The sequence below is a fragment of the Peribacillus sp. FW305-BF15 genome (genome assembly GCF_058783805.1).
This window is the reverse complement of record NZ_JBYSYV010000008.1, coordinates 173,014-221,412: the sequence shown is the minus strand read 5'-3', so window position 1 is coordinate 221,412 and position 48,399 is coordinate 173,014. Positions and strand designations below refer to the sequence as shown.

Sequence of the window (48,399 nt, the reverse complement as noted above, 5' to 3'; positions counted from 1 at the left end):
CCAGCGATTACAAGCTACCTATTTAACAAAAAAATCATACCCGCTTTACCTTATACACGTCCTCGCACCAAAGAAGGATTTTTTTCCGCAAAAAGGACTATGTATACGATGAACATTTTGATTGTTACCTTTGCCCTTCGGGAGAGCTATTAAAGTATTCAACAACAAATAAAGAGGGCTATCGCGAGTATAAATCCCCAAAACACATCTGTGCAACATGCTCAATTTTATCTCGGTGTACAGAACCAAATACTGTAAAAAAAGTGGTGACACGGCATATTTGGCAAACACATGTGGAAAAAGCAGATCATCTGCGTCATCATCAAGATGTAAAACCTATATATGCGAAGCGTAAAGAAACGATTGGTGTATTCGCAGATGCAAAAGAAAAGCATGGTATGCGTTGGACTACTTTAAGGGGACTTAAAAAAATTGTCGATGCAGGCGATGCTTACTTTCGCTGCCATTAATTTAAAGTAGATGGCCAATTGGACATGGCAAGGTCCAAAAATGGCCTGACATAGTGGGCTCGTAGAGCCCCAATCTCTGAACATTAGGGGTAAATTCAAAGGGGATTTCAAAAAGGGGTTCGGAATTTTTTAATTCCGAACCCCTTTTGTCTACAAACTGAACGGACCCGGTTTGGGTCCGTTTTCTTGTTGTGGATCATATTTTAAAAGGTCCCAACCATTTGCATTCCCCTCGATTAGGATCGTTTGCCAATGGAGGTTTTTACATAACGAACTTGGATTCCGCAGTCACGCCCCATTACGTTAGTAAAGGAATTTATGCACTTTTTATCTACCTTTAGCATATGGTGCAATAGGCGATGTCTAAGTGTGAGGTGAGAGTAATGGCAAAAAGAAAGCGGCCCTCCGTGGATGGATTTCGGGAGTTTGTAAAGGAACATCCTCATTTAGTGAATGAAGTGAGAAGCAAACAAGCAACATGGCAGGAACTTTTTGAAGAGTGGTATTTACTCGGAGCAGATCATCCACGCTGGCAGGCTGACGGCAGTGTGGGTGAGCCCAAAGAGAATACAGGATCTCAATCACCGCCGGTTGAAAAGGGAGACCAAAGCACTGAGTTGATCGGTTCGTTAATGAATGCCGTTAAAAACATGGATATGGGGCAGATTCAACAATATATTACGAATGCCAATCAGGCCATCGGTGCAATCCAAGGAGTGCTATCTGCTTTCCAAGGGAATAAATCAGGTGATACCAGTCCTCCCCCAAAAGAAAAAGAGCAGAGAGCTAACCCTTTTTTATTCACCAAAGATTAAGGAGGGTTTTTCATGCGCCAGAATATATATGAATTCATTCAAACAAACGAAGATATGCGAAATTATTTGAGAGTTCAGCCTGCATGGTACAAAAGATTAATGCGTAATCCACATGAAGTGGATGTGTTTGAAACCGAAGCTAAATATTATTTTGAGAAGTCGATTCCACATCGGGTCTCTAAATTTTCGGAAAGCGTTCAGGTTGCCTCAATGATGCTTCATATGTTTCAAGCAATGAATGCTCCAAGTGAATGAAGAAAGTAAGAGTAAATTACTCCTTTTGGCGAACAATAAAGGCAAAAGGGGGACGATGGAATGAGAAAGTTGATATTGGCTCTAACAGTGTTGATGGCAGCGACGGGTTGTGGCAAGAAAATACCTGAACCTGAAAACTCAGGAGTAGCCATACAAGGTGTTTCTACACTAGAGGCTGCCACCACTGTATCGAGCATCCAAAACTCAGATGAGGACTTTCGGGTAAAAACATTTGTAAAAGGCAACTCCGTCTATGTTGAGTGCTACTTGAAAAACTATGGTTTTTCTGAATCAAATCCTGAACAATTGGCAACTGTGTCCGTATTTATTGATAATCAAAAGAAAGTCGATATGAAAACGGCAGCATTTATCGTAAAGGATGTCCCGAATGGCATGCATAAAATAAGGCTGGAGATTTTGAACGGTGCAGGTGAAAAAACAGGGCTGCAAAAAGAGCTTGAGGTACATATCACTTCCTCGATTTAATCAAACCATTAGCATCTAAAAGGGAGAAATGGTAAAATGGTTGTGGAGGTGAGCTTGTTAATGCTTGCTACTATGGAAATCATCGACATTTTACATCAGGCTGATGGATTAGCTGAAATGATCCTTCATTCTGAAATAGGAGAAGAATATCTCCTTAGTTTATATAAATTACAAAACGACAAAGAGGCCCAGGGGATTATTTCCAAGTTTACTTCGCTCAAGGATCTATTTGAAGATGTTCAAAGGTTCGGTAAATATCACCCGGATTATAAACGCATCAATTTAGAAACGAGACAAGCTAAACGGGACATGGATATGCATCCTGTCGTTGCAAGGTTTAAGCGGGCGGAGACAGAATTGCAATCCGTTCTTGATGAAATAAGCGGAAGAATTGGCCGAGCGGTTTCTGAACAGGTAAAAACCCCGGCTGGGAATCCATTTTTTGTTTCATCCGGCGGATGTTCGACGGGAAGCTGCGGAACCGGGGGAAGTTGCGGGTGCTCTGCTTAAGGTAATGGCCAGATTGGAAGCATTCAGGGCCGGTATATAACATGCAGCCATCGAAATTCGACATTACTACGGAGTTCGGTGGCTGTGTCATGTTTGGAACCTCGCCGAGACATGGTCATGAACCGATGCATGAACTATCATCTTACATATTTCGGTTACGTGGCAAAAAGCGATTAACTGCGATATAAAATACAATCCGGACAAAGGTTGCCGCAGCAAAACATCTTTTTCTGCGGCACATAAAAACGATGCCGGAATACATATAAATGTTCTTCCTGCCGTACGAAAATGGTTTCACAATGAAGCTGCTTGCCACGCATTGAAAGGCTTGCGGCTTTTTTTATTAAGAGGGAAAGCTTACCATCATCATTTGGTGCCGGATGATAATGGATATATATAAAGGGGATTCCTGTGAACTTTTTTATCGAAGCTTGGGTAATTTCATCATTATCTAATAGATGCACAATAAATTGATGCCAAATTTGGTTTAAATCCATCGTTTGTTTGGCTCCCTTCACAGTGTGTATATTCATAATAGTGAGAGAATTTTGTTTATAATCTTTTTTTCTTGGTTGAAAGTAAAGATTCTGCTATGCTACACTTAGTTAAAACCTTTATAAAAGGGAGTTATTGATATGCTTGGAGCGAGACAGGGAATCATCGTCTATTTACATACATTGAAACAAGCCAAAATGCTTAGGAAATTTGGAAATATCCATTATGTTTCAAAAAAGTTGAAATATGTCGTGCTTTATACGAATATGGATGAAGTGGAACCACTGGTGGAAAAACTGAATAATTATTCGTTCGTTAAAAAGGTGGACCTTTCTTACAAGCCTTTTTTGAAGGTGGAGTTCGAAAACTCCAAACCGGATAAAGCGAAAGAATATGATTATAAAATGGGAATTTGAAAAAAGCTGACTCATGCGGAGTCAGCTTTTTCATTTTCAGGGCAGCAACATTTTTCAGCCTAATGGCGGCAGATATCTATTCATTCGCAAAATGCCGATTAAGTGCTGGTAGTACAACTCGCTTTCCGCAAAGAGCACCGAAGGTTTCACTTCGATTTCAATAACTGGCCTATCCAGTTCCTCAGCCAAGTTCTCAAAAAGCTCATAGCGTTTGTTTTTGGTGGCATGTGGGTTAGGGATACCTTCACGGCAAATGTAAAGCGGCTGGAATTTCCCGGGATCTGTGGGCTCCATGACGATGACCAATGACGTTACCTTTTTATCATTTATGGTAGTATGCATGGCCAATAGCCTTGCAACTCGATGTTTCTGATTGCGGCCTACTTCCAGCAACTCATATATATCGGAATATCCTTGTCCAATTTCAATAAAACGTTGAATCAATTAAACCTCTCCTAACTAACTTATTATTCATTACTTTATCATTATCCCTCATAAAAGAGAAGGACAACTTCATTGACGAATGATGACAAAGGGAATTGGGAATAAGTGGTTTATCAATAAAAAAAGCCCTGCAAAAATATGCAGGGTCCTTCTATGTCTAACTAAGGACCAGAAGGCAAAGGGAGAGGAGAAACCGGAGGAAGAACTTATGGGGAAACGTAAGCCTTCTCCGCGGTTGGCAACAACACCTAAAAAGGAATGTTGTTATTCACATTATTGCCAAAAACCCTTTTATTATTCAAGATGTAAAAGATTTATAAAAAGAATGGATATCTTCTATCCATGGTACGAAATGATATGTTCTTTTCATCATGGAAATGAGGGCAAATGGGTTTAAATATTGGCTAGCTTTTTCTAATATGTTAGGATAGGAAAGTAACAGAAATTTGTCATAAAATGTGGTGAGAATGATGAGGGTCGTTTCCGGAATTTGCAAAGGAAGACCACTTAAGGCTGTACCGGGTACAGGAACCCGGCCGACTACTGATAAAGTCAAGGAATCCATTTTCAACATGATTGGTCCTTATTTCGAAGGAGGGCTGGTCCTCGACTTGTTTGCCGGAAGCGGTGGACTGGGAATTGAAGCGTTAAGCAGAGGCATGGATAAAGCTATATTTGTCGATCGGGATTTTAAAGCAAATCAAACGGTTAAGGCTAATTTGGAACTATGCAAGTTTTCAGACCGTGCAGAAGTTTATAAAAATGATTCAGAACGTGCATTAAAGGCTTTGGTGAAAAGGGAAATGACTTTTGAATTGATTTTTCTTGATCCACCTTATAAGAAACAAAAGCTAGTCGAGATTCTTGAAGAAATACATAAATACCGATTGCTGAACGATATGGGATACATTGTTTGTGAGCATGGCCATGATGTTACTTTGCCAGAAAAAGTTGGTGACTTTACCGTTAAGAGAAAAGAAGTTTATGGCGTCATTGCCGTTACGATTTATCAATGGGGAAACGTACACGAACAGGGGGAACTATGAATGTCCAAAATAGCGATTTGTCCGGGGAGTTTTGATCCAATAACATTTGGTCATCTTGATATCATTCAAAGGGGAGCGAATGTTTTTGATGAGGTATATGTGGTCATCGTGAACAATTCAGCGAAAAATTCTCTTTTTACAGTGGAAGAGAGACTGGAACTGATTACTGAAGCGACTGCCCATATGCCGAATGTTAAAGTGGATTTCTATCAGGGATTGACGGTCGACTATGCTGAAAGCGTTTCCGCGAATGCCATCATCAGGGGATTGAGGGCGACTTCTGACTTTGAATATGAAATGCAGGGAACTTCGATGAACCGATTCCTTAACAATAAAATAGAGTCATTCTTTATCATGACGAAAAATCAATATTCTTTCTTGAGTTCAAGTATCGTGAAAGAGGTTGCGAAGTATGGCGGGGATATTTCTGAACTAGTGCCAAGTGTGGTCCAGAAAGCTCTGGCCAAAAAATACGAGGAACTGAAAGGATAGAAAAAAGAGCATTGCCAACGGGCAATGCTCTTTTTTGGTTTACGAAAGGCCTTTGAATAGCCTTTTGGTAAATATGATGATGTATAGGATCAAAAACACGAGTGTTAGAATGGGACCTATATCAAGCATGCTTTGATATAGGGAATTCGCGTGTTCACCGGATCCGCTGACCGGGAATGCGTTTATCGGGCTGCTGCTGTACATTTTGCCTTTATAGAAAGGTTCCCAAAGCAGGATGGTGATAATGGATGCAAGAAGGCCATGTGCAATCCTGGCCAGAAAAAAGGGAGTGAAACGAATGTCCGTTGCGGCAATGATGCTGGCAACTTGCGCTTGGATGCTGAACCCGTTGAAAGCTAAGATGAAACTTGTCATCACGGTTTGCTGAAAGAGTGTCGCCTCTTCGACCGTGCTGGTTAATTTTGAACCTAGAGTCATTTCAAACATGCCTGATATGAAGGGAAGGCTTAAGGAGTCCGGGAAATTAAAAATATGTAGAATTCCTCCGACCCCAGATGCTAGCAATCCGGTGATGTTCATATGAAATAAAAGCTTGTTCACCACAGAAAAGAGAATGATGAACCCCCCGATCATCAATAGGGTTTGGATGGATGAGAGTACCGCATCTCCAAGTAAACTGCCAAATGGCCTTGTTTCTTTTATTCTGGTACGATGCATTTGACCAAAGGCTTGTCTTATGGAGGGGAGCTTGGTCATTACTTTTGCATGGGATTTTTCTTCTTTCCAACGGTAAAAACGCATGATGATGCCTACACAAATATTTCCTAGGTAGTGGGAAAGGGCAAGGATGATCCCTAAATGAGGGTTGTGGAAAAAACCAACGGCAACGGCAACGAATAGGAACAATGGATTGGATGAATTAGTAAAACAAACGAGTCTTTCAGCTTCAATGCGGGTCAATTGTTCTTCTTGACGGAGCCTTACAGTGAATTTCGCCCCTGCTGGAAACCCTGATGCAAGTCCCATCGCCCAAACGAAACCTCCCACTCCTGGTACACGGAATAGGGGACGCATAAATGGTTCGAGCATGACACCAATGAACCTGACAACCCCAAAACTGATTAATAACTCCGAGAAAATCAAGAAAGGCAGAAGTGAAGGGAAAACAATTGTCCACCAAATATTCAGTCCGCCTTTGGAAGCTTCAAAGGATTCTTGGGGGAAGATGATCAAGCCAACTGCCATCATCGTGACGGAGGTAGCTAACAGTACTGTTTTAGATTTTGATTTTAGCAAAATTCAGCCTCCTCTTGAAGGTTACTAAATAAGGGCAGTTCGTTTCGTATATAATAAAATATGAACTTCTTTTTCTCGAAAAGTAAGCGCATGATGGAATAAGGATTGTACCGACATGTAAAGAGGGATGATCCGCTCAATGGAATATATCTGCCATGCTTGTTTCACTGTCAATATAAATAATATGCTTCTATAAATCCGTTTAAGACCATAACTTTGAATGAGTGTTATTTCAATATTTTGAACTAGTTAAAGCGGGAGGGATATCTTTGTCGAAACCAAAAGTCGGGCTTGCACTTGGGTCAGGAGGAGCTAGGGGGTTTGCACATATTGGCGTGATAAAGGTATTGCAGCAAGAAGGCATTCCGATAGATATGATTGCTGGAAGCAGCATGGGAGCAATGGTTGCAGCCTTTTATGGAGCGGGGTCGGATATCGAGAGGCTGTATAAGTTGTCCCGTGCATTTAAGCGGAAGTATTATTTGGACTTCACCATACCTAAGATGGGCTTCATTTCGGGTAAGCGGACAAAGGATTTAATCAGGGTATTTACATATGGCAAGAAATTTGAAGAACTTGATATTCCTGTGGCGGTGGTAGCCACTGATATAAAAACGGGGGAAAAGGTCATTTTTCAGGAAGGTCCCATCGCACCGGCTGTAAGGGCAAGCATCTCCATTCCCGGGATTTTCATTCCCGAAAGAATCGGAAACAGACTGCTTGTTGATGGCGGCGTAGTTGACAGGGTTCCTGTTTCAGTTGTGAAGGATATGGGAGCAGACATCATAATTGGTGTGGATGTAGCTCACGTGAAACAGGATATGGAGATAAACTCCATATATGACGTCATCATGCAAAGCCTCGATATCCTGCAAATGGAGCTGGTTAAAAGCAGGGAGTTTGCTTCAGACGTCATGATACGCCCCAGGGTTGAGAAATACAGCTCGAAATCATTTACAAACGTACAGGAAATAATTAGTATTGGAGAAGAAGCAGCAAGAGGTAAGATTGATCAAATTAAGCAGAGCATTGTTACTTGGAAGGAGTCCTTTGAAGATGAGCCGTAAAACGTATGTACGCACTTTCCTGGTGGTGGCTATACTTCTCATAGCATCAGCCCTTTATTCCCTACCTTTTTATGTATCGAAACCAGGAATGGCTAAAGAATTGGAGCCAATCATTGAGGTATCCGGGGGAGATGAAGCAAAAGGAAGCTTTATGTTAACCACTGTAAGGATGGGCCGGGCAAATATATATTCCTACATGATGGCGAAGTGGAGCAAATATCAGGAGCTTTATCCGGAATCCTCCATCAGAAGCGAAGATGAAACAGATGAAGAATATAATATCAGGCAGCTCCACTTAATGGATGGTTCTAAAAATAATGCCATTAAGATCGCATATGAAAAAGCAGGGAAAGAAGTCGAATACGAGTACCTGGGTGTATATGTTTTGGACGTGCTAAAAGGAATGCCTGCAGCAAAAGAGCTGAAAGCGGGCGATCAAATCATTCAAGTTGATGATGTTAAATTCAAGTCTGCACAGGAATTCATGGATTATATTAATGAAAAGAAGGCCGGAGATGAAGTTAAAATCGTTTATAAGCGGGAAGAGACGGAGAAAACGGCCGTTCTTTCATTGCAGCCTTTTAAAAATGATCCAAATAGGGTAGGAATCGGCATTTCGCTGGATGACAATCGAAGAGTGAACACAAAACCGGCGATTGCCATAGATTCAGAACATATAGGCGGTCCTTCGGCTGGTTTAATGTTTTCGTTGGAAATTTATAATCAATTAACGAAAGGCGATCTTACAAGTGGATATGACATAGCGGGTACGGGCACGATGTCTGATGATGGGACAGTCGGTCCAATTGGCGGAATCCAACAGAAAATTGTTGCAGCCGATAAGTCTGGAGCCGAGATATTCTTTGCCCCGAATGAAAACGGAGCAGCGGGTTCGAATTATGAAGATGCACTCATTGCAGCAAAGGATATTGACACTGACATGAAGATCGTGCCGGTTGACAACTTTGAAGATGCAGTAGCCTATTTAACGAAGCTAAATGGAAAAGGAAAATGAAAAAAAGCGCAGGCAGTCATCTACTGTCTGCGCTTTTTTTCATGATTAGCTTTTTACACTTAAGGATGAAACGGCCAAGCTTGAATCCTTCTTCATTTGAAAATGATGGGAGATTCATATTCACGTTTCATCAATGCAGCTTGATGCGGCTCGGGCAAGCCCAGGGCATACACCTGTGCTGCTCGCAAGTCCGAATCGATGTCCTGCTTCCGATAGGACGAAAGTTTAGAGATGAGAGGGAGGGGCAAGCCTTTTTTTACAGAACGAAGATATTCTTGCCCCCGGCCATTCATGCCAAGAAGTCTGATATAGGCCGGTTGGTCATTATAAATTACCTGTTCCTTGAATGTATGCGTCAATATATGGACACACATCCGCTGCAGCCGTGTCCATGTGTAGCGTTTTGTCTTCAGCGCTGCCATAAATCCAGAAAAGCTCGAAGATTGTTTGGCCATCTCCTTCATTCGGTGCTCTATGCCTTCCTCAACTTCGTATATTCCTGCCAATTCGGTTAAAGAGGAAGAAAGGATACGGTATTTCAACATGGACCAATACATTTCCCAGTCATGCAAGGCATGGTAGCGCGTTAAATATTGCTCAAGGCCACTCATTGTCGCTTGAGGAATATAACTGGAAACAGAATGTAATTCCTGGTGTTCATGGATGGCTTTACGTATCCCCGTTGCGCTGGCAATAGGGTCTTTGGACAACTTTGTTTCATGATATCCTGCAGCGACCCTTTGAATCGTATAAGGGCGAATGGAGTAGCCGTTTGAAAGGGCAGCACTTACATATTCTTTTCCAAGGATATTATTCGGCTTCGTCAAATCCAATGCCGCATCACCATGGATGATCGAACGATAAGCCTGGGCAGCACTTGACGGATAACTATTACCGGCATCCATGGCCGATTTGATTGCGGCATCGAATGCAGCGGAATTTTCCGAAAGGATTCTGTGGGCGATGATGAATGGTTCAATTTTGCCATCCTCGCTTCCGAAGCAAAAAGAGTCACAGCCTAGCGATTCCAAAAGAGCAATAGATCCTTTTGCAAATATTTCTGCCTTCTGTGTCGCGAAAGCATATGGCAGCTCAATGACAAGATCAATGCCGCCATTCAAGGCCATTTCGGCGCGTGTCCACTTGCTGACGATAGCTGGCTCGCCACGCTGTAAGAAGGGCCCGCTCATAACAGCGACAACGACATCTGCCCCTGTTTTTTCTCTACTTTCTCTTGCATGTAAAACATGTCCATTGTGAAAAGGGTTATATTCGACTACTAAACCGCAAGCTTTCATTCGTTCACCTCAGAGAAAAACTTTGTATTTTATCAACTTAGTGCTAAAATAGTATTTCAAGTAAAATTACTATAAGTAATCGTCTGGATTTTTTGTTAGAAATGATTCATAAAACTTAGACAATCAGTTAGGATGACTACATTATAGTGTAAAGAAAAAATATTGACAAACTTATAATTGAAAGCTATAATTATTTTTGTTGCCTTGAGGTGATTTCATTTGAAATGGACGATTAGTCAACTTCAAAAAATTCGGGACAAAGATTTACGGTTTGATGAACTGGTGGATGTCTTGGACATTAGAGAAAGAGACCCGCAAATTCGCGATGTTTCTCCGATCAGAGTAGAAGGAAGAGCTGATATCAGCTCGACCGAGATTACTTTTCACTTGCATCTTTCAGGTGAATTAACATTACCTTGCTCCCGTACACTGGTAGACGTTAAATATCCGATTGATATTGATACAAAGGAAACCTTTCTTTTAAAGGCAGATGGCACAGATTTCTACGGAGATGATGTCACTGTTGTGGAAGGCGACGTTGTAGACCTAATACCGGTAATAAAAGAAAATTTATTGCTAGAAATTCCGATGCAGGTTTTTTGTGAGGATGTCGATTCGAATGAAGCTGCTCCTCAATCTGGGAAAGACTGGGCTGTTATTTCCGAAGAGGAAAATGAGCATAAGGTTGATCCGAGATTTGCAAAGCTTGCCGACTTTTTTGACAACAATAAAGAATCTTGATTGGAACGAAAAATCGTTAATCCGATTTTTCCAGCTTTTTTATATTTTTTAAGGAGGTGGGAATAATGGCTGTACCTTTTAGAAGAACGTCGAAAACTGTAAAAAGAAAACGTCGTACACACTTCAAGCTTCAAGTACCTGGTATGGTAGAATGCCCGAGCTGTGGTGGAATGACTCTTTCACATCACGTTTGTAAAGAATGTGGAACATATAAAGGAAAAGAAGTTGTCGCAAAATAATTTCTTGACCTACTTGAGAGCTTAGCTCTCTTGATGCAACACGCTAATCAAAGCGCAGGGATTTTTCTCTGTGCTTTTTTTGCAAATATATTTGGCAGAATATTTTGAATCATTCGCGTTTGCCGATGATTTTGGAGAAGGTGTTTACATGGATCAGGTGATTGAAGTTGAAAAGGGTAAACGCGGCTTCATGAAGCTCCTATTTAATAGACCGGAGAAAAGGAATGCCGTGAATTATCAGCTGATGGACGAACTTGAGTCGATATTATCGGAAGCTGCATGCGATGATGAAGTTAAGTTGCTGGTCCTGACCGGGGCGGGCTCTGAGGCGTTCTGTTCAGGCGGGGATCTAAGGGAATTTCAGGATTTGCATACAGAAGAAGAGGCCTTTGCTATGTTATCGAAAATGGGTGAAATTCTGTATAAACTAGCAGTTTTCCCAAAACCGACAATAGCGCTAATCAATGGAAGTGCTTTCGGCGGCGGATGCGAAATAGCGACAGCTTGTGATTTCAGGTTAGCAAAGAGGGAAGCTAGGCTAGGGTTTGTACAAGGTACTCTAGGAATAACGACTGGCTGGGGCGGAGCTTCGCTTTTACTTGAAAAAATACCAGAGCAAAAAGCGCTAAAGCTATTATTGGATGCAAAAGTACATAAAGCTGAGGAAGCGAAGGAACTTGGTTTCGTAGATGAGATAGTCGGAGAAGGTACGGATGGATGGGAATGGTTTGCGGAAGATTTTCTTCGCCAAGAGACAGGGGTATTGATGGCCTATAAACGATTGCTGGTACATAAATGGCAGGATAGCGGGCTTAAAGGAAGAATGGATGCGGAAATCCGGGAATGTTCCAAACTGTGGGCGAGTGATGAGCATCATGCTGCAGTCGAGCGTTTTCTAAATAAGAAAAAATAAATATTACACGCTCTATATATCTTCTATCTTTCCTAGCATGTGCATATTATGAATTAAAACTTGCTAAGGAGGTAGAGAGATGACGATTGCGAGACAAGATGCATGGACTCATGATGAGGATCTGTTGTTGGCTGAAGTGGTACTGAGGCATATACGGGAAGGCAGTACACAATTAAAGGCGTTTGAAGAAGTGGGGAAACAGTTATCGAGGACATCTGCTGCTTGTGGGTTCCGTTGGAATTCATTTGTTAGGAAGCAATATAAATCAGGGATAGAGCTGGCGAAAAAACAAAGGAAAGAACAGGTAGTCAATAATCCTGAAGTGGAAAGGGATTCGATTGCAACGGTCGAAAATGTCACGATTGAAGAAATAACGCCCGAGCATGAAGATAAAGAATCTATTACCCTTCAGGAAGTTATATTATATTTAACCAAAATGGATGAATTCTTTCAGCTTGATAATAAGGAAAAAGAACGGATTTCTGAGCGTTCCCTATTTCTTGAACGGGAAAATGTCCGATTACTGGAAGAGAATGTCCTGCTTAAGGAAAACCTGAAAGCTGTTGAGGAAGATTATCGTGCGTTAATGCAGATCATGGAGCGCGCAAGAAAACTTAGTGTCCAGGAGGACGAAAAGGCGAATCCGAAGGTGAGTTTCCAAATGGATAAGAATGGTAATTTGGAAAGGGTCAATAAATAAAAAATGCGGGTGGGAAAATCCGCCCGCATTTTCTTGATGCTTCCTTATTCTTGTGTATCTATTTCTTTCTTATCTTGTACGTCAAATGGGCTCCAAATCAGAGGGTTTTCTCCGAGGTCCCTGTCCAAATCATAGGAAACAGCAGAAAAACCCATCTTTTTCCAAAAGTCTTGTGAATGGACTCTTGGGTTAGTTTTGATAGGCATGTTCAGGCTTTTGGCGAATTCGACCAAAGCTCTTCCATACCCTTTTTTCTGATAGTTAGGCAGGACTTCAAGTTTCCAAAGAACAAGGAAATCCCTGGAATTGTCAAAATACTGGTCGAATTTAGCGCTTCTTTTATAAAGGCTCATTCGAGCTACAAGTTTATCGCCATAAAAGATTCCGTAAAAAGGTGATTGGCTGTCATTTTCAATGATGTTACCTTCTAAATCATCTAGCATGGACAGTTCCTGTATCCCGTATTCTTTGAATTTTTTGAATTCCTCAAGCGTTTTAAAATTTACAAGTAATCGTTCAACCTTGTATTCCATAAAAAAGCTCCCCCTTAATTCTGATAAACCTCTTCCGATAGTACCCTTTGAAAGTCATCCCACTGATCTTTGCCATGTGGAATTTCAACTTAGGTTAAATCTAGTATGACATCATCGACTTATCCTAGCTTACTAAATGCTTATAGCCTTTTATTCCCCGCCCTTTTCCCTTCAATTTCTTTTGGGGTGAGTTTGGAGTTATCTTTTGTTTCTGTAAAGTCTTCAAAATGGCTAAGCTTTTCGTATCTAATATACCATTAAATTAACACTTAAAGAAGAAAATATTATATCTTCAACGGCGTATTAATCATTATTTCCGTTGGTATTTTATGACGAGCCATCGTTAATGGCAGTTCCGTCGTTTCATTCAATCGGAATGGCTGTGTTTTCCAACGATGGGAAAATTCGTGCAGGCTAAAAAAGATAATGTGATAAAATAGTAAATATATTTCAAAAAGTAAGGAAGGTTATCATGAGAATTGGAATCATTGGCGGAGGGGCCATAGGGCTGCTGTTTGCGTCCCGTTTAAGTGAAAAGCATAATGTGACTCTCTATACCCATACTGCGGATCAGGCGTCCATCATCCAACGTGATGGAATCCGTCTTATTGCGGATGGTGAAAGCCGACTGCAGACGGGCATCATGTCCAAGGGGCTGGATGAAGGGATATCGGATGTGGATCTTCTTATAGTGGCCGTCAAGCAATATCACCTGCCGCAAATACTGCCTAGGATCAAAGATTTTCAGGTTCCATTGCTATTCTTGCAGAATGGCTATGGACATATTTCTTATTTAAAGCAGCTTCAATCCCCGACCATATATGTGGGGGTAGTGGAGCATGGAGCATTAAAACATGATGGGAATACCGTGGAGCATACGGGACTGGGCATGACAAGGATCGCTTCCTTTAGCGGGGAACTTGAGCAACTATCGCTAGTGAATGAAAGGATCGATCATTTTCCTTTTACGAAGAGTGAAGATTTTCACTCGATGCTGATGGATAAGCTTGTCGTCAATGCGGTGATAAATCCATTAACGGCGATACTTGGTGTGGAAAATGGCGGTTTAATCACTAACTCTTTTTACTACCAATTATTTCAAGAGCTTTTTGAAGAAATCTCCGGTATTTTGGAAGTTCAAAATAAGGATGAGTCATTTGAACATGTTAAAGCCGTTTGCATCGCAACTGCGGAAAATCGATCTTCCATGCTAAAAGATTTAGAAAATGGCCGTAAAACGGAAATTGATGCCATTTTGGGTCATATCCTCTCGGAGGCAAAGAGTAAAGGGAAAAGTGATTGCCTGACGTCTTCTCTATATAAGATGGTCAAAGGAAAAGAGTCTCAGGGGGGATGAGGATGTGCCGTACGTAGTTTCAAGCCTTGCCGCGATATTTATTACCTTGCCTTTCGTAGGGTATATACTTTTTTTTATAGGTGCCAAACAATTCACTGGAAACCATCGGCGCTCCGTTCAATTTGCAATGGACATGAGTACGCTGCTGTTCGTATTGTCCGTCCATTATTTGATCATTACGATCTGGGATATGCAAATTATTTGGGTGATCATGCTCATCATGCTCATCAACGCATTCGTGGTGGTTCTTGTCCATTACAAGGTAAAAGAAGAAATCATTTTCCATAAGGTATTAAAGGGTTTTTGGAGAGTGAACTTCGCCTTTTTTTTCGTGGCTTACCTTCTATTGTTTTCCATTGGAATAATTACAAGTATCACGAAGATATTGACTACATAACATAGAACATCGCATCAATTTTCTGCTGCTGGGCAACTTCTTTTGTTTTCTTAAACCGGAATGTTATACTCTAAAAAGAATTGTAGTTGCAGAGAAAGGGAGAACAGAAATGGAGATGAAAGATCTCGCGTTACCATCTTTAAACCGTTTTGCATCGGACTATTTACAAAACCGTCTTGAAACGGAGGATTATTTTCACTATGACTTGTCTAAGCCTGACATTTATCACAATAGATATGAAGAATTGATGAACCGCTCTTTTTCACGTGATGAATTGTCGGATTACATACAACAATACATGTCTCGTCTTTCATTCAGTGAGGAAGTTAAGGGTAATATTGGAAGGCTGCGCAGGGATGATTCCGTTGTTGTGATTGGAGGACAGCAGGCTGGGTTATTATCAGGGCCGCTGTATACCATTCATAAAGTGATATCGATCATTAAGCTTGCGGAAGAACAGGAAAAAAAACTGGGGCAGCCAGTCATTCCGGTTTTTTGGATAGCTGGAGAAGATCATGATTTGGCTGAGGTCAATCATGTTTATGTTATGAAAAACGGAAAACCCGATAAAAAAACCTATCCTTCCTACCAGCCATATAAAACAATGGTTTCTGATGTGGAGCTGGAAACGGAAAAGGCAGAGAAGTGGCTTGAGGAAATCATTGAAACTTATGGAGAAACGGAATTTACGAACAAACTCCTGATTGATATGAAGGAAACCATTAAGAGATCGAATACCTTCGTCGATTTCTTCGCCGAGCTGATTCATGAATGGTTCAAAGAATATGGCCTTTTACTAGTCGATGCCGGAGATCCGGATTTAAGGCGAATTGAGAAGGCATACTTTGAATCGATGGTCAATGAAAGTGGACGGATTGCTGAAGTGGTCGAGGAACAGCAATCATTCATGCATGCGAAAGGGTATGCAAAAATGATTGAAATGGATAAACGCGCCGCTAATTTATTTTATTATGATCCAGAAAAAAAAGATCGATGTTTACTCGAACGTGTAGAAGGCGGTTTCAGCGGAAAAAACGGTGAGGTATCATTTACCGGGGAAGAACTCTTGCAGATAGCCAGAAATCATCCAGAACGATTAAGCAACAATGTCATTACACGCCCGCTCATGCAGGAAATGCTTTTCCCTGTATTGGCATTCGTTTCTGGGCCAGGGGAAATAGCCTATTGGGCAGAATTAAAAAAGGTGTTTGAGTTGTTTTCCATGAAGATGCCGCCAATCATTCCTAGGTTGAATATCACGCTGGTGGAGCGGAGTATCCAAAGCGACCTTGAAGAAATGGAACTCAGTTTGGAAACTGTTCTGACTGAAGGAACCGCTAATGCTGTGGAAAGTTACCTTGATTCCGTTAAAGATGAAACGATTGACACCCTGTTCGGGACGCTGAAATCACAGCTTGAAGAGAACCATGAAAAGCTTTTTGTCCACGCTGTCTCTTTGGATAGGGGGCTCGAGCCGATGTTGAACAAGAACATTGAATTCATTCAAAAGCAATTGAATTTCATGTATGGCAAAATCGGTGACCGTACAAAGGAACGACATTCGGTCATCTTGAAAAAATATGATCGGATAGCAAATTCGCTGTACCCTCTCGAATCACCCCAGGAGAGGATTTGGAATGTGTTTTATTACTTGAATCAATATGGGCCTGAGCTCGTAAGGGATATGATGAAACTGGACTATCGCTTCAATAATCAGCATAAATTGATTTTCATTTAGAAAAACCATCCGTTTTGGGGGAAAGTGGCGGGTAGATCATTTTGAATACGGCTGCCACAAACCAATCCTGATGGAGGGATTGAAATGTGAAAAAAGACAGGTGCTAAAGCCTGTCTTTTTTTCTGTTTCCTGAGTACTTGTCAGGCGGGGCTTCGACAGTAATGGTGGGCCTGCGTCTTAGTTTGAGTGCATTCGAGGGAAATGCACGTTTCTTTGAATAATTTGGCTAAATAAACTTAATAAGAAAAGAAGGTAATTTTTACTTGGAAGGAGAAAGTAAAAACAAGTGGAGAAAGGTGGGGGAATGTGGTACATTGAGATTAGAATGTGGGGGTAGTGGGTATGTTCATGGGAGAGTACCATCATAACATCGATATAAAGGGCCGTTTGATAGTCCCGGTGAAATTCAGGGAAAATCTCGGGGAGCAATTTGTCCTTACCCGCGGACTCGATCAATGTTTATTTGGTTACCCTATGGAAGAGTGGAAGCTGCTAGAAGAAAAGCTGAAAGCCCTGCCTTTAACAAAAAAAGATGCCCGAGCCTTTACCCGTTTTTTCTTTTCTGCAGCTACAGAATGCGAAATTGATAAACAAGGGCGAATTAATATCCCCACGCCGCTTACTTCATATGGCCAATTGGAAAAAGAATGTGTAATTCTTGGTGTTACCAATCGTATTGAGATTTGGAGCAAATCCCTTTGGGAAAACTATTTTTCAGCTTCGGAGGATTCTTTCGCTGAGATAGCAGAAAATATGATTGGCTTTGATATTTAAGGCTGCCCTCAGAAATAGAGTCACTCAATAACCGATTGGAAGGATGTCTAGCATGTTTCAACATACAACAGTGTTATTAAAAGAGACGGTTGATGGATTGAACATCAAACCTGATGGAATTTATGTGGATTGTACTTTAGGAGGAGCCGGTCACAGCGAATACTTACTTTCACAGCTCTCTGACAAGGGCAGGCTTTATGCTTTTGATCAGGACGAAACGGCGATTCGGAATGCTAAGGAAAAATTGGAAAGCTATGGCGAACGTATTGTCCTTGTTCCTAATAATTTTAAATACTTAAAAGAAGAGTTGAATGCCCGGGGAATCGAGAAAGTGGACGGGATCCTTTATGATTTAGGTGTGTCATCCCCGCAATTGGATACACCGGAGCGTGGTTTCAGCTATAACCATGATGCACCATTGGATATGAGGATGGACCAAAGTGCAGCCATTTCTGCCTATGATGTCGTGAATACTTGGTCATTCCATGATTTACTGAGAATTTTCTTCCAATATGGAGAAGAAAAGTTTTCGAAACAAATTGCCAGGAAAATTGAAGCGGCACGTGAAATAAAACCGATTGAAACGACGTTCGAACTTGTGGAATTAATTAAGGATGGGATACCGGCCCCGGCAAGACGTAAAGGCGGACACCCTGCGAAACGAGTGTTCCAAGCAATAAGGATCGCTGTGAATGACGAACTTGGTGTCTTTGAAGACTCCCTGGAGCAGGCCATTTCGCTTTTGGATAAAGAGGGAAGAATATCTGTCATTACATTCCATTCGCTCGAAGATAGAATTTGTAAAACGGTATTTAAAAAGGCCAGTAGCATGCCGGATCTTCCGCCTGGACTTCCAGTTATCCCGGATGAATTCAAGCCAACTATGAAAATAATTACGAGAAAACCGATTTTACCTTCAGAAGAAGAATTGGAAGGGAATAATCGTTCCCGGTCGGCTAAGCTAAGAATCGCCGAAAAGCAATGATTACAGAAAAAAATCAGTGAGGGGGAACATGAATGAGTTCCATAGCCAAAAAAGTACAAGAACAGCAATATGAAGACCAACAGCAGCAACAGGCACAGCAAACAGTGGTCATCCGTAAAGCGAAGATATCCATTGGTGAAGTTTTCTTACTCTGTGCCCTTGCTATCATGGTTACCTTCATGGGAGTGAAAATAGTCTCTAATCAAGCGGCCATCTATGAAACGAATAAAGAGATCCAGCTAGTGGAAACGTCGATTGAAGAACAGGGTAAAGTGAATGATGATTTGAAAGTGCAGGTTGCTGAACTTAGTACATACGAGAGAATTTGGAAAAAAGCTGCAGCGCTAGGGTTCAAGTTAAATGAGAATAATGTGAAGGGTGTGCAGTGATAATGCAGAAACAAAAAAATATGAAGCATGGGGCAGCCGGATTATTCTTCTTATTCGGCCTGCTCTTTTTTGTTTTAGTCTGCCGATTTTTGTATATTCAGGTGACGGGTACAGCTGGCGGGGAGGTACTGGCTTCGAAAATCGACAAGAAATATGAAAAAAAACAGATCATAGAAGCAAAAAGGGGAAGCATACTCGATACAAAAGGTGAAGTCATCGCCGAAGATACTTCCTCCTATATCTTAAGGGCGGTACTTAGTGAAAAGGAGCCGGAGCATGTCAAGGATCCGGAGATGACCGCGAAAAAGCTTTCTAAATATATCGACATGGATGAACAGGACATCTATGAAAGACTTACGAAAAAAAAGGCATACCAAGTGGAATTTGGCAGTGCCGGCAAGGATTTGACTCAGGTCGTCAAGCAGAAAATAGAAAATTTGGAACTGCCGGGAATTACATTCGGAAGGACGAATAAACGTTTTTATCCGAATGGGATTTTCGCCTCCCATCTGATTGGCTATGTAGAAAAGGATGAAGAAACGGGAGAAATGGCTGGTAAGTTCGGCATCGAAAGGTACCTCAATAAAGAATTGCAGGAAACGGATGGGAAGCTGACATATGACAGTGACTCATGGGGCTTCCTCTTACCGGATAAGAAGGAAAAGGTCGTTGCACCTGATAATGGCAATGATGTCATGCTTACGATCGACAAGAAAATACAAACATTCTTGGAAGACTCGATGAGCAAAGTGCAGGAAAAATATGATCCCGAACAAATCATAGCGATTGTCTCCAATCCCAAAACGGGGGAGATTGTGGCGATGGGGCAAAGGCCCACCTTCCATCCGACAACGAAAGTCGGGCTAACGGATACATGGCGTAACCTGGCAATTGAAGAAACCTTCGAACCGGGTTCAACCATGAAAACATTCACCCTTGCCGCGGCTGTTGAGGAAGGGGTCTTTAATCCGAATGAAAGCTTTGTTGCAGGAACCTACAAAGCCGGATCGGGTAAAATCGGGGATCATAGCGGAATCGAAAGAGGAAAGAGCATGACCTTTCTGGAAGGGGTTCAACGTTCCTCGAACGTCGCTTTTGCCACACTTGCAATGGATAAAATAGGAGCCGATACGTTCCGTGAGTATTTGACTAAGTTCGGATTTGATAAAAAAACGGGTATTGACCTGCCAAACGAGATAACCGGTAAAATTCAATACAAGTATAAGCTTGAAAAAGTGACTACCTCCTTTGGACAGGGTTCGACCGTTACACCGATTCAACAAATCCAAGCTGCATCCGCAATAGCCAATGACGGAAAAATGATGCGGCCGTACGTGATAAAAAGCATTTCCGATCAGGATACCGGAAAAATTTTGAAAACGACCAAGCCGAAAGTGACAGGGCAACCGATTTCGGAAGAAACTGCAAAACAAGTACGTGATTATTTGGAAACGGTAATTTCCGCGAAAAAAGGAACAGGGAAAAAATATGCCATTGATGGATATCAAGTAGCGGGGAAAACCGGTACTGCACAAATTGCGGGTCCGACAGGTAGATATTTAGAAGGGAAAAATAACTATGTGTTCTCCTTTTTAGGAATGGCTCCAAAAGATGATCCGCAGTTGGTCATGTATGTGGCGGTCAAGCAGCCCAAGTTAGGTGTATCTTATGTTGGGGCTGATCCATTGTCAGAGATATTTAATCCTGTCATGCAAAATAGCCTGCAATATCTAAACATAAAACCTTCTGAAGTTAAAAAACAAAAAGCAAATAAAATCAAAGACTATACGAATCAAACCGAGAGTTCAGCTGTTACAGAACTGAAGGAACTTGGTTATGATGTAAGTATGATCGGAAGTGGACGTAAAGTGCTCGACCAATCCCCGAAAGCGGGGAGTGTACTCTTACAGGGTGAAAAGATAATCCTCAGGACGGAAGGCGAAATGAAAGTTCCTGACATGAAGGGATGGTCCTTGCGCGATGTCATGAAATTGGCTAAGGTTGCAAAACTGGATCTGAAAACCGAAGGTACTGGATACGTGAGTAAACAGAGTCTTAAGGCCGGGAAAAAGGTAAATGAAGGCGAAACCTTCAATATTGAATTATCCCAGCCTGATGGGGCTGGTGAAGATATACCGACAAAAGAGAAAACAGAGTGAAGATAAAGAGGGAATCCATTTGGATTCCCTCTTTATTTCTTTCAAAGTTTCTAGTCTAGCATCGAGTAGACAAGCATATATTGAAGCATGTATGAAATGGAGGTGCCTGTTTTTGCGTGTTTCGAATGTTACTGTCCGAAAACGGCTGGCAATCGCATTGGCGATCGGTATCGTTGTTTTTTTTATCATTGATATCCGATTGGGAATTGTACAGTTTTATCTAGGGGATAAGTTGACGGGGCTGGCTAAAGATTCCTGGAGCAGGAATATTCCTTTTGAAGCCAAACGAGGAGAAATCCTTGATCGGAATGGTGTCGAGCTGGCAACGAATATATCTGCGCCAACAGTCTATGTCATCCCTAGACAGATTGAGAATCCTGGGGAGACGGCGGAACAGCTTGCTTCAATATTGGATATGACAAAGGAAAAGGCTTATCAATGGTTAACGAAACAGGCGATGAGCGTCAGAATTCCGGAAGGCAGAAAGATATCTCACGAAAAGGCGAAGGAAATTAAAGCATTGGGGATAAAGGGCGTATACATCGCTGAAGATTCAAAGCGCCATTACCCATTTGGTGAATACCTTTCACATGTTCTTGGCTTTACAGGCTCTGACAATCAAGGGTTGATGGGTATTGAATTGTCTTATGATAAGGAACTAAGCGGGGAAAAAGGATTCGTTAAATTTTACTCCGATGCGAAAGGGAAAAGGCTTGAGAATATGGCCGATGACTATAAGCCCCCTGTTGATGGTGATAATTTGAAGCTGACCATCGATAGCAAAATCCAGACAATTGTGGAGAGGGAGCTCGATAATGCGGAGGCGACATATGATCCTGATGGTATAATTGCCATTGCAATGGACCCGAACACTGGGGAAATATTGGCAATGTCCAGCAGGCCAACCTTCGACCCTGCCAATTTTCAAAATGTCCCCTCGGAAGTGTATAATCGTAATTTACCAGTTTGGAGTATATATGAACCAGGATCGACTTTTAAGATCATCACGCTTGCTGCGGCGCTTGAGGAAGGGAAGGTCGACTTACAAAAGGAACATTTTTATGATTCCGGACATGTGGAAGTGTCAGGATCAACGCTGCATTGCTGGAAAAGCGGAGGACATGGGGATCAAACTTTTCTTGAAGTGGTCGAGAACTCATGTAACCCGGGTTTTGTAGAATTAGGGAACCGGCTTGGTAAAGACAAGCTGTTTAAATATATAAATGATTTCGGTTTTGGGCAAAAGACGGGAATTGATTTAACCGGAGAAGGAAAAGGAATCATGTTCAACATGGATCGAGTGGGTCCGGTAGAGCAGGCAACTACTGCGTTTGGACAAGGTGTAGCCGTAACGCCCATTCAGCAGGTTACAGCGGTATCGGCAGCCGTGAATGGCGGGACTTTGTATACACCATATATCGCGAAGGAACTCGTGAATCCAAAAAATGGGGAAGTGCTGATGCGAAAGACCCCTCAGGCGAAGAAAAAGGTGATTTCAGAAGCAACCTCGAAGAAAGTCCGGGAAGCGCTTGAATCCGTTGTCGCCCAAGGAAGCGGTAAAGGAGCATTCGTGGAGTCGTACCGCGTCGGCGGGAAAACGGGTACAGCCCAAAAAGCTGAAAATGGCAGATACCTTGAAAATAATTATATTCTCTCATTCATTGGTGTCGCTCCAGCGGATGATCCGCAAATCGTCGTTTATATAGCTGTGGATAATCCGAAAGGAACGGTACAATTCGGCGGGGTCGTTGCCGCACCGATCGTTGGGAATATCATGGAGGATTCACTTAGGGCCATGGGCGTCAAGCCAAGGAAAAACCAGATTGAGAAGGAGACGGTCTGGACGGATCCCGTCATGGTCGAGGTACCAGACGTCGTGGGTCTCAGCAAAAAAGAGTTGCAAACCCAGCTCATCGACCTTAAGCTTGATATTGCCGGAAATGGGGATAAAGTCATAAATCAAGCCCCAGATCCAGGTGTTAAAGTAAAACAAGGCTCTACAATAAGAATTTATCTTGGCGAAAATACAGAATAAGTATAATATAATATATGAATAGTTAAAGCGGCTGAAGATTCATCAGCCGCTTTGTTTACGGAGTCGGGATAACCCCGTATAATTGAAATTGGTTTCTCGACAAGCCAAGGCTAATCACATATAATGAATCCTCAAATTAAGTTGAGAGGGATGGAAAAATGAAGCTTCACAAATTACTATCTTATTTACACTCCTTATTTACGTATGAAGGAGAAAATCCTGAAATCACCTCCATTGAAAATGATAACCGTAAAGTCATAGACGGAAGTTTATTTGTTTGTATAAAAGGTTATACAGTCGATGGTCATGATTTTGCCCAACTTGCTGTAGAGCATGGAGCTGCAGCAGTCATTGCCGAAAGGCCGCTTGACCTCGATGTTCCCGTGATCGTAGTCAGGGATTCGAGCAGGGCGATGGCGGTTCTTGCCGATGCATTTTATGGCCATCCGACTCAAAAGATGCGCTTGATCGGAATTACAGGAACGAATGGAAAGACGACGACCAGTCACTTATTGGAAAAGATTTTCGAGGATCGACATGAAAAAACAGGCTTGATTGGCACGATGTATACAAAAATCGCCGATACGGTATATGAAACCAAGAATACGACGCCAGATAGCGTTACACTGCAGAAGGCTTTTCATGAAATGGCCGAAGCATCCGTCTCCACGGCCATTATGGAGGTTTCATCGCATGCACTTGAGCTTGGGCGCGTCCATGGCTGTGATTATGATATTGCCGTCTTTACGAATCTCACACAGGATCATTTGGATTTTCATAAAACCATGGACAGATACAGGCAGGCAAAATCCTTATTTTTCTCACAGCTTGGCAATGCTTACATAGAAAATCGCCCTAAATATGCTGTGCTTAATGCTGATGATGAGGCAACTGCCGATTTCATTAAGGCGACTGCCGCTACAGTCGTTACATACGGCATAGACAATGAAGCGGATATCAGGGCCAAAGATATAAAAATTGATGCAAATGGCACATCGTTCACCTTGACAGCAGGTAAAGAAGAGCGATACATTCAGCTGAAGCTAATTGGTAAATTCAGTGTTTATAATGTACTCTCTGCCATCTCTGCTGCTTTGTGCGCCGGTAACGATCTGGATGAGACAATTAGATCCATCGAGGATATAAAAGGTGTTGCAGGCCGTTTTGAGCTCATTTCAGCGAATCAGGACTTCCCGGTCATTGTTGACTATGCCCATACTCCGGACAGTTTGGAAAATGTTCTGAAGACTGTTGGTGAGTTTGCTAGAAAGAAAATTTACGTGATAGTGGGCTGCGGCGGGGACCGAGACAAGACAAAGCGTCCAATCATGGCGCAAATTGCATGCAGCTTGGCGACTGACCCGATCTTCACTTCGGATAATCCACGCAGTGAAAATGCTGCCCAGATCCTCCGGGATATGGAAGCTGGTGTAGCAGGCAAAGAATATACGGTTATTGAAGACCGCAGGCAGGCGATAGCTTACGCAGTTTCCAAGGCGGAAGAGGGCGACGTTATATTAATTGCTGGAAAAGGTCATGAAACCTATCAATTGGTCGGTGACGAAGTGCTTCACTTCGATGACCGTGAGGAAGCGGAAAAGGCGATTCAAAGTCGTTTGGGTTCAGTTTGAACCAATGCTGAAATTGCCCTGCAACAAAATAGGAAAAGACATCAAGCAGAATTTAATATTTGAATTGTGTTAGGAATGAGGGAATAAGGAATGTTGGAACAAGTGATTTTTTATACGATTTTGGTGGCGTTTTTAGTAACCGTTCTTCTTTCGCCGATTTTCATCCCGTTTTTAAGAAGATTGAAATTCGGGCAAAGTATTAGGGAAGAAGGCCCGCAATCGCATTTGAAAAAAACGGGAACACCCACCATGGGCGGTTTGGTCATATTATTATCTGTTACCATCGCTACACTAGTCATGACTTTGAAATTTTCGGCACCTTCAACCGAAACGTATTTATTATTATTCGTTACTTTAGGTTTTGGTTTATTAGGTTTCCTTGATGATTTCATCAAAGTGGTCATGAAGCGTAACCTGGGACTGACTTCCAAGCAAAAACTGCTTGGACAAATTGTGATTTCGGTCATCTTTTACTTCGTCTTTAAGCAGACAGACCGTTTTAATCCTGAATTGACGATTCCAGGCACTGACTTTTCTTTTGATTTTGGCTGGTTTTATCTGTTCATCGTTATATTCTGGCTGGTAGGCTTTTCGAATGCCGTCAATTTGACGGATGGGCTTGATGGTCTTGTATCAGGGACATCAGCCATTGCCTTTGGTGCTTTTGCCATTTTGGCCTGGAGTCAGTCACAATATGATGTCGCCATTTTTTCGGTGGCGGTTGTCGGTGCAGTACTCGGATTTTTGGTATTCAATGCACACCCGGCAAAGGTTTTCATGGGGGATACGGGCTCCTTGGCCCTTGGGGGAGCGATCGCAACCATCGCCTTGTTAACGAAGCTTGAAATCCTCCTGGTAATCATTGGCGGAGTCTTCGTCATTGAAACGCTCTCGGTCATCCTTCAGGTAGGATCTTTTAAAACGACTGGTAAACGTATATTTAAAATGAGTCCGCTTCACCACCATTATGAGCTTTCCGGCTGGTCGGAATGGCGTGTCGTCGTCACTTTCTGGACAGTGGGGCTGCTGTGTGCGGTACTCGGAATCTATTTAGAGGTGTGGATATAAGTGAAAGAGACTGCAAAGTATTCAGAGAAAAAGATATTAGTATTGGGTTTGGCAAAAAGCGGAGTGATGGCAGCTTCGCTTCTACATAAATTAGGTGCTTTCGTGACGGTTAATGACATGAAGCCATTATCGGAAAATCCTGAGGCTCAAGGACTTCTTGAACAGGGAATCAAAGTCATCTGCGGCAGTCATCCAATCGAGCTTCTGGATGAGGGGTTCGAGCTGATCGTGAAAAATCCGGGAATCCCCTATCGGAACCCTATCGTAAAAGGGGCATTGGAAAAAGGGATTCCTGTTATCACGGAAGTTGAACTGGCCTACCAGATAAGTGAAGCACCTTTCATAGGAATCACTGGTACAAATGGGAAAACGACTACGACAACATTGATATACGAAATGTTGAAGTCCGGTGAAAAATCCCCGCTGATTGCCGGTAATATCGGGACAGTGGCATCTGGTGTTGCTGAACATGCAAAACCAGATGACTCGATCGTCATAGAATTATCATCGTTTCAGTTAATGGGAATAGACGAATTTCGTCCTGAAATCTCAATCGTGACAAATTTGTATGATGCACATTTGGATTATCACAGTTCCAAACAGGAATATGTCGAAGCAAAAGCTGCCATCACGAAAAATCAAATAGCATCAGATTTCATGATTTATAATGCAGATCAAGACCTTGTTTTATCCATGGCGAAAGAGACCAAGGCTCAACTTGTACCTTTTTCAGCTGAAGTGAAACATGAGAATGGAGCCTATGTGGAAGATGGTGCCGCCTGTTTCCGAGGGGAAAAAATCATTGAAGTTTCAGAGATAGCCCTTCCCGGGAAGCATAATTTGGAAAATGTACTAGCCGCCATCTCAGCGGCCAAGCTTAAGGGTGTAGCTAATGAAGCCATTCAGACTGTATTGAAAACATTTTATGGTGTGGAGCACCGTCTGCAGTTCGTGGCAACGATCGATAACCGTAAATTTTATAATGATTCGAAAGCGACGAACATTCTTGCAGCATCCAAAGCGTTAACATCCTTTACGGAACCGGTCATCTTATTGGCAGGCGGTCTGGATCGCGGAAATGAATTTGATGAGTTGAAACCGGCGATGAAAAATGTCAAAGCCGTGATAACTTTTGGCGAAACGGCGGAAAAAATTGAACGGGTAGCCAAAGAAATAGGAATAACGAATATAAAACGTGTCGATAATGTAGAAAAGGCCGTACCGGCTGCATTTGAATTATCAAATGAAGGCGACTGTATTCTTCTCTCCCCGGCTTGTGCAAGCTGGGATCAATATAAAACTTTTGAGCAAAGAGGAGACATGTTTATGGAGGCCGTGCATAAACTTAAGTAAGAGCTTTCGCAGAGAGAAGTGAACCTGCTTCTACGTTGACACCATGAAAAAAAGCGATAATGAGCCGTTATCGCTTTTTTTTTGACTAAAGTGCTGACAAGCAATCAGCACTGATGTTTATATTCGTAGGCTAAAAACTTCCTAGAGGTGGATGTCCGTGCCATTAAAAAAATCGAATCCTGATCTCATTCTCATTATCGTCACCTTAAGTCTTTTGACTGTTGGATTAATCATGGTTTACAGCGCGAGTGCCATTTGGGCAACATATAAATTTGATGATTCGTTTTATTTTGCTAAAAGGCAGTTGCTTTTTGCCTGCGTCGGTGTCATAGCCATGTTTTTCATCATGAATGTGGATTACTGGACGTGGCGGACATGGGCCAAAATCCTTATCATCATTTGTTTCATTATGTTACTGGCTGTGCTTGTACCAGGTATAGGGATGGCGAGAAATGGTTCGAGGAGCTGGATTGGTGTAGGTGCTTTTTCGGTCCAACCCTCTGAGTTCATGAAGCTGGCGATGATCGCTTTTTTAGCTAAGTTTTTATCAGAACGGCAAAAGCTGATCACCTCCTTTAAAAAAGGGATGCTTCCATCCTTGGGTTTAGTGTTTTTGGCATTTGGTTTGATCATGTTACAGCCAGACCTTGGAACGGGAACGGTAATGGTTGGAACGTGCATTGTCATGATTTTTATTTCCGGGGCAAGAATCAGTCATTTTGTCGGCTTGGGGCTAATTGGGGTAGCAGGTTTTATCGGTCTGATTTTGTCAGCGCCCTACCGGATAAAAAGGATCACGTCTTTTCTGGATCCATGGGAAGACCCTTTGGGCAGTGGATTTCAGATGATTCAATCGTTTTATGCAATCGGGCCAGGGGGGTTGTTCGGATTGGGACTCGGGCAAAGCCGCCAAAAGTTTTTCTATTTACCCGAACCGCAGACTGATTTCATTTTTGCCATACTCTCCGAGGAACTTGGCTTCATCGGGGGCTCTCTTGTCATTTTATTATTTGCGCTAATGCTTTGGCGGGGCATTCGGATCGCACTTGGTGCCCCTGATTTATACGGGAGCCTTGTAGCGGTAGGAATCATTGCAATGGTCGCCATTCAAGTGATGATCAATATAGGGGTGGTAACGGGACTTATGCCGGTTACGGGTATCACCTTGCCCCTCTTAAGTTATGGCGGTTCATCGCTGACGCTCATGTTGATGGCGATTGGGGTGCTCCTGAATATTAGCCGATATTCGAGGTTCTGAAATAAGAAAAAAATGTGGTTTGGCAAAAGGGAAGTCCTGTTGAACGCAGGGCTTCCCTTTTTTACGTTGAAAACCCTTCCAGGAAAAACGATTTTTTTGGGGGGCTTGCCGAAAATTAGAAATAAATGAAATGCCGCTTAAATATTACCATGTATGAATGTTGGGGAATCCACAATAAATATTGGCAATACGTCTTTGTTTAGACTATAGTATAAGAGGGTTAGGCCGTACTGGGGCTTGCTTCTGTTCATTTTTCTGCTAAAAAGGTGTTATTAATCTTGTAATAAAAGTGACCTCATGGAAGAGGAAATGAAAATTATAACTTGGAATTTTGGAACAACAAGGAGGTTTATCATGGATAATGTGATAAAGCAATTAACTGAAATGAAAATCGGCAAAGTTCTTGAACAGGAACCGCTTGCAAATCATACAACTATGAAAATTGGGGGGCCGGCTGATTTATTCATCGTGCCGTCATCCATTGAAAATATAGAAAAAACGATGCAGGTCATCAAAGAAAATGGGATGCCGTGGAGGGTGATCGGCAGGGGCTCGAACCTGCTGGTCAGTGATGGCGGAATTGAAGGTGCCGTGCTTAAATTGGGCAGAGGACTTGATCATCTCGAGATAAATGGGACGGAGATCAAAGCAGGAGCTGGGGTATCACTTGTCAGCCTCTCCGTACAAATCAGTAAAAAAGGATATGCAGGATTGGAATTTGCCAGTGGGATTCCTGGTTCCGTCGGCGGAGCGGTCTATATGAACGCTGGTGCACATGGTTCCGATATGAGTGAAATACTCAAGCAGGCACATGTTCTTTTTGAAGATGGAACTCTAGCTTGGCTTTCGAAAGAGGAAATGGAGTTTTCTTATCGAACTTCTCTGCTTCAGAAGAAAAGACCCGGTATCGTACTGGAAGCAATTTTTCAATTGACAGAGGGGGATAAAACCGAAATCGTTGAAAGAATGCAAAATAACAAGAATTATCGTAAAGATACCCAGCCGTATAATCTTCCATGTGCCGGGAGCATATTTAGGAATCCACTTCCACACCATGCTGGTAAATTGGTCGAGAATGCAGGCCTGAAGGGACATTCTATTGGCGGAGCTCAGATTTCACCGATGCACGGGAACTTCATCGTTAACACAGGTAATGGAAGTGCAGCGGATGTTCAAGCCTTGATACAGCATGTGAAGGATACTGTATATGATAAATTTGAAGTTGAAATGGAAACAGAAGTGGAAATTATCGGAAGAAAATAACGGGATTCATTATATCCAAATATTGTGATATAATGTGTTACCTTTAAAGTTTGTTAAGAACATAATATTGAGTTTGTCTTGATTTCGCACTGTCAAGAACCATCCATTTTTTCAGGAAGAGGTGAAGGGGATGGAAAAGGGAAAAATCGTTTCCATTGAGGACCGCATCCCGAAATTAAAACAATTAAGAAAAAGCAAAGCAAACAGGCGACTTGTTCTTTTGCTGTCCCTTTTCTTCATTCTTGTTGCTTGTGTGCTATATTTCCTATCCCCGTTGAGCTATGTGAAATCCGTGCAGGTAGAGGGGAATCGTTATATTACTTCCAAACAGATCATTAAATTGAGTAAGGTGAAGAAGGATCGAAGCATCTGGAAGGTTGATACAGGGACAGCGGCAGCCAATATCAAAAAAAATCAAGAAATAAAAAGCGTTAAGGTGACACCGGTATTTCCTAATTCCATTAAAATTACGGTTTCGGAACATAACAGGATGGCATATCTGTCCAATAATGGAAAGTTTGCACCCATTTTGGAAAACGGGTCCGTTTTAGAGGAGTTAGCAACAGGAGAAATTCCAGTATTTGCCCCTGTTTTAATTGGTTTCAAAGAGGGTAAAGCATTAAAGTTGCTTTTAGAAGAGCTGGACAAGCTTCCTGACGAGATTCAGAATGCCATTTCGGAAATTCATTATGCTCCTACAAAAACCGATGAATACCATATCGTCATGTTCATGAACGATGGGTTTGAAGTAAGTGCGACAAGCCGGACTTTATACGAGAAAATGATTCACTATCCATCGATAGTCAGCCAGCTGGATCCAAATGTAAAGGGAGTCATCGATCTGGAAGTGGGTTCTTATTTTAAAGCATATGAAGACGCTGAACAAAAGGAAGACACCAATGAGGAAAATTAATGGCAACCGGGTGGTTTTACCCCTGGTTTGCGTGGTTCTCGGATTCATGATTGCCTTCTCTTACAATCTGACCAAAGAAGGTGAAGGTGCAGGGAAGGACAAAGCCTGGGACCAGGAATATGAGCTCAGGCAGCAGCTGATCGAACAAGAGAAGCAGAACCGGGAACTTCAGAAGGAACTCCTCCAGAAGCAAGAAAATGTATCCCAAATAGAAAAAGACCTAGCTCAGGAAAAGCAGCTTTTTTTCAATTTGGCAAAGGAAACGGAAAAATACCGAATGTTTCTCGGAAAAGTGAAAGTGAAAGGCTCAGGCCTTCAGGTGACGCTTGAAGATGGTACAGATATGGAATCAGAAGCCAATGTTAATAATTACCTCGTCCATGAACAGCATGTCTTCAAGGTCGTCAATGAATTATACATATCAGGTGCAGAGGCTGTTGCGATTAACGGCCAAAGGTTAAATCATGATTCATACATAATCTGTAATGGGCCTGTGATTACAATCGATGGCCATCAGCATCCTGCTCCCTTCATCATATCTGCGATAGGGGACCCGGAAGTCCTGGGTGCTTCACTGGATTTACCGGGTGGCATCAAGGAACAGCTGGTTAATGAGAATATTATCTTTACAGTGGAAAAGCAAAAGAATATCATTTTTGATCCAATTATTGGAGGGTGATCGTGACCGCCGGATTCGATGAAAGATTGGTGAGAAACTGGAAATGAAAAAAAAGCTTTCTTTTAGTTTGGTTACGTTGATTGCTGGCTTCATGCTCGCTATTCAATTCAATTTGGTGAATCAGCCTGTCGTATCCGATACAAGGGATATGTGGGAACTGAAAAATGATTTATTGAAAGAACAGCAGACCCAGGCGGAATTAATAGAGGGTATCAGTAAGCTTGAGGGAAAAATAGCATCTTATGAAACAAAGAAAAATGAGAGTAAAGAAGAAGTCTTGCGTGACACCCTGACCGAATTGAAGACTGACGCAGGTTTGACCGAAATAAGAGGTAATGGGGTAATCGTATCTATACAGCCTATCAAAGCCGATATCCTTCTTGGTGAGAAGGTCGAGTATATTTCACCAGTATTGATCATTCGGCTCATTAATGAAATGTATAGATATGGCGCTGACGAAATTTCCATTTCAGGACAAAGGTATATATCAACATCGGTTATTCGTGATATTAATGGGCAGCCGAAAATGGACGGATATCCTCTGGTTCATTACCCGGTCGAAATGCAGGCAATAACCGTTAATCCAAAGAAACTGAAGCAGCGCATTGAAGGTTCCGAACTTATGGATGATTTCTTTATAGACAATTTTGAAGTGCAGATTAAGGTGCCTTCCGGCAAGTTGACATTGCCGGCTTACCAAAATGCTATTAACGTGGAACATATGGAGCCCATTATGGATGGGGGGGAATCGTGATGTGGCTTTCAGTTTTTGGTCTGTTGATTGGAATCACCCTTGGTTTTTTGGTGGATTTTGATATTCCCCATGAATATTCAAATTATCTCTCCATAGCCGTGCTTGCTGCCTTTGATACCTTATTTGGGGGGATACGGGCTCATTTGCAAAATCTTTATGATGAAGTTGTATTTGTAACAGGATTCTTCTTTAATATTATTTTAGCCGCAGGTTTGGCTTTTCTAGGTGTACATCTTGGTGTAGACTTATATTTAGCCGCAATCTTTGTATTCGGTGTCAGGCTCTTTCAAAATATTGCCCTGATCAGAAGGATCCTGATTGAAAAATGGTCCATTTCCCGGAAAAAGCAGAAAAAAAATCTATAATTTTAAAGGGAATTAAGTTATAAATGACGAATAGTTTATGGCAGTATCTAGTTTTTTTAGTAAATCAGTCACGTAGAGAAGCGAACAATATGCACCATAAAGTACGAGTTTTGTTCGGGAAATACAAAATGAAACGCTTATCTATGTAATTCGTCAGTTGTTGTAAACAGTTCTGTTATTCTATAATGTATAAGTCTTCGATATAAAAATGTTATTCTACTAATACATGTATAAACTGAAGGAGGTGCCATGGAATGAACAGCAACGAAATATACGTAAGTCTTGACATCGGTACATCCAGTGTAAAAGTTATCATTGGGGAAATGGTCAATGACACATTAAATATAATCGGTGTAGGAAATGTTAAATCAGAAGGGCTCAAAAAGGGTTCGATCGTCGGTATAGATGAAACCGTCCAATCCATTCAAAAGGCTATAGAGCAAGCAGAACGGATGATAGGGATGGAGATAACAAAGGTAATCGTCGGCATAAGTGGAAATCATGTGACGCTTCAGCCGTGTCATGGGGTAGTAGCGGTATCCAGTGACAATAAAGAGATTACCGAGCATGACGTTTTCCGTGTCAGGGAAGCAGCTGAGTTAATAACGATACCATCCGACAGGGAAATCATCGACGTGGTGCCGATTCACTACAAAGTTGATGAACTTGATGAAATCAGTGATCCACGGGGCATGATAGGTGTCCGGTTGGAAATGAGAGGGATTTTAATCACAGGTCTTCGGACAATTTTACATAATACGCTGCGCTGCGTGGAAAGGGCAGGATTGGAAATAACCGATATCGCCCTTCAGCCTTTAGCCGCAGGTTCCCTTGTTTTATCCAAGGATGAAAAAGAACTTGGTGTGGCACTTGTCGATATTGGCGGAGGTTCCACGACCCTGGCAATTTTCGAACAAGGCTATTTACAATATACGTCTGTGATACCTATAGGCGGGGAAACACTTACGAAGGACCTTTCCATCGTTCTAAGGACGACTATGGAAGAAGCTGAGAAAATAAAAGTAAAGCATGGACATGCCTATTATGATGACGCGTCTGAAGATGAAGTATTCCAAATACCGATCATCGGCAGCGATCAGCAACAGACCTGCAACCAGTTAATGCTTTCGGATATCATTGAAGCGCGGGTGACCGAAATATTCGAGTTGATTCAAGATGATTTGAAGAGACTTGGCTTCCAGGATATACCGGGTGGTTTCGTGTTGACCGGGGGCGTCGTCAAGATGCCGGGTGTCCTGGAGCTAGCTCAATATGTGTTCCAAAACCGAGTAAGGACAGCTGAACCCAATTACATCGGTGTTAGGGAACCCCAATACACCACGGCTGTTGGTTTGATTAAACACGCATGCAAGAAAGAGAGAATGCAAAAAAACACCGCTAATAAAACTCCTGTAGCAGCTGGACAAGCTCAAGAAGATAACGACCAGCGCAGCCAGAAGGTTTCTCAGAAAAATAAAGAGAACACGGCTAAAAAACAAGGTGAAAAAGGTGAATCTAAATTCAAAAAAATCCTGGGTTACTTTTTTGAATAACAATCATTAAGAATCGGGAATTTCGTCAAAATAGGAGGATTGTCATGTTGGAGTTTGATTCTAATCTAGAACAATTAGCAACGATAAAAGTAATAGGTGTTGGCGGCGGCGGAAACAATGCGGTAAACAGAATGATCGAGCATGGTGTACAGGGCGTTGAGTTTATTTCTGTCAATACTGACGCACAGGCTCTTAATCTATCAAAAGCAGAAATCAAAATGCAAATCGGTGGGAAGCTTACACGCGGTTTGGGTGCAGGTGCCAATCCAGAGGTAGGAAAAAAAGCTGCTGAAGAAAGCAAAGAGCAGATTGAAGAAGCACTTAAAGGTGCCGATATGGTATTCGTAACGGCTGGAATGGGCGGCGGTACGGGAACGGGGGCAGCTCCTGTCATAGCGGGCATTGCTAAAGATCTAGGGGCCCTTACAGTGGGTGTAGTTACCCGTCCATTTACTTTCGAAGGCCGAAAACGTGCAACACAGGCACAAGGCGGCATTTCATCCATGAAGGAATCGGTTGACACACTCATCGTCATTCCGAACGACCGCCTCCTTGAAATCGTCGATAAAAGCACGCCAATGCTTGAAGCATTCCGTGAAGCGGATAATGTACTTCGCCAGGGTGTACAAGGGATTTCAGATTTAATTGCTGTTCCAGGTCTTATTAACTTGGACTTTGCCGATGTGAAGACGATCATGTCCAACAAAGGTTCCGCTCTTATGGGAATCGGGATTTCCTCCGGGGAAAACCGTGCAGCGGAAGCGGCGAAAAAAGCCATTTCCAGTCCGTTGCTTGAAACATCGATTGATGGCGCCCAAGGTGTACTGATGAATATTACCGGTGGTACGAATCTAAGTCTTTTTGAAGTCCAGGAAGCGGCCGATATCGTGGCTACAGCATCCGATCAAGACGTCAACATGATTTTTGGTTCTGTTATCAATGAAAACCTTAAAGATGAAATCGTCGTTACGGTAATTGCTACAGGCTTTAACGAGGTTGAAGCTTCAATTCGGCCTACTGGACGTCCAACACTCGGACAGCAGCAGCAATCAAGACCTCAGACACAACAAACGCCACAGTCAAACGTGAAGCGTGAAGTGAAGAGGGAAGAAGTCAATGAACAGCCTGCACGTAATGCCAATCAAGGCGATGAGGCTTTGGATATTCCAACCTTCCTCCGTAACCGTAATAGACGCCGTTAATAACGACGTCATATGCCGTTCCCATTTGGGGACGGTTTTTTGTCGTTAATAAAATGCATCCCTAGACGGAATTGTGCTGGATGTTGCCTAGGCAGAAGGGAGCTTCCATCTTTTGCTCACTTCCATTCATTAATGTAAAAGATGAGAGAAATTATTAAACGTTTATAACATAAATCGACAGCAGTAAAAGGGAGCAGGATAGTCTCTAAGACAGTATTGAAAATATCAATAGCTGATTTTCTACAAAAAGGGTAAAAATGACTGAAAAACTCTTAAGTTTTCAGTACAAAAAGTGACACACTTTCTTAGGGCAGGTACGCTATACTTTTTGCTAGTGGAAGGTTAGTTCATATAAGGAGGGGAGGGTGTTTGACTTTATATTTAGATGTGATCTGGTTATTGAATTGGTTATTTGACTGCCTCCTTTTATATTGGACCGCAATCATTCTCAAACGAAGGGTAGCTCTTTGGCGGGTGTGCATCGGCGGACTGATTGGTTCCTTCATTATCGTATTGGCATTCACTCCTTTTTATGCAATTGCCGACCGGGTATACATGAAGATTTTAGTATCCATGGTCATGGTGCTGGCAACCTTTGGGTTTAATAGGCTAAAACTTTTCGTGAAATCGGTGGCCACTTTATATTTTGTGACATTTTTATCGGGAGGAATCCTTCTGGGACTTCACTACCTATTTGAATTCCAAATCGTGTCCAAGGACCCTGGTCAATATGCCGGAATCAATCGTTTTGGCGACCCTGTCAGCTGGATATTCGTCATGATCGGGTTCCCGCTCGCATGGCAATTTTCCAAGCGAACATTAGAAGGGATGGAAATGACCAAGCTTACACATGAACAAATGGTTTCGGTCTCGGTTAAAATTTCTGACTTTGAAGGAACGTTTCATGGATTGGTGGATAGCGGCAATCAACTATATGACCCGATTACACGTTCCCCAGTAATGATCATTTCTCTTTCAGGCTCGGAAACGGGAATTCCGAATGATATGCTAGAGCTCTTTAAAAACCCCGATACCCTGATTAGCCAGGAAGTGCAGCCCGAATATTCATGGACAGGAAGAATGCGTGTCATCCCTTATAAAGTCGTAGGTCATGAACATCAGCTGTTAACCGCAATCAAACCGGATTATATTAAAATCGTTCAAGGAGAAAAAGAATTTCATGTCAAGCAGGGTCTCATTTCGTTTACCTTTCAACAACTCTCTCCCGACAATAGCTATCAATCTATCGTTCACCCGAAGATGTTAACCGGCATACCGGTGCAAACTGCCTCCTGAACCATCGATTCACTCTTGAATTTGACCCATAATCCGTTTATTAGAAGGGAGAATTATTTTGAAGAAATTCATTCTTCGGCTTACTTACTTTTGGTACAAACTATTGTTCAAGCTCGGATTGAAAACGGACGAAATATTTTATATAGGAGGGAGTGAGGCACTGCCTCCGCCCCTTTCAAAGGAAGAAGAGGCAATACTGATCAATAAATTACCAAATGGCGATGAAGCTGCACGCTCGATCTTGATTGAACGTAATTTAAGGCTGGTTGTTTATATTGCCAGGAAATTCGAAAATACAGGCATCAACATTGAAGATTTAATCAGCATAGGTACCATAGGTTTGATCAAGGCTGTGAATACATTCAATCCAGAGAAGAAAATAAAACTGGCTACATATGCATCGAGATGCATCGAGAATGAAATATTGATGTATTTACGCAGAAATAACAAAATCCGCTCTGAAGTTTCTTTTGATGAACCTCTGAATATTGATTGGGATGGAAATGAACTACTGTTATCCGATGTACTTGGAACGGATGATGACATTATCACGAAAGACCTTGAGGCAAACGTTGACCGTAAGTTGCTAACAAAAGCACTTACACAGTTATCGGAACGTGAAAAACAGATAATGGAACTCCGTTTTGGACTTGCAGGAGGAGAAGAAAAAACCCAAAAGGACGTTGCCGACATGCTGGGGATTTCCCAATCTTACATTTCGCGTTTGGAAAAACGGATTATTAAGAGGCTTCGTAAAGAATTTAATAAAATGGTGTAAAAAAATAAAGTGCTTAAATGTCAATCAAATCAATACTTCGGTAGTAATATTGAAAAATAATCGGGATTTTCTGTTCTAGCCATGTGCATATTTTTTCCTCCCGCGGAAATACTGTTTTTTGTACAGCGCTCCTGTGAGGAGGGAATAATTTTGTCTCGTAATAAGGTTGAAATCTGCGGTGTGGATACATCAAAATTACCGGTTTTAAAGAATGAAGAAATGAGAAAACTCTTTAAAGAACTGCAAGATGGCGATATTTCAGCAAGAGAGAAACTGGTAAACGGGAATCTTCGACTCGTTCTAAGCGTCATTCAACGCTTCAACAATCGGGGAGAGTATGTAGATGATCTATTTCAGGTAGGCTGTATAGGGTTGATGAAGTCGATAGATAACTTTGACCTAGGTCAAAATGTTAAGTTTTCAACGTATGCTGTACCGATGATTATTGGAGAAATCAGAAGATATCTTCGTGACAATAATCCGATTCGGGTATCCCGTTCTTTAAGAGACATCGCTTACAAAGCTTTGCAGGTAAAAGAAAAGCTCATAAGCCAGACCCTTCGTGAGCCGACAGCTGAAGAAATCGCCAAGGTGTTGGAAGTACCTCATGAAGAAATTGTTTTTGCACTAGATGCTATACAAGATCCAGTTTCACTTTTTGAACCGATTTATAATGATGGCGGGGATCCGATTTATGTACTCGACCAACTGAGTGATGAAAAAAATAAAGATAGTACCTGGATTGATGAAATAGCTATAAATGAAGGCATGAGACGGTTGAATGACCGGGAAAAAATGATCCTTCGCAAACGGTTTTTCCAAGGGAAGACGCAAATGGAGGTAGCCGAGGAAATCGGCATTTCACAAGCACAGGTCTCCCGCTTGGAAAAAGCGGCAATCAAGCAAATGAATAAAAATATCCAACAGTAGAAGCTGAGCATGAGAAAAAGTTAGCTGAAGCGGGCAGGGCAAAAATGTCGATACCCGCTTCATAGCTACTTATCCATTGCGGCTTTTTTATTTTGTTGAAAATCCCTTCCGGAAGGGATCGTGAATCGGGGACGTTTATTTATCGTAATCTTCATCCTTGAGCGCATCTTGTCATATACATAGGAATAGGACCTTCATCTATGATGAATTTTTGAGGAGCTGAGTGATGTGACCAGGATTTCAGAATTTCAAATAAAGGATATCGTCAATATAGCGGATGGGAAGAAGTTGGGTAATATGTCAGACCTTGAAATAAATACGGCCACGGGGAAAATAGAGGCCATCGTCGTTTCAAATGGCACCCGATTAATGGGCTTTTTTGGAAGAGAACAAGACATTGTGATTCCATGGCGCAAAATAAAAAAGATCGGTGCGGATGTCATACTTGTTGAACATCAGACGGTATTTCAAGGAGAACTGAAAGATGAACGTTTTTAAAGGTGCATGGCGCAAATATATGATACACTAGACTAAAAATAAAGAGGTTTATTGCATGAAAGAGCCATTTGTTTTAATAAAAGACCAATATATGCTCATTGACAGCTGGAGACAAAAAAATCTCCAGCTCGTAGCGGGCTTCACCACAAAAAATGGTGGAGTCAGTACAGGTGATTTTCAAACATTGAATACCGGTTTTCATGTCGGGGATAAACTTGGTGATGTCCAGGGAAACCGCAGGATTATAGCAGATAAGCTGATGTTTCCGCTTAATGAATGGATAGGGGCCGAGCAGACACATGAAACGAATATCCATCAGGTTACCAGCCGCGATTGCGGGAGAGGTGCTGCGGATTATGATTCAGCCTATAAAGCGACTGATGGATTCTATACGAAGGACCCAAACGTTCTATTGACCCTTTGCTATGCAGACTGCGTGCCCTTATACTTTCTTGCTCCGGCACATGGTATGATTGGGGTGGCACATGCTGGCTGGAAGGGCACGGTTAATGGGATTGCACGAAAGATGGTTGAGGCATGGCTGAATGAGGGTATAAAAGCAAGTGAGATATTTGCTGTTATTGGACCTTCGATTTGTTCAAAATGCTATGTAGTTGATGATTATGTCATGGATTTAGTGCAGAATTTGCTGGTAGATATTGACGAAAAGCCCTATAATTTAATCAGTGAAGGACAATATCAGTTAGACCTTAAGCAACTTAATGCATTGATTCTTCAAAACTCAGGAATTCCAAATAGTCAGATCGACGTTACATCATACTGTACAAGCTGTGATCATGAATTGTTTTTTTCACATCGCCGTGATAACGGGAAGACAGGCAGATTGATGAGTTTTATCGGTTGGAAGGAGGATTTAGAGTAACAGTGAAAGTAGTGGACAATTTAAAAAACATCGAAGAAAAAATAAATATAGCATGTGAAAATAGTGGAAGGGACCGTGAAGCGATAAAGTTGATCGCAGTGACGAAATATGTTTCGGTCGAGAGAGCGAATGAAGCATTGGAAGCGGGAATACTTGATTTGGGCGAAAACCGTGACGAAGGGCTATTGGCTAAATATGAAGTGCTGAAGGACAAGCCAAACTGGCATTATATTGGTTCCATGCAAACACGCAAAGTTAAGAATGTCATCGATAAAATTTCATATATCCATTCATTGGATCGCATTTCTTTGGCAGAAGAAATTCAAAAACGCGCTAATGAGCCGATAAACTGTTTAGTGCAGGTGAATGTATCTGGTGAGGAATCAAAACATGGTCTGAATCCAGAAGCGACTATTGATTTCATAAAAGGGTTATCTGCTTTTGATAAGGTGAATGTTGCAGGATTGATGACGATGGCTCCATTGACCGATGATGAACGGATTTTGCGGGAATGCTTCCGGAAACTGAAAGGCATCCAGGCTGAAATACAAGCTTTGGAGTTGAAGCATGCCCCCTGTACTGAATTGTCCATGGGTATGTCCAATGATTTCATGATTGCCATTGAGGAAGGCGCTACAATGATCCGGATTGGTACAGCACTTGTAGGCGAATAATTTTAAGGAGGTACGCTATAGATGTCGTTCGTATCAAAATTTAAATCTTATTTCGCGCTGGATGATGAGTATGAGTACAGGGAAGAAGTGGTGGAAGAAGAGGAGGCTGAACCAAAAGTCGTGAAGTCAGCTAAACAGCAGCAGTCCGCTTCTGCAGGGAATAATACCAATCAGAATATCGTAAGTTTGCAAAGCGTACAAAAATCTTCTAAAGTAGTATTATTGGAGCCGCGTGCTTATGCAGAAGCCCAGGAGGTAGCTGATCATTTGAAAAACAGGCGCGCAGTAGTCGTGAACCTTCAACGGATCCAGCATGACCAAGGAAAGCGAATCATCGATTTTCTAAGTGGGACTGTCTATGCAATCAGCGGGGATATCCAAAAAATCGGAACAGATATATTCTTATGTACCCCGGACAACGTCGATGTTTCCGGTAATATTACCGGCTTCGCCGCCGAAGAGGAGTACGAAGAAGCGAGGTGGTAATGGTTAATGGGTCTAGTGCTTCAGGGTTTATATTATTTAATTGAAATTTATTCAATGGCATTAATCGTTTACATATTGATGTCATGGTTCCCCAATGCAAGGGAGACATCAATCGGTCAGTTTTTGGAAAAAATTTGCGAACCGTATTTAGAACCGTTCAGAAAGTTCATTCCGCCACTTGGCATGATTGATCTTTCACCTCTTGTGGCCTTGCTGGTTCTTAATTTTGCCAGCGGTTATGGAATCTATTACTTACAGACATTAATTGGATGATCAACAATTAACCTGACATGCATATTACTACACAGTCGGAACATTTTCCGCTGTGTAGTTGCAACGCAGAATGAGTTCAATCAATTCCAGATGATCGACCATTAATTTGATAACTAAGGAGCATTTATTCAATCATGAGTATTTATCAGCATTTCAGGCCGGAGGAAAAAGATTTTATCGACCAGGCCATGAATTGGATTGATCAGGTTAAACATTCCTACGCTCCGAAACTATCTGATTTTCTTGATCCGCGTCAGCAGGAAATCCTTACTTCCCTAATAGGGAATGATCCGGAAGCGAAACTGCAATTCAATGGCGGGAGCGATTTCGTAGAGCGAAAACGTGTGCTCATTTACCCTGATTATTACTCTCCTGAACCATCTGATTTCAATATCTCCTTATACGATATCTCCTATCCAAAAAAATTTGTAACGCTTGAACATAGGCAAATACTTGGAACCTTGATGTCACTAGGGGTAAAACGTGAAAAATTTGGTGATATAATAGTGACGGAAGAGGATATTCAATTTATAGCTGCCGAAGAGATGGATTCATATCTCACTGGAAATCTGGAGAAAATAGGTAATGCTTCCGTTTCCATCAAACGGCTTCCAATCGGGAATATCGTTCAAGTTAAGGAAAAATGGGAAGAGCAAGTAACCACCGTCAGTTCTCTTAGGCTTGACAGTGTACTATCGGCCGTCCTGAATTTGTCCCGTCAAAAAACCCAGTCCTTGATAACGTCAGGAAAAGTAAAGGTGAATTTCAAGCAAACGGAAAACGTCTCGGAAGAATGCCGTGAGGGTGACACACTTTCCATCAGAGGTTTTGGCAGATGTAAAATAGCTTCAATCGATGGGAAAACCAAGAAGGATAAGTGGAGAATCTCGTTAGGCAGACAAAAATAATTCAAGAAAAAGCAGGAATCATAAATTTATTGTCGAATATAGAGTTTTAACATACTAGAGTAGAAACCGTTCTGGAGGTGCCGTAATGCCCTTAACCCCGATAGATATACATAACAAGGAATTTAACAAAGTATTTCGAGGGTATGATGAAGATGAAGTAAATGAATTTCTCGACCAGGTCATTAAAGATTATGAACTGATTTTGAGGGAGAAGAAGGAACTTGAAGATAAACTGAACGAGACTTTTGATCGTTTGGGACATTTTACGACAATTGAGGGTACACTTAACAAGTCGATTATTGTCGCACAGGAAGCAGCCGAAGAATTAAGGCGCAATGCCCAAAAAGAAGCGAAACTGATCATAAAGGAAGCAGAGAAAAATGCTGACAGGATCGTAAATGAGTCACTTGTGAAAGCAAGGAAAATAGCGATGGATATTGAAGATTTGAAAAAGCAATCCAAAGTATTCCGGACACGTTTCAAAATGCTTGTCGGTGCACAGCTGGATTTGCTGGACAATGACGATTGGGATCATCTTCTGGATTATGAAGTGGATGCGACTGAAATAGAATTAAATGAGAGAGTGGAAGAGGAAATTTAAACGATTCCTTGACTTTGAACACTTTTTTCGCATATAATTTTTTAACAATACAATTCATTATGAAATTAGACGATGACAGGGAAAGTAAATTCTTCACACACTTATTTTTAGCGAACCGGGGATGGTGAAAGCCCGGAATAAGCGAAGAATTGAAGATCACCCTTGAGTTCTGAGTTGAACCTGCTTTTGCAGTAAGTAAATGAAGCGTTTCATTCACGTTACGAATGCTCGAGAGGTTGGATTCACTTTTGTGAATCTTTCTAGCCAGGGTGGTACCGCGGGAAGCAAAGCTTTCTCGTCCCTTTTTTAGGGATGAGAGGGCTTTTTATTTTGGCCGGATATCAAGTCATCGGTTCGAATGAATTTTTTAAAAGACGGATGGAGGATTTTATGATGGAATACAAAGATACCTTATTGATGCCTAAAACTGAATTTCCAATGCGGGGGAATTTGCCGAAGCGTGAACCGGAAATCCAAGAAAAATGGAAAGAAATGAACATCTATAAAAAAGTGCAAGAGCAAACGGAAGGACGTCCTTTATTCATTTTGCATGATGGACCTCCATATGCTAACGGCGATATCCACATGGGCCATGCAATGAATAAGGTTTTAAAGGATTTCATTGTCCGATTTAAATCGATGAGCGGTTTTCAAGCACCGTATGTACCTGGCTGGGATACACATGGGCTTCCAATCGAAACGGCATTGACGAAAAAAGGCGTGAAACGGAAAGAAATGAGCGTTGCCGAATTCAGAAAGCTTTGTGAAGAGTATGCTTATGGCCAGATTGACAATCAACGGGAGCAGTTTAAGAGAATAGGGGTCCGTGGTGATTGGGAAAATCCTTATATCACATTGAAGCCTGAATATGAAGCACAGCAAATCAAGGTATTTGGTGAAATGGCGAAAAAAGGCTACATTTATAAAGGGAAAAAACCTGTTTACTGGTCCCCTTCAAGTGAATCGGCGCTAGCCGAAGCTGAAATTGAATATCAAGACAAACGCTCTGCGTCGATCTATGTTGCTTTTGAAGTCACAGATGGCAAAGGTGTGATCGATGAAGGCGTCAAGATCATCATCTGGACGACAACTCCATGGACGATTCCAGCTAATCTTGGTATCTCATTGCATCCGCAATTAAATTATGTAGTAGTGGCTGTCGAAAATGAAAAATTCTTAATTGCTGAGGCACTGCTTGAATCGGTTACGGAAACATTAGGCTGGGAAAACCCGTCCATCCAAAAAACAGTAAAAGGAAGCGAGTTGGACCGTGCTGTTGCCAAACACCCTCTTTATGACCGTGAATCTTTAGTGATGTTAGGTGAGCACGTAACGACTGAAGCTGGAACGGGTTGTGTTCACACTGCGCCAGGCCATGGTGAAGACGACTTTATCATTGGGCAAAAATATGGCTTGGACGTACTTTGTCCTGTAGATGAAAAAGGGGTCATGACGGAAGAAGCAGGGGAATTTGCCGGATTATTTTATGATCAAGCGAATAAACCGATTACCGAAAAATTAACTGAAGCAGGCGCGTTATTGAACTTGACGTTCATCACACACTCTTATCCACATGACTGGCGGACGAAGAAGCCAACGATCTTCCGTGCAACAGCACAATGGTTCGCGTCAATCAAGGACTTCCGCAATGAACTTCTGGAAGCGATTGAAGAAACGAAATGGGTTCCGGCTTGGGGCGAAACGCGTCTATTCAATATGGTGCGTGACCGTGGGGATTGGTGTATTTCCCGCCAACGCGCTTGGGGCGTACCAATTCCAGTGTTTTATGCAGAAAATGGCGAGCCGATCATTACGGATGAAACCATCGACCATATTTCAAACCTATTCCGCGAACACGGTTCAAACATCTGGTTTGAGCGTGAAGCGAAAGATCTTCTGCCTGAAGGCTATGCACATGAAGGCAGCCCGAATGGTATCTTCACGAAAGAAACGGATATCATGGACGTATGGTTCGATTCCGGTTCTTCTCATCAAGCGGTACTTGAAGAAAGAGACGACTTGCAACGCCCTGCTGACCTTTATTTAGAAGGGTCCGATCAATATCGCGGCTGGTTTAACTCATCACTTTCAACAAGCGTTGCCGTTACAGGCAAAGCACCATATAAAGGTGTACTTAGCCACGGGTTCGCATTGGATGGCGAAGGCCGTAAAATGAGTAAGTCGATTGGGAACGTCGTACTGCCATCCAAGGTCATGAATCAACTTGGTGCAGATATCTTACGTCTTTGGGTAGCTTCGGTGGATTACCAATCGGATGTCAGGGTTTCCGATCCTATTTTAAAACAAGTTTCGGAAGTTTACCGCAAGATCCGTAATACATTCCGCTTCCTGTTAGGGAACTTGGATGGTTTCAATCCTAAGACCGATAAAGTGGCTGTTCAAGAATTGCCTGAAGTCGATCGATTCATGCTGGTTAAATTAAATAAGCTGATCAAACAGTCGAAGCTAAGTTATGAAAATTATGAGTTTGCTACCATTTATAATATGGTCAATAATTTCTGTACACAGGATTTAAGTTCGTTCTACCTTGATTATGCAAAAGACATTCTTTATTGTGAAGCACCAAATGGGAAAGAGCGTATGGCCATTCAAACGGTCCTTTACGAATCATTGGTCAGCTTGACCAAATTGGTATCACCGATCCTCTCTCATACAGCTGATGAAGTATGGGCGTTCATTCCGGGTGTAACGGAAGAAAGCGTACAGTTGACATTGATGCCTGAAGAAATTTCCATTGAAGATGCTGAAGTCATTGAAGCAAAATGGACGGCGTTCATGGATGTCCGGGATAATGTTCTGAAAGCATTGGAAGAAGCCCGGAACCAGAAGGTCATTGGAAAATCACTGAATGCTAAAGTGACGGTATATGTTAATGAAGAAACGAAAAATCTGCTTGATGGCATCAAGGAAAGCTTTGAACAGCTATTCATCGTATCCGAATTTGAAATCGCTGGAGATGTGGCAAGTGCCCCAGCCGAAGCGGTTAAACTTGAGGATATAGCGATCCTTGTTACAAAAGCAGAAGGTGAAACGTGTGAACGTTGCTGGAATGTTTCGAAGGAAGTAGGTCAAGTGGAGGATCATCCAACACTTTGCCCGCGTTGTGCTACAGTTGTGAAAGAACATTACGTGAATCAATAATTCCTGCAAAAATGCCGGTCCCTATATGAAGGGCCGGCTTTTTTGTGTGAATGAAAGCTAAAACCCCAATCGTAGAATTTTGCCTTTATCCAATCTTCCCGATATTCTTAAGGAGCAGTTAGCGGACTTCTGTTTTTCGGATTAGTCATTATTTCTAGTTTATGCTACAATTCAAAAGTGAAGATTTGATTAGTTTGGGGGAAAAAATGTGTTTTATTATTTGATTGCCCTTTTGGTCATAGCTCTCGATCAGCTGACAAAATGGATGATTGTGAAAAAAATGGAGTACGGAGAAAGCATTGAAATTATTGAAAACCTTCTATATATCACCTCGCATCGTAATCGTGGGGCAGCATGGGGAATTCTACAAGGTCAAATGTGGTTTTTCTACATCATCACCATCGCTGTCATCATTGGACTTGTCTATTATATTCAGAAAATGGCGAAGAAAAGCATTTTACTTGGAGTTGCACTTGGTCTCATGCTAGGCGGTGCGATTGGTAATTTCATCGATCGTGTTGCTCGTCAGGAAGTAGTGGATTTCGTTCATACCTATATTTTCAGCTACAGTTTCCCGGTATTTAATGTTGCTGATGCTGCGCTTTCAATTGGTGTCGGACTGCTCGTGATTCATATGTTTTTAGAAGAAAAAAACGCTAAGGAGAAAGATAATGGATAAAAGGTTATACAGCATCGATGAAACACTAAAAGGAGTTAGGATTGATAAGGCCCTTTCCACTTTGAATGAGGAATGGTCTCGCACTCAGGTCCAGCAATGGATCAAGGAAGATCATGTTTTGGTAAATGGCGCGGTTATTAAAACGAATTACAAAGCTGTTCCTGGCGATACAATCGAAGTGACGATTCCAGAACTTGAGGTATTGGATGCGGTAGCAGAGGAAATGGATTTGGATATTTATTATGAAGATGCAGATGTACTCGTGGTTAATAAACCGAGCGGTATGGTCGTCCATCCGGCACCGGGACATGTATCTGGCACGCTTGTAAATGGATTGATGGCTCACTGCAAGGATCTTTCTGGAATCAACGGTGTCATGCGTCCTGGAATCGTCCATCGGATCGACAAAGATACATCAGGTCTATTGATGGTTGCCAAAAATGATATGGCACATGAGAAACTGGTACAGCAGCTTGTTGACAAAACGGTTACCCGTAAGTATCAAGCTGTAGTTCATGGTGTGATCCCTCATGATTTCGGAACGATCGATGCACCGATCGGCCGCGATAAAAAAGATCGCCAAAGCATGACTGTCACAGATTCGAATGCCAAAAATGCCGTCACGCATTTCCGTGTCATCGAACGCTTCAAAGATTTCACTTTGGTGGAATGCCAGCTTGAAACGGGAAGGACACATCAAATCCGTGTTCATATGAAATACATTGGCTTCCCACTGGCGGGAGATCCGAAATATGGTCCGAAAAAGACCCTGAAATTGGATGGACAAGCGTTGCACGCCGGTCTTCTAGGTTTCATTCATCCACGTACTAATGAGTATATGGAATTCGAAGCTCCGATTCCGGAGGAGTTTGAAAATCTAATTAATCAATTACGTAGAAGTAAGGATTGACACATTCACTTTTTTGATATATTATAATAACAACTTAATAAGAACCTTTAACACAGTTCAGAGAGACTGAGAAGGAAACGGATACGCAAAGTGGGATAATTATGCCCACGGCGGTAAAATCCTCATGCCTTCTTGGCATGAGGATTTTTTTGTTGAAATGGACTTATCAGAAAAAAGAATCGGGGTGGCCGACGTGTTGAATGAGAAAGCCATAGTACTTGATGAGCAGGCCATTAGCAGAGCCTTGACGAGGATTGCCCATGAAATCATTGAGAAAAATAAGGGGATTGAGGATTGCGTCTTAATCGGGATACGTACACGCGGGATTTTCCTCGCTGACCGACTTGCGAAGCGCATCAATCAAATAGAAGGCAAGGAAATAGAGCTGGGTGAACTGGATATTACGCTTTATCGCGACGACCTTTCGAAAAAGAGCAATGATGGGGAACCCATCGTAAAAGGCTCTGACATTCCGGTCAATATCACTGACAAGAAAGTGATTTTAGTGGATGATGTTCTTTTCACAGGCAGAACCGTTAGAGCCGCAATGGATGCTCTGGTGGATTTGGGAAGACCTTCGCAGATCCAGCTTGCCGTATTAGTGGATAGGGGACATAGGGAATTGCCGATTCGCGCGGATTTCGTCGGTAAAAACGTTCCGACTTCACAATCTGAAAAAATTACAGTTACTTTAACAGAAGTAGATCAAGTAGATCAAGTTACTATATTAGAAAACTAAACACCATGAAAATTTCATATTACCCTTTTAAAGACAGTCCAGAGAGGCTGGCAAAGGGGAGTCAATCGGAAGAGCTGTGCCCTATGTATAGGCATTTACCTTCTGAGAAACCCTCTTTGTATATAGCAAAGAGGGTTTTTACAGTTTTGATGGAATTTTCATGAGGGGGATACGGAAATGGAAGAAACGAAAAGGGACATCGTACTGGATGTCGAGGACGTGCCAAAGGCTGGACAGTGGATTACGTTAAGCATCCAGCATTTGTTCGCCATGTTCGGTGCAACGGTGCTGGTGCCATTCCTGGTAGGTTTAAGCCCGGCGGTAGCACTGGTATCAAGCGGGTTGGGAACACTTTCATACTTACTGATAACGAAAGGTCAGATACCAGCTTATCTCGGTTCATCTTTCGCTTTCATTACGCCAATCATCGCGGCTAAGGCTTTGGGAGGTCCGGAAGCGGCCATGATTGGTTGTTTTGCGGCAGGGTTCATATATGGGATTGTAGCTTTGATCATCC

Annotated in this window: 52 protein-coding genes, 1 pseudogene and 1 other annotated feature (1 of these 54 only partly in view); of the genes and pseudogenes, 48 read left to right on the top strand and 5 right to left on the bottom strand. The window is 42.1% G+C overall.

Translation table 11 applies throughout. The features are described 5' to 3' along the window. The 5 genes and pseudogenes from AC3WLU_RS11020 to AC3WLU_RS11000 form a co-directional block, all read left to right on the top strand. Positions 1-480, top strand: a pseudogene (locus AC3WLU_RS11020) (transposase); the annotation flags it as partial. Between the two features lie 373 nt (positions 481-853). Next, the gene (locus AC3WLU_RS11015; RefSeq protein ID WP_413000552.1) at positions 854-1,285 is read left to right on the top strand and encodes a YlbD family protein; all 432 of its coding nucleotides are present in this window, start codon (positions 854-856) and stop codon (positions 1,283-1,285) included. A 12-nt stretch (positions 1,286-1,297) separates the two neighbouring features. Then, positions 1,298-1,540: a YlbE-like family protein gene (locus AC3WLU_RS11010; protein WP_034313959.1), complete on the top strand. Its 243-nt coding sequence runs from the start codon at positions 1,298-1,300 to the stop codon at positions 1,538-1,540. Between the two features lie 60 nt (positions 1,541-1,600). After that, positions 1,601-2,026 carry a hypothetical protein gene (locus tag AC3WLU_RS11005; RefSeq protein WP_400449590.1) on the top strand — a complete coding sequence of 142 codons (426 nt, stop codon included), beginning with the start codon at positions 1,601-1,603 and terminating at the stop codon, positions 2,024-2,026. 60 nt (positions 2,027-2,086) lie between these two features. Beyond that, a complete protein-coding gene (locus tag AC3WLU_RS11000) occupies positions 2,087-2,536 on the top strand; it encodes a YlbF/YmcA family competence regulator (RefSeq protein ID WP_230134904.1) in 450 nt (149 codons plus the stop codon). A 173-nt stretch (positions 2,537-2,709) separates the two neighbouring features. On the opposite strand, the gene AC3WLU_RS10995 is transcribed toward AC3WLU_RS11000, so the two are convergent. Beyond that, the gene (locus tag AC3WLU_RS10995; protein ID WP_034313954.1) at positions 2,710-3,033 is read right to left on the bottom strand and encodes a hypothetical protein; all 324 of its coding nucleotides are present in this window, start codon (positions 3,031-3,033) and stop codon (positions 2,710-2,712) included. 138 nt (positions 3,034-3,171) lie between these two features. Between AC3WLU_RS10995 and AC3WLU_RS10990 the strand changes: the two genes are divergently transcribed. Further along, entirely contained in the window at positions 3,172-3,447 is a 276-nt protein-coding gene (locus AC3WLU_RS10990) for a YlbG family protein (RefSeq protein WP_048684554.1), read from the top strand. 54 nt (positions 3,448-3,501) lie between these two features. Here AC3WLU_RS10990 and AC3WLU_RS10985 read toward each other — a convergent pair whose 3' ends face one another. Further along, positions 3,502-3,891 (bottom strand): DUF7147 family protein, encoded by a 390-nt coding sequence (locus AC3WLU_RS10985; RefSeq protein WP_492597257.1) that lies wholly within the window; start codon positions 3,889-3,891, stop codon positions 3,502-3,504. 470 nt (positions 3,892-4,361) lie between these two features. On the opposite strand from AC3WLU_RS10985, the gene rsmD reads away from it, so the two are divergent. Together rsmD and coaD are read left to right on the top strand one after the other, a co-directional pair. Next, positions 4,362-4,937: a 16S rRNA (guanine(966)-N(2))-methyltransferase RsmD gene (gene rsmD, locus AC3WLU_RS10980; RefSeq protein WP_034313946.1), complete on the top strand. Its 576-nt coding sequence runs from the start codon at positions 4,362-4,364 to the stop codon at positions 4,935-4,937. Beyond that, entirely contained in the window at positions 4,938-5,429 is a 492-nt protein-coding gene (gene coaD / locus AC3WLU_RS10975; RefSeq protein ID WP_034313942.1) for a pantetheine-phosphate adenylyltransferase, read from the top strand. 39 nt (positions 5,430-5,468) lie between these two features. Here coaD and ylbJ read toward each other — a convergent pair whose 3' ends face one another. Further along, the gene (ylbJ, locus tag AC3WLU_RS10970; RefSeq protein WP_492597256.1) at positions 5,469-6,686 is read right to left on the bottom strand and encodes a sporulation integral membrane protein YlbJ; all 1,218 of its coding nucleotides are present in this window, start codon (positions 6,684-6,686) and stop codon (positions 5,469-5,471) included. Between the two features lie 269 nt (positions 6,687-6,955). Here ylbJ and AC3WLU_RS10965 point away from each other — a divergent pair, with 269 nt between their 5' ends. Further along, the gene (locus tag AC3WLU_RS10965; protein ID WP_034313939.1) at positions 6,956-7,753 is read left to right on the top strand and encodes a patatin-like phospholipase family protein; all 798 of its coding nucleotides are present in this window, start codon (positions 6,956-6,958) and stop codon (positions 7,751-7,753) included. Then, positions 7,743-8,768, top strand: a complete 1,026-nt coding sequence (locus AC3WLU_RS10960; RefSeq protein ID WP_057278455.1) for a SepM family pheromone-processing serine protease — start codon at positions 7,743-7,745, stop codon at positions 8,766-8,768. Before AC3WLU_RS10965 ends, AC3WLU_RS10960 begins: the two co-directional genes overlap by 11 nt. Positions 8,769-8,860: 92 nt before the next feature. Here the strand turns inward: AC3WLU_RS10960 and AC3WLU_RS10955 are convergent, their stop codons facing one another. Then, positions 8,861-10,066, bottom strand: coding sequence for a nucleotidyltransferase (locus tag AC3WLU_RS10955; RefSeq protein ID WP_492597255.1), 1,206 nt, complete (start codon positions 10,064-10,066; stop codon positions 8,861-8,863). 219 nt (positions 10,067-10,285) lie between these two features. Here AC3WLU_RS10955 and AC3WLU_RS10950 point away from each other — a divergent pair, with 219 nt between their 5' ends. From AC3WLU_RS10950 to AC3WLU_RS10935, 4 genes are all read left to right on the top strand, one after another. Then, positions 10,286-10,807: a YceD family protein gene (locus AC3WLU_RS10950; protein ID WP_034313932.1), complete on the top strand. Its 522-nt coding sequence runs from the start codon at positions 10,286-10,288 to the stop codon at positions 10,805-10,807. A 65-nt stretch (positions 10,808-10,872) separates the two neighbouring features. Next, on the top strand, positions 10,873-11,046 hold the full coding sequence (gene rpmF, locus AC3WLU_RS10945) for a 50S ribosomal protein L32 (protein WP_034313929.1): 174 nt from the start codon (positions 10,873-10,875) through the stop codon (positions 11,044-11,046). Between the two features lie 148 nt (positions 11,047-11,194). Beyond that, entirely contained in the window at positions 11,195-11,959 is a 765-nt protein-coding gene (locus AC3WLU_RS10940) for an enoyl-CoA hydratase/isomerase family protein (RefSeq protein ID WP_063577798.1), read from the top strand. A 79-nt stretch (positions 11,960-12,038) separates the two neighbouring features. Next, positions 12,039-12,659, top strand: coding sequence for an RsfA family transcriptional regulator (locus tag AC3WLU_RS10935; protein ID WP_034313926.1), 621 nt, complete (start codon positions 12,039-12,041; stop codon positions 12,657-12,659). Between the two features lie 44 nt (positions 12,660-12,703). Here AC3WLU_RS10935 and AC3WLU_RS10930 read toward each other — a convergent pair whose 3' ends face one another. Next, positions 12,704-13,192 (bottom strand): N-acetyltransferase, encoded by a 489-nt coding sequence (locus AC3WLU_RS10930; RefSeq protein ID WP_034313924.1) that lies wholly within the window; start codon positions 13,190-13,192, stop codon positions 12,704-12,706. 472 nt (positions 13,193-13,664) lie between these two features. Between AC3WLU_RS10930 and AC3WLU_RS10925 the strand changes: the two genes are divergently transcribed. The 34 genes from AC3WLU_RS10925 to AC3WLU_RS10760 all read left to right on the top strand — a co-directional run. Beyond that, positions 13,665-14,549, top strand: coding sequence for a 2-dehydropantoate 2-reductase (locus AC3WLU_RS10925; RefSeq protein WP_057278452.1), 885 nt, complete (start codon positions 13,665-13,667; stop codon positions 14,547-14,549). Between the two features lie 4 nt (positions 14,550-14,553). After that, positions 14,554-14,946, top strand: a complete 393-nt coding sequence (locus tag AC3WLU_RS10920) for a DUF3397 domain-containing protein (RefSeq protein WP_034313918.1) — start codon at positions 14,554-14,556, stop codon at positions 14,944-14,946. A gap of 109 nt (positions 14,947-15,055) precedes the next feature. Continuing rightward, positions 15,056-16,684 (top strand): bacillithiol biosynthesis cysteine-adding enzyme BshC, encoded by a 1,629-nt coding sequence (gene bshC / locus AC3WLU_RS10915; protein ID WP_400449595.1) that lies wholly within the window; start codon positions 15,056-15,058, stop codon positions 16,682-16,684. Positions 16,685-17,026: 342 nt separating this feature from the next. After that, a complete protein-coding gene (gene mraZ, locus AC3WLU_RS10910; RefSeq protein ID WP_034313914.1) occupies positions 17,027-17,458 on the top strand; it encodes a division/cell wall cluster transcriptional repressor MraZ in 432 nt (143 codons plus the stop codon). Between the two features lie 52 nt (positions 17,459-17,510). Further along, a complete protein-coding gene (rsmH, locus tag AC3WLU_RS10905; protein ID WP_034313911.1) occupies positions 17,511-18,443 on the top strand; it encodes a 16S rRNA (cytosine(1402)-N(4))-methyltransferase RsmH in 933 nt (310 codons plus the stop codon). A 32-nt stretch (positions 18,444-18,475) separates the two neighbouring features. After that, positions 18,476-18,832, top strand: coding sequence for a cell division protein FtsL (gene ftsL, locus AC3WLU_RS10900; protein ID WP_063576915.1), 357 nt, complete (start codon positions 18,476-18,478; stop codon positions 18,830-18,832). A 2-nt stretch (positions 18,833-18,834) separates the two neighbouring features. Then, the gene (locus AC3WLU_RS10895; RefSeq protein ID WP_400449596.1) at positions 18,835-20,991 is read left to right on the top strand and encodes a penicillin-binding protein; all 2,157 of its coding nucleotides are present in this window, start codon (positions 18,835-18,837) and stop codon (positions 20,989-20,991) included. A gap of 112 nt (positions 20,992-21,103) precedes the next feature. After that, positions 21,104-23,026, top strand: coding sequence for a stage V sporulation protein D (locus AC3WLU_RS10890; RefSeq protein ID WP_034313905.1), 1,923 nt, complete (start codon positions 21,104-21,106; stop codon positions 23,024-23,026). A gap of 158 nt (positions 23,027-23,184) precedes the next feature. After that, a complete protein-coding gene (locus AC3WLU_RS10885) occupies positions 23,185-24,657 on the top strand; it encodes a UDP-N-acetylmuramoyl-L-alanyl-D-glutamate--2,6-diaminopimelate ligase (RefSeq protein WP_057278447.1) in 1,473 nt (490 codons plus the stop codon). Positions 24,658-24,747: 90 nt separating this feature from the next. Next, positions 24,748-25,725 (top strand): phospho-N-acetylmuramoyl-pentapeptide-transferase, encoded by a 978-nt coding sequence (gene mraY, locus AC3WLU_RS10880; protein WP_057278446.1) that lies wholly within the window; start codon positions 24,748-24,750, stop codon positions 25,723-25,725. Further along, the gene (gene murD / locus AC3WLU_RS10875) at positions 25,726-27,078 is read left to right on the top strand and encodes a UDP-N-acetylmuramoyl-L-alanine--D-glutamate ligase (protein ID WP_492597254.1); all 1,353 of its coding nucleotides are present in this window, start codon (positions 25,726-25,728) and stop codon (positions 27,076-27,078) included. A 157-nt stretch (positions 27,079-27,235) separates the two neighbouring features. After that, positions 27,236-28,336, top strand: a complete 1,101-nt coding sequence (spoVE, locus tag AC3WLU_RS10870) for a stage V sporulation protein E (RefSeq protein ID WP_095389937.1) — start codon at positions 27,236-27,238, stop codon at positions 28,334-28,336. Positions 28,337-28,690: 354 nt separating this feature from the next. Continuing rightward, positions 28,691-29,599 carry a UDP-N-acetylmuramate dehydrogenase gene (murB, locus tag AC3WLU_RS10865; protein ID WP_063576912.1) on the top strand — a complete coding sequence of 303 codons (909 nt, stop codon included), beginning with the start codon at positions 28,691-28,693 and terminating at the stop codon, positions 29,597-29,599. Between the two features lie 130 nt (positions 29,600-29,729). Beyond that, complete coding sequence (locus AC3WLU_RS10860; RefSeq protein ID WP_063576911.1) at positions 29,730-30,512, top strand: cell division protein FtsQ/DivIB; 783 nt, start codon at positions 29,730-29,732, stop codon at positions 30,510-30,512. Beyond that, a complete protein-coding gene (locus AC3WLU_RS10855) occupies positions 30,499-31,191 on the top strand; it encodes a DUF881 domain-containing protein (RefSeq protein WP_057278443.1) in 693 nt (230 codons plus the stop codon). The genes AC3WLU_RS10860 and AC3WLU_RS10855 overlap by 14 nt, the downstream gene beginning before the upstream one ends. Positions 31,192-31,234: 43 nt before the next feature. Further along, entirely contained in the window at positions 31,235-31,945 is a 711-nt protein-coding gene (locus tag AC3WLU_RS10850) for a DUF881 domain-containing protein (protein WP_052137467.1), read from the top strand. Further along, a complete protein-coding gene (locus tag AC3WLU_RS10845; RefSeq protein WP_034313884.1) occupies positions 31,945-32,310 on the top strand; it encodes a small basic family protein in 366 nt (121 codons plus the stop codon). The genes AC3WLU_RS10850 and AC3WLU_RS10845 overlap by 1 nt, the downstream gene beginning before the upstream one ends. A gap of 254 nt (positions 32,311-32,564) precedes the next feature. Next, complete coding sequence (gene ftsA, locus AC3WLU_RS10840; protein WP_057278442.1) at positions 32,565-33,863, top strand: cell division protein FtsA; 1,299 nt, start codon at positions 32,565-32,567, stop codon at positions 33,861-33,863. A 44-nt stretch (positions 33,864-33,907) separates the two neighbouring features. Next, on the top strand, positions 33,908-35,065 hold the full coding sequence (gene ftsZ, locus AC3WLU_RS10835; protein ID WP_034313879.1) for a cell division protein FtsZ: 1,158 nt from the start codon (positions 33,908-33,910) through the stop codon (positions 35,063-35,065). 369 nt (positions 35,066-35,434) lie between these two features. Continuing rightward, complete coding sequence (gene spoIIGA / locus AC3WLU_RS10830) at positions 35,435-36,361, top strand: sigma-E processing peptidase SpoIIGA (RefSeq protein WP_063576910.1); 927 nt, start codon at positions 35,435-35,437, stop codon at positions 36,359-36,361. 58 nt (positions 36,362-36,419) lie between these two features. Further along, the gene (sigE, locus tag AC3WLU_RS10825; protein WP_034313874.1) at positions 36,420-37,139 is read left to right on the top strand and encodes an RNA polymerase sporulation sigma factor SigE; all 720 of its coding nucleotides are present in this window, start codon (positions 36,420-36,422) and stop codon (positions 37,137-37,139) included. Between the two features lie 150 nt (positions 37,140-37,289). Next, positions 37,290-38,069, top strand: a complete 780-nt coding sequence (sigG, locus tag AC3WLU_RS10820; RefSeq protein ID WP_034313871.1) for an RNA polymerase sporulation sigma factor SigG — start codon at positions 37,290-37,292, stop codon at positions 38,067-38,069. A 228-nt stretch (positions 38,070-38,297) separates the two neighbouring features. Beyond that, positions 38,298-38,567, top strand: coding sequence for a YlmC/YmxH family sporulation protein (locus tag AC3WLU_RS10815; protein WP_034313870.1), 270 nt, complete (start codon positions 38,298-38,300; stop codon positions 38,565-38,567). 55 nt (positions 38,568-38,622) lie between these two features. Further along, complete coding sequence (gene pgeF / locus AC3WLU_RS10810; RefSeq protein WP_413000538.1) at positions 38,623-39,450, top strand: peptidoglycan editing factor PgeF; 828 nt, start codon at positions 38,623-38,625, stop codon at positions 39,448-39,450. A gap of 2 nt (positions 39,451-39,452) precedes the next feature. Further along, on the top strand, positions 39,453-40,124 hold the full coding sequence (locus tag AC3WLU_RS10805; RefSeq protein WP_098184672.1) for a YggS family pyridoxal phosphate-dependent enzyme: 672 nt from the start codon (positions 39,453-39,455) through the stop codon (positions 40,122-40,124). 21 nt (positions 40,125-40,145) lie between these two features. Further along, positions 40,146-40,610 carry a cell division protein SepF gene (locus AC3WLU_RS10800; protein WP_057278438.1) on the top strand — a complete coding sequence of 155 codons (465 nt, stop codon included), beginning with the start codon at positions 40,146-40,148 and terminating at the stop codon, positions 40,608-40,610. Between the two features lie 6 nt (positions 40,611-40,616). Next, complete coding sequence (locus AC3WLU_RS10795; RefSeq protein ID WP_034313862.1) at positions 40,617-40,883, top strand: YggT family protein; 267 nt, start codon at positions 40,617-40,619, stop codon at positions 40,881-40,883. A gap of 134 nt (positions 40,884-41,017) precedes the next feature. Further along, entirely contained in the window at positions 41,018-41,791 is a 774-nt protein-coding gene (locus tag AC3WLU_RS10790; protein WP_057278437.1) for a YlmH family RNA-binding protein, read from the top strand. Between the two features lie 85 nt (positions 41,792-41,876). After that, a complete protein-coding gene (locus AC3WLU_RS10785) occupies positions 41,877-42,392 on the top strand; it encodes a DivIVA domain-containing protein (RefSeq protein ID WP_034313857.1) in 516 nt (171 codons plus the stop codon). Positions 42,393-42,455: 63 nt separating this feature from the next. Next, positions 42,456-42,698: a binding site (T-box leader), on the top strand. Positions 42,699-42,785: 87 nt separating this feature from the next. Next, the gene (gene ileS, locus AC3WLU_RS10780; RefSeq protein ID WP_063577797.1) at positions 42,786-45,554 is read left to right on the top strand and encodes an isoleucine--tRNA ligase; all 2,769 of its coding nucleotides are present in this window, start codon (positions 42,786-42,788) and stop codon (positions 45,552-45,554) included. A gap of 208 nt (positions 45,555-45,762) precedes the next feature. Further along, a complete protein-coding gene (gene lspA / locus AC3WLU_RS10775) occupies positions 45,763-46,233 on the top strand; it encodes a signal peptidase II (RefSeq protein WP_492597253.1) in 471 nt (156 codons plus the stop codon). Then, on the top strand, positions 46,226-47,143 hold the full coding sequence (locus AC3WLU_RS10770; RefSeq protein ID WP_063576908.1) for an RluA family pseudouridine synthase: 918 nt from the start codon (positions 46,226-46,228) through the stop codon (positions 47,141-47,143). The genes lspA and AC3WLU_RS10770 overlap by 8 nt, the downstream gene beginning before the upstream one ends. A 157-nt stretch (positions 47,144-47,300) precedes the next feature. Further along, a complete protein-coding gene (gene pyrR, locus AC3WLU_RS10765) occupies positions 47,301-47,882 on the top strand; it encodes a bifunctional pyr operon transcriptional regulator/uracil phosphoribosyltransferase PyrR (protein ID WP_057278480.1) in 582 nt (193 codons plus the stop codon). A gap of 177 nt (positions 47,883-48,059) precedes the next feature. Beyond that, positions 48,060-48,399, top strand: the 5' portion of a protein-coding gene (locus tag AC3WLU_RS10760) for a solute carrier family 23 protein (protein WP_057278435.1). It continues 950 nt past the right edge of the window; only the first 340 of its 1,290 coding nucleotides appear in the window; it begins with the start codon at positions 48,060-48,062; its stop codon lies beyond the right edge, outside the window.

Coding starts and splice junctions, on each gene's coding strand:
- AC3WLU_RS11015 (WP_413000552.1), top strand. CDS start 854: ATGGCAAAAAGAAAGCGGCCCTCCGTGGATGGATTTCGGGAGTTTGTA.
- AC3WLU_RS11010 (WP_034313959.1), top strand. CDS start 1,298: ATGCGCCAGAATATATATGAATTCATTCAAACAAACGAAGATATGCGA.
- AC3WLU_RS11005 (WP_400449590.1), top strand. CDS start 1,601: ATGAGAAAGTTGATATTGGCTCTAACAGTGTTGATGGCAGCGACGGGT.
- AC3WLU_RS11000 (WP_230134904.1), top strand. CDS start 2,087: ATGCTTGCTACTATGGAAATCATCGACATTTTACATCAGGCTGATGGA.
- AC3WLU_RS10995 (WP_034313954.1), bottom strand. CDS start 3,033: ATGGATTTAAACCAAATTTGGCATCAATTTATTGTGCATCTATTAGAT.
- AC3WLU_RS10990 (WP_048684554.1), top strand. CDS start 3,172: ATGCTTGGAGCGAGACAGGGAATCATCGTCTATTTACATACATTGAAA.
- rsmD (WP_034313946.1), top strand. CDS start 4,362: ATGAGGGTCGTTTCCGGAATTTGCAAAGGAAGACCACTTAAGGCTGTA.
- coaD (WP_034313942.1), top strand. CDS start 4,938: ATGTCCAAAATAGCGATTTGTCCGGGGAGTTTTGATCCAATAACATTT.
- AC3WLU_RS10960 (WP_057278455.1), top strand. CDS start 7,743: ATGAGCCGTAAAACGTATGTACGCACTTTCCTGGTGGTGGCTATACTT.
- AC3WLU_RS10955 (WP_492597255.1), bottom strand. CDS start 10,066: ATGAAAGCTTGCGGTTTAGTAGTCGAATATAACCCTTTTCACAATGGA.
- rpmF (WP_034313929.1), top strand. CDS start 10,873: ATGGCTGTACCTTTTAGAAGAACGTCGAAAACTGTAAAAAGAAAACGT.
- AC3WLU_RS10940 (WP_063577798.1), top strand. CDS start 11,195: ATGGATCAGGTGATTGAAGTTGAAAAGGGTAAACGCGGCTTCATGAAG.
- AC3WLU_RS10935 (WP_034313926.1), top strand. CDS start 12,039: ATGACGATTGCGAGACAAGATGCATGGACTCATGATGAGGATCTGTTG.
- AC3WLU_RS10930 (WP_034313924.1), bottom strand. CDS start 13,192: ATGGAATACAAGGTTGAACGATTACTTGTAAATTTTAAAACGCTTGAG.
- AC3WLU_RS10925 (WP_057278452.1), top strand. CDS start 13,665: ATGAGAATTGGAATCATTGGCGGAGGGGCCATAGGGCTGCTGTTTGCG.
- bshC (WP_400449595.1), top strand. CDS start 15,056: ATGGAGATGAAAGATCTCGCGTTACCATCTTTAAACCGTTTTGCATCG.
- mraZ (WP_034313914.1), top strand. CDS start 17,027: ATGTTCATGGGAGAGTACCATCATAACATCGATATAAAGGGCCGTTTG.
- rsmH (WP_034313911.1), top strand. CDS start 17,511: ATGTTTCAACATACAACAGTGTTATTAAAAGAGACGGTTGATGGATTG.
- ftsL (WP_063576915.1), top strand. CDS start 18,476: ATGAGTTCCATAGCCAAAAAAGTACAAGAACAGCAATATGAAGACCAA.
- AC3WLU_RS10895 (WP_400449596.1), top strand. CDS start 18,835: ATGCAGAAACAAAAAAATATGAAGCATGGGGCAGCCGGATTATTCTTC.
- AC3WLU_RS10885 (WP_057278447.1), top strand. CDS start 23,185: ATGAAGCTTCACAAATTACTATCTTATTTACACTCCTTATTTACGTAT.
- mraY (WP_057278446.1), top strand. CDS start 24,748: ATGTTGGAACAAGTGATTTTTTATACGATTTTGGTGGCGTTTTTAGTA.
- murB (WP_063576912.1), top strand. CDS start 28,691: ATGGATAATGTGATAAAGCAATTAACTGAAATGAAAATCGGCAAAGTT.
- AC3WLU_RS10860 (WP_063576911.1), top strand. CDS start 29,730: ATGGAAAAGGGAAAAATCGTTTCCATTGAGGACCGCATCCCGAAATTA.
- AC3WLU_RS10855 (WP_057278443.1), top strand. CDS start 30,499: ATGAGGAAAATTAATGGCAACCGGGTGGTTTTACCCCTGGTTTGCGTG.
- AC3WLU_RS10850 (WP_052137467.1), top strand. CDS start 31,235: ATGAAAAAAAAGCTTTCTTTTAGTTTGGTTACGTTGATTGCTGGCTTC.
- AC3WLU_RS10845 (WP_034313884.1), top strand. CDS start 31,945: ATGTGGCTTTCAGTTTTTGGTCTGTTGATTGGAATCACCCTTGGTTTT.
- ftsA (WP_057278442.1), top strand. CDS start 32,565: ATGAACAGCAACGAAATATACGTAAGTCTTGACATCGGTACATCCAGT.
- ftsZ (WP_034313879.1), top strand. CDS start 33,908: ATGTTGGAGTTTGATTCTAATCTAGAACAATTAGCAACGATAAAAGTA.
- pgeF (WP_413000538.1), top strand. CDS start 38,623: ATGAAAGAGCCATTTGTTTTAATAAAAGACCAATATATGCTCATTGAC.
- AC3WLU_RS10800 (WP_057278438.1), top strand. CDS start 40,146: ATGTCGTTCGTATCAAAATTTAAATCTTATTTCGCGCTGGATGATGAG.
- AC3WLU_RS10795 (WP_034313862.1), top strand. CDS start 40,617: ATGGGTCTAGTGCTTCAGGGTTTATATTATTTAATTGAAATTTATTCA.
- AC3WLU_RS10790 (WP_057278437.1), top strand. CDS start 41,018: ATGAGTATTTATCAGCATTTCAGGCCGGAGGAAAAAGATTTTATCGAC.
- AC3WLU_RS10785 (WP_034313857.1), top strand. CDS start 41,877: ATGCCCTTAACCCCGATAGATATACATAACAAGGAATTTAACAAAGTA.
- ileS (WP_063577797.1), top strand. CDS start 42,786: ATGGAATACAAAGATACCTTATTGATGCCTAAAACTGAATTTCCAATG.
- AC3WLU_RS10770 (WP_063576908.1), top strand. CDS start 46,226: ATGGATAAAAGGTTATACAGCATCGATGAAACACTAAAAGGAGTTAGG.
- pyrR (WP_057278480.1), top strand. CDS start 47,301: ATGGACTTATCAGAAAAAAGAATCGGGGTGGCCGACGTGTTGAATGAG.